50 protein-coding genes (2 of these 50 only partly in view) are annotated in these 57,671 nt (G+C 67.5%); 20 read left to right on the plus strand and 30 right to left on the minus strand.

Translation table 11 applies throughout. From position 1 onward, the window contains the following. A protein-coding gene (gene dnaE, locus ACVKN3_RS10685) for a DNA polymerase III subunit alpha (protein WP_354517335.1) crosses the window boundary here: on the plus strand, positions 1-352 show its 3' portion. Its footprint begins 3,194 nt before the window's first position; 352 of the gene's 3,546 nt are visible here — the last part of the coding sequence; the start codon falls outside the window, past its left edge; the stop codon is at positions 350-352. 48 nt (positions 353-400) lie between these two features. Here the strand turns inward: dnaE and ACVKN3_RS10690 are convergent, their stop codons facing one another. Then, entirely contained in the window at positions 401-1,141 is a 741-nt protein-coding gene (locus tag ACVKN3_RS10690) for a hypothetical protein (RefSeq protein ID WP_354517337.1), read from the minus strand. Positions 1,142-1,399: 258 nt separating this feature from the next. On the opposite strand from ACVKN3_RS10690, the gene ACVKN3_RS10695 reads away from it, so the two are divergent. Both ACVKN3_RS10695 and tilS read left to right on the plus strand, forming a co-directional pair. After that, positions 1,400-2,359: an acetyl-CoA carboxylase carboxyltransferase subunit alpha gene (locus ACVKN3_RS10695; protein ID WP_285404394.1), complete on the plus strand. Its 960-nt coding sequence runs from the start codon at positions 1,400-1,402 to the stop codon at positions 2,357-2,359. Between the two features lie 30 nt (positions 2,360-2,389). Continuing rightward, the gene (gene tilS, locus ACVKN3_RS10700; protein WP_354517339.1) at positions 2,390-3,685 is read left to right on the plus strand and encodes a tRNA lysidine(34) synthetase TilS; all 1,296 of its coding nucleotides are present in this window, start codon (positions 2,390-2,392) and stop codon (positions 3,683-3,685) included. Between the two features lie 12 nt (positions 3,686-3,697). Here tilS and ACVKN3_RS10705 read toward each other — a convergent pair whose 3' ends face one another. After that, a complete protein-coding gene (locus ACVKN3_RS10705) occupies positions 3,698-4,339 on the minus strand; it encodes a hypothetical protein (RefSeq protein ID WP_354517341.1) in 642 nt (213 codons plus the stop codon). A gap of 202 nt (positions 4,340-4,541) precedes the next feature. Here ACVKN3_RS10705 and ACVKN3_RS10710 point away from each other — a divergent pair, with 202 nt between their 5' ends. Next, entirely contained in the window at positions 4,542-4,802 is a 261-nt protein-coding gene (locus tag ACVKN3_RS10710) for an exodeoxyribonuclease VII small subunit (protein WP_285404390.1), read from the plus strand. Continuing rightward, positions 4,786-5,688 carry a (2E,6E)-farnesyl diphosphate synthase gene (ispA, locus tag ACVKN3_RS10715; protein ID WP_456991764.1) on the plus strand — a complete coding sequence of 301 codons (903 nt, stop codon included), beginning with the start codon at positions 4,786-4,788 and terminating at the stop codon, positions 5,686-5,688. The genes ACVKN3_RS10710 and ispA overlap by 17 nt, the downstream gene beginning before the upstream one ends. 305 nt (positions 5,689-5,993) lie before the next feature. Here ispA and ACVKN3_RS10720 read toward each other — a convergent pair whose 3' ends face one another. Further along, the gene (locus tag ACVKN3_RS10720; protein ID WP_285404388.1) at positions 5,994-6,422 is read right to left on the minus strand and encodes a DUF4870 domain-containing protein; all 429 of its coding nucleotides are present in this window, start codon (positions 6,420-6,422) and stop codon (positions 5,994-5,996) included. A gap of 104 nt (positions 6,423-6,526) precedes the next feature. Continuing rightward, on the minus strand, positions 6,527-7,876 hold the full coding sequence (gene pmbA / locus ACVKN3_RS10725) for a metalloprotease PmbA (protein ID WP_354517344.1): 1,350 nt from the start codon (positions 7,874-7,876) through the stop codon (positions 6,527-6,529). Positions 7,877-8,000: 124 nt separating this feature from the next. Between pmbA and ACVKN3_RS10730 the strand changes: the two genes are divergently transcribed. Beyond that, complete coding sequence (locus tag ACVKN3_RS10730) at positions 8,001-8,249, plus strand: DUF1653 domain-containing protein (protein ID WP_285404384.1); 249 nt, start codon at positions 8,001-8,003, stop codon at positions 8,247-8,249. Then, positions 8,246-8,803 (plus strand): ribosome biogenesis factor YjgA, encoded by a 558-nt coding sequence (yjgA, locus tag ACVKN3_RS10735; RefSeq protein ID WP_285404382.1) that lies wholly within the window; start codon positions 8,246-8,248, stop codon positions 8,801-8,803. Before ACVKN3_RS10730 ends, yjgA begins: the two co-directional genes overlap by 4 nt. A gap of 65 nt (positions 8,804-8,868) precedes the next feature. Here yjgA and tldD read toward each other — a convergent pair whose 3' ends face one another. From tldD to ACVKN3_RS10750, 3 genes are read right to left on the minus strand one after another with little or no spacing between them, the layout of a single operon-like run. Beyond that, positions 8,869-10,308, minus strand: coding sequence for a metalloprotease TldD (tldD, locus tag ACVKN3_RS10740; RefSeq protein WP_456991728.1), 1,440 nt, complete (start codon positions 10,306-10,308; stop codon positions 8,869-8,871). 57 nt (positions 10,309-10,365) lie between these two features. Continuing rightward, positions 10,366-10,731, minus strand: coding sequence for a HigA family addiction module antitoxin (locus ACVKN3_RS10745; RefSeq protein WP_285404378.1), 366 nt, complete (start codon positions 10,729-10,731; stop codon positions 10,366-10,368). Positions 10,732-10,740: 9 nt separating this feature from the next. Then, positions 10,741-10,896: a type II toxin-antitoxin system RelE/ParE family toxin gene (locus tag ACVKN3_RS10750; RefSeq protein ID WP_354517360.1), complete on the minus strand. Its 156-nt coding sequence runs from the start codon at positions 10,894-10,896 to the stop codon at positions 10,741-10,743. 296 nt (positions 10,897-11,192) lie between these two features. Here ACVKN3_RS10750 and ACVKN3_RS10755 point away from each other — a divergent pair, with 296 nt between their 5' ends. Continuing rightward, complete coding sequence (locus ACVKN3_RS10755) at positions 11,193-12,389, plus strand: sterol desaturase family protein (RefSeq protein WP_354517347.1); 1,197 nt, start codon at positions 11,193-11,195, stop codon at positions 12,387-12,389. A 73-nt stretch (positions 12,390-12,462) separates the two neighbouring features. Here ACVKN3_RS10755 and ACVKN3_RS10760 read toward each other — a convergent pair whose 3' ends face one another. From ACVKN3_RS10760 to ACVKN3_RS10820, 13 genes are all read right to left on the minus strand, one after another. Further along, a complete protein-coding gene (locus ACVKN3_RS10760) occupies positions 12,463-16,317 on the minus strand; it encodes a YhdP family protein (RefSeq protein WP_354517349.1) in 3,855 nt (1,284 codons plus the stop codon). A gap of 30 nt (positions 16,318-16,347) precedes the next feature. Next, positions 16,348-17,832, minus strand: coding sequence for a ribonuclease G (rng, locus tag ACVKN3_RS10765; protein ID WP_285404370.1), 1,485 nt, complete (start codon positions 17,830-17,832; stop codon positions 16,348-16,350). Between the two features lie 55 nt (positions 17,833-17,887). Then, a complete protein-coding gene (locus tag ACVKN3_RS10770) occupies positions 17,888-18,445 on the minus strand; it encodes a Maf family protein (protein ID WP_354517351.1) in 558 nt (185 codons plus the stop codon). Positions 18,446-18,455: 10 nt separating this feature from the next. Further along, the gene (rlmH, locus tag ACVKN3_RS10775; protein WP_036140272.1) at positions 18,456-18,926 is read right to left on the minus strand and encodes a 23S rRNA (pseudouridine(1915)-N(3))-methyltransferase RlmH; all 471 of its coding nucleotides are present in this window, start codon (positions 18,924-18,926) and stop codon (positions 18,456-18,458) included. A gap of 7 nt (positions 18,927-18,933) precedes the next feature. Beyond that, positions 18,934-19,320: a ribosome silencing factor gene (gene rsfS, locus ACVKN3_RS10780; RefSeq protein WP_456991732.1), complete on the minus strand. Its 387-nt coding sequence runs from the start codon at positions 19,318-19,320 to the stop codon at positions 18,934-18,936. An 88-nt stretch (positions 19,321-19,408) separates the two neighbouring features. Continuing rightward, positions 19,409-20,068 carry a nicotinate-nucleotide adenylyltransferase gene (gene nadD / locus ACVKN3_RS10785; protein WP_354517362.1) on the minus strand — a complete coding sequence of 220 codons (660 nt, stop codon included), beginning with the start codon at positions 20,066-20,068 and terminating at the stop codon, positions 19,409-19,411. A gap of 5 nt (positions 20,069-20,073) precedes the next feature. Next, a complete protein-coding gene (gene holA / locus ACVKN3_RS10790) occupies positions 20,074-21,036 on the minus strand; it encodes a DNA polymerase III subunit delta (RefSeq protein WP_285404586.1) in 963 nt (320 codons plus the stop codon). Positions 21,037-21,096: 60 nt separating this feature from the next. Continuing rightward, a complete protein-coding gene (locus tag ACVKN3_RS10795) occupies positions 21,097-21,669 on the minus strand; it encodes an LPS-assembly lipoprotein LptE (RefSeq protein WP_285404364.1) in 573 nt (190 codons plus the stop codon). A gap of 2 nt (positions 21,670-21,671) precedes the next feature. Next, on the minus strand, positions 21,672-24,419 hold the full coding sequence (leuS, locus tag ACVKN3_RS10800; RefSeq protein WP_354517354.1) for a leucine--tRNA ligase: 2,748 nt from the start codon (positions 24,417-24,419) through the stop codon (positions 21,672-21,674). 976 nt (positions 24,420-25,395) lie between these two features. Beyond that, positions 25,396-25,986 (minus strand): PqiC family protein, encoded by a 591-nt coding sequence (locus tag ACVKN3_RS10805; RefSeq protein ID WP_354517027.1) that lies wholly within the window; start codon positions 25,984-25,986, stop codon positions 25,396-25,398. Further along, positions 25,983-27,662: a PqiB family protein gene (locus ACVKN3_RS10810; RefSeq protein ID WP_354517029.1), complete on the minus strand. Its 1,680-nt coding sequence runs from the start codon at positions 27,660-27,662 to the stop codon at positions 25,983-25,985. Before ACVKN3_RS10810 ends, ACVKN3_RS10805 begins: the two co-directional genes overlap by 4 nt. Next, entirely contained in the window at positions 27,659-28,279 is a 621-nt protein-coding gene (locus ACVKN3_RS10815) for a paraquat-inducible protein A (protein WP_285406106.1), read from the minus strand. Before ACVKN3_RS10815 ends, ACVKN3_RS10810 begins: the two co-directional genes overlap by 4 nt. After that, on the minus strand, positions 28,276-28,887 hold the full coding sequence (locus ACVKN3_RS10820; RefSeq protein WP_285406103.1) for a paraquat-inducible protein A: 612 nt from the start codon (positions 28,885-28,887) through the stop codon (positions 28,276-28,278). The genes ACVKN3_RS10815 and ACVKN3_RS10820 overlap by 4 nt, the downstream gene beginning before the upstream one ends. A 188-nt stretch (positions 28,888-29,075) precedes the next feature. Here ACVKN3_RS10820 and trxA point away from each other — a divergent pair, with 188 nt between their 5' ends. Continuing rightward, a complete protein-coding gene (trxA, locus tag ACVKN3_RS10825) occupies positions 29,076-29,948 on the plus strand; it encodes a thioredoxin (RefSeq protein ID WP_354517032.1) in 873 nt (290 codons plus the stop codon). A gap of 12 nt (positions 29,949-29,960) precedes the next feature. On the opposite strand, the gene ACVKN3_RS10830 is transcribed toward trxA, so the two are convergent. Next, positions 29,961-30,404, minus strand: a complete 444-nt coding sequence (locus tag ACVKN3_RS10830) for a DUF4442 domain-containing protein (RefSeq protein ID WP_285406099.1) — start codon at positions 30,402-30,404, stop codon at positions 29,961-29,963. Positions 30,405-30,580: 176 nt separating this feature from the next. Here ACVKN3_RS10830 and ACVKN3_RS10835 point away from each other — a divergent pair, with 176 nt between their 5' ends. Continuing rightward, the gene (locus ACVKN3_RS10835) at positions 30,581-32,458 is read left to right on the plus strand and encodes a M61 family metallopeptidase (protein WP_354517034.1); all 1,878 of its coding nucleotides are present in this window, start codon (positions 30,581-30,583) and stop codon (positions 32,456-32,458) included. Positions 32,459-32,537: 79 nt separating this feature from the next. Here the strand turns inward: ACVKN3_RS10835 and ACVKN3_RS10840 are convergent, their stop codons facing one another. Continuing rightward, the gene (locus tag ACVKN3_RS10840) at positions 32,538-33,932 is read right to left on the minus strand and encodes a sensor histidine kinase (RefSeq protein WP_354517036.1); all 1,395 of its coding nucleotides are present in this window, start codon (positions 33,930-33,932) and stop codon (positions 32,538-32,540) included. After that, positions 33,929-34,594, minus strand: a complete 666-nt coding sequence (locus ACVKN3_RS10845) for a response regulator (protein ID WP_285406091.1) — start codon at positions 34,592-34,594, stop codon at positions 33,929-33,931. Before ACVKN3_RS10845 ends, ACVKN3_RS10840 begins: the two co-directional genes overlap by 4 nt. A 175-nt stretch (positions 34,595-34,769) precedes the next feature. Between ACVKN3_RS10845 and ACVKN3_RS10850 the strand changes: the two genes are divergently transcribed. Further along, complete coding sequence (locus ACVKN3_RS10850; protein ID WP_456991767.1) at positions 34,770-36,515, plus strand: M14 family metallopeptidase; 1,746 nt, start codon at positions 34,770-34,772, stop codon at positions 36,513-36,515. A gap of 38 nt (positions 36,516-36,553) precedes the next feature. On the opposite strand, the gene ACVKN3_RS10855 is transcribed toward ACVKN3_RS10850, so the two are convergent. After that, a complete protein-coding gene (locus ACVKN3_RS10855) occupies positions 36,554-38,176 on the minus strand; it encodes a multicopper oxidase family protein (protein ID WP_354517041.1) in 1,623 nt (540 codons plus the stop codon). Beyond that, the gene (locus ACVKN3_RS10860; RefSeq protein ID WP_354517043.1) at positions 38,169-39,887 is read right to left on the minus strand and encodes a phospholipase C; all 1,719 of its coding nucleotides are present in this window, start codon (positions 39,885-39,887) and stop codon (positions 38,169-38,171) included. Before ACVKN3_RS10860 ends, ACVKN3_RS10855 begins: the two co-directional genes overlap by 8 nt. Positions 39,888-40,129: 242 nt before the next feature. Here ACVKN3_RS10860 and ACVKN3_RS10865 point away from each other — a divergent pair, with 242 nt between their 5' ends. The 4 genes from ACVKN3_RS10865 (at position 40,130) to ACVKN3_RS10880 (ending at position 44,786) form a co-directional block, all read left to right on the plus strand. Beyond that, positions 40,130-42,268 carry a M13 family metallopeptidase gene (locus ACVKN3_RS10865; protein ID WP_354517045.1) on the plus strand — a complete coding sequence of 713 codons (2,139 nt, stop codon included), beginning with the start codon at positions 40,130-40,132 and terminating at the stop codon, positions 42,266-42,268. A gap of 251 nt (positions 42,269-42,519) precedes the next feature. Further along, a complete protein-coding gene (locus tag ACVKN3_RS10870) occupies positions 42,520-42,642 on the plus strand; it encodes a hypothetical protein (protein ID WP_354517047.1) in 123 nt (40 codons plus the stop codon). A gap of 52 nt (positions 42,643-42,694) precedes the next feature. Continuing rightward, positions 42,695-43,921, plus strand: a complete 1,227-nt coding sequence (locus tag ACVKN3_RS10875) for a YcaO-like family protein (protein WP_354517049.1) — start codon at positions 42,695-42,697, stop codon at positions 43,919-43,921. Beyond that, on the plus strand, positions 43,914-44,786 hold the full coding sequence (locus ACVKN3_RS10880; RefSeq protein WP_354517051.1) for a class I SAM-dependent methyltransferase: 873 nt from the start codon (positions 43,914-43,916) through the stop codon (positions 44,784-44,786). The genes ACVKN3_RS10875 and ACVKN3_RS10880 overlap by 8 nt, the downstream gene beginning before the upstream one ends. On the opposite strand, the gene ACVKN3_RS10885 is transcribed toward ACVKN3_RS10880, so the two are convergent. From ACVKN3_RS10885 to ACVKN3_RS10905, 5 genes are all read right to left on the minus strand, one after another. Next, positions 44,768-45,883, minus strand: coding sequence for a glycosyltransferase family 9 protein (locus ACVKN3_RS10885; protein WP_354517053.1), 1,116 nt, complete (start codon positions 45,881-45,883; stop codon positions 44,768-44,770). The genes ACVKN3_RS10880 and ACVKN3_RS10885 overlap by 19 nt on opposite strands. A 45-nt stretch (positions 45,884-45,928) precedes the next feature. Continuing rightward, complete coding sequence (locus tag ACVKN3_RS10890; protein ID WP_354517055.1) at positions 45,929-49,009, minus strand: efflux RND transporter permease subunit; 3,081 nt, start codon at positions 49,007-49,009, stop codon at positions 45,929-45,931. Then, a complete protein-coding gene (locus ACVKN3_RS10895) occupies positions 49,006-50,037 on the minus strand; it encodes an efflux RND transporter periplasmic adaptor subunit (RefSeq protein WP_354517057.1) in 1,032 nt (343 codons plus the stop codon). The genes ACVKN3_RS10890 and ACVKN3_RS10895 overlap by 4 nt, the downstream gene beginning before the upstream one ends. Continuing rightward, the gene (locus ACVKN3_RS10900; RefSeq protein WP_354517059.1) at positions 50,034-51,380 is read right to left on the minus strand and encodes a TolC family protein; all 1,347 of its coding nucleotides are present in this window, start codon (positions 51,378-51,380) and stop codon (positions 50,034-50,036) included. The genes ACVKN3_RS10895 and ACVKN3_RS10900 overlap by 4 nt, the downstream gene beginning before the upstream one ends. 91 nt (positions 51,381-51,471) lie before the next feature. After that, positions 51,472-52,137, minus strand: coding sequence for a response regulator (locus ACVKN3_RS10905; RefSeq protein ID WP_285406065.1), 666 nt, complete (start codon positions 52,135-52,137; stop codon positions 51,472-51,474). Between the two features lie 227 nt (positions 52,138-52,364). Here ACVKN3_RS10905 and ACVKN3_RS10910 point away from each other — a divergent pair, with 227 nt between their 5' ends. The 5 genes from ACVKN3_RS10910 to rapA form a co-directional block, all read left to right on the plus strand. Continuing rightward, on the plus strand, positions 52,365-52,964 hold the full coding sequence (locus tag ACVKN3_RS10910) for an ABC transporter ATP-binding protein (RefSeq protein ID WP_285406063.1): 600 nt from the start codon (positions 52,365-52,367) through the stop codon (positions 52,962-52,964). Beyond that, on the plus strand, positions 52,961-53,749 hold the full coding sequence (locus ACVKN3_RS10915; RefSeq protein ID WP_285406062.1) for an ABC transporter permease: 789 nt from the start codon (positions 52,961-52,963) through the stop codon (positions 53,747-53,749). The genes ACVKN3_RS10910 and ACVKN3_RS10915 overlap by 4 nt, the downstream gene beginning before the upstream one ends. A 257-nt stretch (positions 53,750-54,006) precedes the next feature. Next, complete coding sequence (locus ACVKN3_RS10920; RefSeq protein ID WP_285406059.1) at positions 54,007-56,322, plus strand: catecholate siderophore receptor Fiu; 2,316 nt, start codon at positions 54,007-54,009, stop codon at positions 56,320-56,322. 19 nt (positions 56,323-56,341) lie between these two features. Then, positions 56,342-57,022 carry a Fe2+-dependent dioxygenase gene (locus ACVKN3_RS10925; protein WP_285406057.1) on the plus strand — a complete coding sequence of 227 codons (681 nt, stop codon included), beginning with the start codon at positions 56,342-56,344 and terminating at the stop codon, positions 57,020-57,022. Positions 57,023-57,094: 72 nt separating this feature from the next. Then, positions 57,095-57,671: the start of an RNA polymerase-associated protein RapA gene (gene rapA, locus ACVKN3_RS10930; protein WP_285406054.1), read on the plus strand. 2,255 nt of this gene lie beyond the right edge of the window; the window shows 577 of its 2,832 coding nt (coding positions 1-577); it begins with the start codon at positions 57,095-57,097; the stop codon falls past the right edge of the window.

Consider the following 57,671-nt stretch of genomic DNA (forward strand, 5'->3'; position numbering starts at 1 on the left):
GATCGTGGTCGAGGGCGGCCTGCGCATCGACGACTTCGCCGGCGGTTACCAGCTGCGTGCGCGCAAGGCCTATGCGCTGTCCGACGCCATGGAACACTTCGGCCGCCTGCTCACGATCAAGCTCAACGGAGTGGGTCCGGAGTTCCACCAGCACCTGCGCCAGGCGCTGATGGGCTATCGCGGCGGGCGCACTCCATTGATGCTGGCCGGCTACCGCAACGCGGACGGCCAGGCCAGCTTCGAACTGGGCGAAGCGTGGCGGGTTCGCGCCCTGCCCGACCTGGTACGCACGCTGCGCGCGCTGCCGGGCGTGCTGGGTACGGAGCTGCGCATCGTACGACCGTCGGACTGACGGACGGCCGCGCATGGTTTCCGTGGGGCGCGACCTCGCCGTGCCCGCTCAGTCGTCGAACATGAAGCTCGTCTTCTCGAGTAGCTCCACCTTCTCCACCACCAGCGGCACGTCGCCTTCCGCCTCGATCGATACACCCAACTGGTCGAACGACGTGTTCGCCGGCACGGTCAGCGTGGCGGTGTAGGTAGCCGGCTGGTATTCCGAGGCCACCTGCCGGTCATGGAAAACCTGCGGCACGCGTTCCGCGGCGGTATCGGCAGCGACCAGGGTCAACGCCATGGCCACCGGCCCCTCGATCGGGCCGACGATCCGCCCACCAGATCGGGTGGCATGGGGCGCATACGTCACTCGCACCGAATAGGCCACCTCATGCCCCTGAGTGCCGTCGAATGCCTTGACCGGAAGCCACTGGTAGATCGCGCCCTGCTTCGGCGTCAGCACCATGCCAGGCTTGCCGTGGATCTCGTCGCGATAAGCGGGACGGCCGTCACCGACGAAATGCCAGGGCTTGAGATGCTCGACCGCGTCGTGCAGCTCGCGCGGCAGGCCCACCCACGTGAAGGTGGGTTCCCACGGGTGCCAGTGCTTGCCCGTCTCGGCCCCCCGCGGCGCATCGATGCCCCGGAATTCACCGTTGGGTACCGGTACCAGGCAGGCGGGCACGTAGGCGTTGGGGGGCAGCGGTGCGTCGCACGCCGGTACGTCGAACGCGTCGTGTCCGGCCGCGGCCAGGGGGAGGAAAGCGGCGACCACGGCTAGCCGACGCAGGGGGAAGCATGTATGCATGGGAGAATCCTTTCCAAGTAAGGGACTGCCTCCACGTCTTCGACGAATACCGAAACGACAGGCATGCCGCGGACTACGCCGTCCACAGGGCGATTGAAGCAGAGCCGACAGGGAGAAAGGCCAGGGCTGGGCGAGTAGCCCCTTGCGCCTACAGACATTTAGGCCAGATCCGAAGCGCCAGCCCATCCATACCCGTGCGCACACGCCCCGGCCCGGCACTGGGTATAATCAGCGGTCCTGTCCGGATGCTCCGTATTCATGAATCCCAACTTCCTTGATTTCGAACAACCCATTGCCGAGCTGGAAGCGAAGATCGAAGAACTTCGGCACGCCAGCAGCGGCCAGGCGTTCAACATCGACGAGGAAGTGGGCCGCCTGCGCGAGAAGCTGAAGATCAAGACCGCCGAGATCTTCCGCAACCTCACGCCATGGCAGGTCAGCCAGGTGTCGCGCCACCCGGCGCGCCCGTACACCCTCGATTACATCCAGGCCATGTGCGAGGAGTTCCACGAGCTCAAGGGCGACCGCATGTTCGCGGACGACCAGGCCATCGTGGGTGGCCTCGCCCGCATCAACGGCCGCTCGGTCATGATCGTCGGCCACCAGAAGGGTCGCGATACCAAGTCCAAGGTCAAGCGCAACTTCGGCATGCCGCGCCCCGAGGGTTACCGCAAGGCGTTGCGCCTGTTCAAGATGGCCGAGCGATTCGATATCCCCGTGCTCACCTTCATCGACACGGCCGGCGCCTGGCCGGGCATCAACGCGGAAGAGCGCGGCCAGTCGGAAGCCATCGCCCGCAACCTGCTCGAGATGGCCGAGTTGCGTGTGCCGATCGTCTGCACCGTCACCGGCGAAGGCGGTTCCGGTGGCGCGCTGGCCATCGGCGTCGGCGACCGCACGCTCATGCTGCAGTACTCCACCTACTCGGTGATCACGCCCGAAGGCTGCGCCTCCATCCTGTGGAAAAGCGCCGACAAGGCCAAGGATGCCGCCGAGGTCATGGGCCTGACCGCACCGCGCCTGCTCGAGAACGGGCTGATCGACAAGGTGGTGCGCGAGCCGCTCGGCGGTGCCCACCGCAACCCGCAGGCCATGGCGGTGCGCCTGAAGGCCGTGCTGCTCAACGAGCTCGACGCGCTGCAAAGCCTGCCGATCGACACCCTGCTCGAGAACCGTTACAAGCGCCTGCGCGGTTATGGTGCCTTCACCGAAGGGTGATCGCCATGCGGTGCGGCCGGGGGGTGCGCCATGAGCCACTCCCTGACCGACCACCTGGCCCAGGCCCTCGACACCGCGCCCGGCGTATCGCTGGTGGTCGCCTACAGTGGCGGCCCCGACTCCACCGCCCTGTTGCACGCCCTGGCCAGCCACATGCCACGCCCGGCGCTGCGCGCACTCCACGTCGACCATGGCTTGCACGCCGACAGCGGTGCCTGGGCGTCGCATTGCCGACGCACCGGTGACGCGCTCGGTGTGCCCGTCGAGGTGGCCCGCGTCACGGTGGACCTCAGCCAGGGCGAGGGCATCGAAGCCGCCGCGCGGCGGGCACGCCACACGGCGTTCGCTGCGGCGCTGCGTCCCGGCGAGCGCATCGTGCTTGCCCACCATCGGGACGACCAGGTCGAGACCGTACTGCTGAAACTGCTGCGCGGCGCGGGGCCCGAAGGCCTGGCGGGCATGCGCAGCCTGCGTCCGCTGGGCGCTGGCATGCTCTGGCGGCCCCTGCTCGACCTGCCCCGGGCGATCCTGCTCGAGCACGTGTCCGCGCATGCGCTGGCCACGCTGCACGACCCTTCCAACGACGACCCGCTGATTGCCCGCGGTTATCTCCGCGCCACGGTGGTGCCGGCGCTGCTCGCGCGCTGGCCGCAGGCCGCCACCAGCATCGCCCACAGCGCGCGGCTTTGCCTGGCCGCCGCCGACACCCTGCGCGATGCGTGGATGGACGCCCTGGCCGGCCTGCATCGGGGCGAGGGCACGCTGGACGCCCGCGGTTGGCTCGCGCTTCCCCTCGCGTGGCGGGCGCCGTCGCTCGAGCACTGGCTGCACGCCCGCGGACTTTCCGCGCCGACCACGGCGCAACGCGAGCAACTGGAACGACAGATCCGCGAAGGGGGCGCCGAACGACTGCCCCTGGTGGGCTGGCGCCATACCGAGGTGCGGGTCTGGCGAGGCCGCTTGTGGGCCATGCGCCGGTTGCCGGCGTTCGACCCGGAGTGGTCGGCCGCCTGGCAGGGCGAGCCGCTCAACCTTCCCGGGGGTGGCCGCCTCACGCTGGACGGGACACGACTGGCCCAGCCGCTGCAGGTGCGCTATCGCGCTGGCGGCGAAACCCTGCGGCCACAGGGCGATCGACACACCCGCGAGCTTCGGGACCTGTTCCAGCAGGGAGCCGTACCACCCTGGCGGCGGCCACGCGTGCCGTTGCTATGGGCCGACCGCGAGCTGGTGGCCGTCGGCACCCGCTGGATCAGCGAGCGGGGCCGACGGCTTTTCGACGACGCAGGCGCTACCCCGGTGTGGGACGAGGACACCGGCGCCTGAGCCTACGCGTGGTTACTTGCGGTCGCGCACGCTAACCGACACATCGTCCACGTAGGCGGCCAGCCCCTGCGACGCATCGTCACCGCGGATCACCTCGATCGCCAGGCGAGCATGCTCGGGAAGGTCGCGTGCCGGATGCCGCATGACGTGTACGTAATCGCTACCGTCGGTTGTCACTTCGCCGTGCGTCACGTTACCGATCGTCTGGCCGTCGGCGTCGATGAAACGAGCGCGGTAAAGCAGCGTGACCGGCGCATTGCCGTCGGAGGTCACACGGAAACGGGTGATGTACGTGGCTTCGCGGCCACCGGCACCACCGGGATTGCGGGGGAGCGCCACGACCTGGCTGATGCCGGTCTCGGCCTGGCGTAGTAGCGCCGCATAGCCCTCACCGTCGCGGTCCGGGCCCACGAGGTTGAGCCCGTGGGTCGAGCTGGCCCAGTCGGAGCCAAGCCAGTCGCCCATCACGCCCAGCTCGAAATCCGCGTTGCGCACGGGCAACAGGCAGGCCTGCGGCGTCGCCGTCTGCGTGAAGGTTTCCGGGCAGGCGGGAAGGCCGGACGTATCGCCCCAGTCGGCCGCGGATGCCGCGCCGGCACCGACCAGGAGCAGGCCGGCGACAGCCAGGCGGGGGAAAGACAGCAGTGACTTCATGATGAATCCTTTCATCGGTGGGAGGAGGGATGGTGCGGGTGCCCCCGCACAGGCATTCAACCACGCCCCCCGAGGGCTGCCAGCCCCTACCGGCGGTTACGCTTGGAACACTGACGCCAAGTCGCGTCATTGCCCTACTTTATGCCGTGGGCGACATCGGCCGAGATTGATCCAGAAGGCCATGTGAGCTAGTTTTGCGGCCATGCCGAAGTCGTCCGCCCCCGCCGTTACCACCTCCTCGATCGCCGAGTTCGAGCATTCCCTGGACGAGCTCGAGCAACTGGTCACCCGGATGGAAGGTGGCGAGCTCAGCCTGGACGAGTCGCTGAAGTCCTTCGAACGCGGCATCGGCCTCTACCGGCATTGCCAGACGGCGCTGGAACAGGCCGAACTGCGCGTGCGCCTGCTGCTCGACCCCGCCACTCCCGAAACGTCCGAACCCTTTGATTCCCGCATCGACTGACCTGCCCGCGCCGCTGAAGGTGCTGGCCGGCCGTGCCGACGACGCGCTCGCGCGTGCGTTGCCGGCCGCCGACCTCGCTCCCGTCGAGCTGCATCGCGCCATGCGCTATGCCGTGCTCGGCGGCGGTAAACGCCTGCGTCCGCTGCTGGTCTACGCCGCCGGCCATGCACTGGGCTGTGACGATGGCATTCTCGACGCGCCCGCGTGCGCGGTGGAAATCATCCACGCGTATTCGCTGGTGCACGACGACCTGCCTGCGATGGATGACGACGACCTGCGCCGCGGCCGACCCACGTGCCATATCGCGTTTGGCGAGGCCATGGCGATCCTGGCGGGCGACGCCCTGCAGGCACTGGCCTTCGAGATCCTGTCCACGCCCTATACAGCCGACGACGATGCATCCGCACGCATCGCCATGCTCCGCACCCTGGGCGCCGCCTGTGGCGCCGAGGGCATGGCGGGCGGCCAGGCCTTCGATCTCTCGGCCGTTGGCACGACGCTGTCGCTCGAGGAACTGGAGCGCATGCACGCCTACAAGACCGGCGCACTGATCCGCGCGTCCGTGCGCCTGGGCGCGTTGGCCGCCGGCTGCCGGGACGACACCGTGCTGGACCGGCTGGACCGTTACGGCCACGCCGTGGGCCTCGCCTTCCAGGTACGCGACGACATCCTGGATATCGAAGGCGAGTCGGCGATCATCGGCAAGACCGCCGGCAAGGATGCCGCCGCGGACAAACCCACCTTCCCGTCGATCATCGGCCTGGATGCCTCGCGCACCCGGCTGTTCGCACTGGTGGACGATGCCCTCGAGGCCATCGCGCCCCTCGGGCCCGGCAGCGAGTGGCTGGCCGAACTGGCCCGCTATTCCGCATACCGCGGGCATTGATCGGGCCGATCGGCGCCCCTGAAGCGCGAACACCTCCGAACCAACGTGCAGGAGCCCACGATGTGGGCTAACCCTCGTCGTTTCCTATGGCGAAGGGTAGGAGCCCACGATGTGGGCGAGCTCTTATCGTTTGCTAAGTCGAATGAAGCCGAATACCAGCAAAAGCGATGCCTTCGTCTGACGGTCGGGACCGCCAACACGTACGTGATGTATGGCCTCTTTCGCCGTAGCGACGGTGAGGGTTCGCGCACGTGCGTGCGCTCCTACCCCCCCCCAAGGGGTAGGAGCGCACGGAGGGCCAGCGGTCAGCTGACCAGGCGCAGTGCGAAGGGATAGCGGTAGGTACCGGTCTGGCTGACCTTCACCGCGGCCACGATGCAGAAGACGATGTTGAGAATCCAAAGCACCACGTGCAGGAACGCACCGATGAGGATGATCGTCAGTATCCAGCAGATCACGTAGCCGATAAGCACGGTGATCTGGAAGTTCAGGGCTTCCTTCGACTCGGCCACGAGGTAGGCCTTGTCTGCACGATCCTTGTTGAGGAGCCACACCACCAGCGGGACGATGATGCTGAGGAGGAGGCCCGACAGATGCGTGAGCATCGCCAGGTTCTTGTCGTCGTTGCTGCTCGACGTCGCGGCCGGTTCCCGGTCGTACGGCGGCGGCTCGTAGGGAGGCGGGGATGGCGGCGGCGGGGTTGAAGGCGGGATCTGATCGGAAGGCGTACTCATGGCACTGCTCCGTGAGGTGTCGCCTGCACTGTCGGAGAGCGCCGGGACCCTGTCAAGCAGACTTACGGCAGGGTCGCGCGAACGACCCTGCCGGCGGGGCGAACTTATTCGCCCGCGATGGTCATGGTTTCGACCAGCCACGAGCCGGTCAGCACGTGGGAGCGGCGATCGATGTCCGCGCCCACGGCCACCAGGTTGGCATACATGTCGCGCAGGTTGGCGGCGATGGTGATCTCCTCGACGGGATAGGCGATCTCGCCGTTCTCGACCCAGAAGCCGGAGGCTCCGCGCGAGTAATCGCCCGTGACGATCGACACGCCCTGCCCCATCACCTCGGTGACCAGCAGCCCGGTGCCGAGCTTGCGCAGCATGCCGGCGAAGTCGTCGCCACCGGTGGCGACCACGAGGTTGTGCACACCGCCGGCATTGCCGGTGGATTGCAGGCCGAGCTTGCGCGCCGAGTAACTACCCAGGATGTAACGCTGGAGCACACCGTCCACGACCAGCGACGAGTCGACGGTGGCCACGCCCTCGGCATCGAATACCGACGACGCCAGCCCGCGGGGAATGAGCGGTTTCTCATCGATGCGGAACCAGGACGGCAGGATCTGCTTGCCCGCATGGTCGAGCAGAAAGCTGGACCGGCGATACAGCGAGCCGCCGCTGATGGCGCCCAACAGATGGCCCAGCAGGCCGCGCGCCACTTCCGGGGCGAACAGTACCGGCGCCTGCCGGGTGCCCAGACGCCGCGCGTTCAACCGGGAGAGCGTGCGCTCCGCCGCCTTGCGACCGATCTCCGCCGGATCGGTGAAGTCCTGCGCGCGCCGGGCACTGTCGTACCAGTAGTCGCGCTGCATGCCATCGTCCTCGCCCGCGATCAACGCGACCGACAACGAATGGCGGGTACCGCGTTCGCGCCCGACGAAGCCATGCGAGTTGGCGTAGACGGACAGGCTCTGCCCGGTATTGACGCTGGACCCGTCGGAATTGGTGATGCCGGGCACGCTGCGCCCGCCATCCTCGACGGCCTGGCCCAGGGCAATGGCGGCATCGACGTCCAGGTCCCAGGGGTGCCACAGATCGAGATCCGGAAACACCGTGGCCATGCGTCCCGCCTCGGCCAGGCCGGCGGCCGGGTCTTCCTCGGTAAACCGTGCGATGGCGCACGCCTGGTCGATCGTCGCCTGGATCGACTCGGGCTGGAGGTCGGCCGTGCTGGCCGAGCCCTTGCGCTGCCCGAAGTAGACGGTGAGCGAAAAACCGCGGTCACGCGTGTGCTCGACGGTCTCCACCTCGCCCAGGCGAACGTTGACGTTGAGGCCCACGTCGATGCTGGCGGACACCTCCGCCTGGCTGGCACCGGCGGCGCGGGCGCGTCGGATGGTGTCCTCGGCCAGGGTGGCGAGGCGGTCGAGGTCCTGCTGGCTGCTGTCGCGTGTCGAAACGAGGCTCACGTGGGGCTTCCCGAAGGGCTGGGTTAGAATGACGGGCCGCGCGCGGCCAACCCATCGTTAATGGGGGTCGCGTCACCCGATCAAAAGCAACGCAGCGCACCGTGCATGGTGCCATGGAACCGTTATGAGCATCCGTGTCGGCTATTACCGCCACTTCAAGGGCATGCCCTACCGCGTACTGGGCACCGCCCGGCACAGCGAGACGATGGAAGAACTCGTCGTCTATCAGGCCCTCTATGGCGAGCACGGCCTGTGGGTGCGCCCGGCCGCCATGTTCGCCGAAACGGTGCAGCATGAAGGCCGCGACCAACCCCGCTTCGCCTTCGAGCGCGACGCCACCGACCCGCTCGCCAGCCAGGAGACACCGGCATGAGGCCCCATGACGATCGTCCGAAGCCGGACGCGGAAGACGAGGAAGATTTCGGCCCCAGCCGCAGCGAGCGCCGCCGCAACGCGCTCGACATGCTGAAGCTGGCCGGCCAGCTGATGGATCTGCCGCCCAGCCGCATTCCCAAGCTGAAGCTGCCCGAAGACATCGTCGACGAGATCGGCCGCACGCGGAAGATCACGGCGCACATCGCGCGCAAGCGCCAGCTGGCCTACCTGGCGAAGCAGATGCGCCGCCACGGCGACGAGGCGTTCGTCGACGCACGCGCCGCCCTGGGCGAGGACCGCGACCGGCAGCGCCAGGAAGCGGCACACATGCATCGGCTGGAAGCCGCCCGCGAAAAACTGCTTACCGGGGGCGACGAGGCCCTGGGCGAGCTGTTCGACACGCATCCGCACCTAGATCGCCAGCACGTGCGCTCCATCGTCCGGCAGGCGCGCAGCGAACGCGATGCGAACAAGCCGCTGCATGCGTTCCGCGAGATCTACCGCCTGCTGAAGGAACTGGAAGCCTCGTCCGAGGACGACGCTGCCGAGTAATGCGGTGTTTTGCGTGGCGCGCCGTGTACCGGCCGCGCCATGCAGGGTCGGTCGGCGGCCTTGTGTCAGGCCGCCGTACCGCCTACCGTCATGCCATCCACGCGGAGTGTCGGCTGGCCCACGCCGACCGGCACGCTCTGGCCATCCTTGCCGCACACGCCCACGCCTTCGTCCAGTGCCAGATCGTTGCCGATCATGGAGACACGCGTGAGCACCTCCGGCCCCGAACCCACCAGCGTCGCACCCTTCACCGGGCGCGTGACCTTGCCGTCCTCGATGAGATACGCCTCACTGGCGGAAAACACGAACTTGCCGTTGGTGATGTCGACCTGACCGCCGCCGAAGTTCACCGCGTACAGACCGCGCTTCACCGAGCGGATGATTTCTTCCGGCTCACGGTTGCCGGCGAGCATGTAGGTGTTGGTCATGCGCGGCATGGGGAGCTGCGCGAACGATTCGCGGCGGCCGTTGCCCGTGGACTTCACGCCCATCAGGCGGGCGTTGAGCTTGTCCTGCATGTAGCCCTTGAGGATGCCGTTCTCGATCAGCGTGGTGCATTCGGTGGGCGTGCCTTCGTCGTCGATGCTGAGCGACCCGCGGCGACCCGGCAGCGTGCCGTCGTCCACGATGGTGACGCCCTCGGCCGCCACACGCTGGCCGATGCGGCCCGTGAACGCGGAACTGCCCTTGCGGTTGAAGTCGCCTTCCAGACCGTGGCCGATGGCTTCGTGCAACAGCACGCCCGGCCAGCCCGGCCCGAGCACCACGGTCATGCTGCCTGCGGGCGCATCGACTGCCTCGAGGTTGACCAGCGCCTGGCGCACCGCTTCGTCGGCGAACGCATGCGCCCGACCGTTCTCGATCAACTCACGGTAGCCATAGCGCCCGCCGCCGCCCGAATGACCCTGCTCGCGACGACCGCCCTGCTCCGCGATGACCTGCACGTTGAGGCGCACCAGCGGGCGCACGTCGGCCGCAAGCGTGCCGTCGGAAGCGGCGATCAATACGGTGTCCAGCGTGGCGGCCAGGCTGACGACCACCTGCTTCACCCGCGGATCGCGCGAGCGTGCATAGGCGTCGACCTCGCGCAGCAGCGCGATCTTTTCTTCGTTGGGCAGGCTTTCCACCGGGTCGATGGCCGGGTACAGGCCGCGGCCCGTGGCGATCGCCAGCGGCCGGCCCGCACCCGCGCCGCCCTGGGCGATGGCACGCGCCGCGCGCGAGGCCTCGAGCAACTGGGGCAGGACGATCTCGTCCGAATAGGAGAAGCCGGTCTTTTCGCCCGAGATGGCGCGCACACCGACACCCTGTTCGATCGAATGGCTGCCGTCCTTGACGATGCCTTCCTCCAGCACCCACGACTCGCTGCGCGAGTGCTGGAAATACAGGTCCGCCGCGTCGATCGACGGCCCCATCAGCTGGGAAAACACGCGATCCAGGTCGGTGGAAGCGAGGCCGCCGGGAGTCAGCAAGCGACGTTCGGCAAGGGAAATCAGGGAATCCATCAAGGGGCGCCGTTAGCGATGGGGGAGACCCCACAGGTGGGGCCGGATGGGGTCAGCTTAAACCCTGGAGCCACCTTTGGCAGGGGTGGGCGTCTTCCGCGCCGCCGGCCGCTTGCCAGGGACCGTCTTGGACAACTCGGACCAGGGGACGATCGCGTCGAGGGTGTCGGCCATGAGATTGCGGGTCATTTCCCGATCGTAGGTGGCCTGCAGTCCTGTCCAGAACTCATCGGACATACCGAAGAAGCGCGACAGGCGCAGCCCGGTGTCCGCCGTAATGGAGCGCTTTTCCGCAATGATCTCGCCGATGCGGGCGGCGGGTACGCCTATGGCCTTCGCCAGGCGGTACTGACTCAGGCCAAGTGGCTTCAGGAACTCTTCCAGAAGCATTTCGCCGGGGTGGGGCCACGGAACTTCACGCATGATGAGTCCTTAGTGATAGTCGACAACGGTGACTTCGTACGCATGGCCGTGCCGCCAGACGAAGCACACTCGATATTGATCGTTGACGCGAATGCTGAATTGACCGGTTCGGTCGCCTCGCAGCGGCTTGAGTCGATTCGCCGGGGGTTTCTCAGATCGTCCAATGAGCGCGCATCGTCAAGCGCTGCAAGCTTTCGAACGAGTATTCGCTCGATCTGAATCCAGCGCCGGATGCGGACGCCCGAACAAAAGGCTTTGACATCGTCATCTCCGTACGACCTGATCATGACTAGTATCGCTTATCGATATTATCGAGACGCGATACTATTGGCAATATTCAGATCGATAGGCAGGCGGCGCCCACGAAGTCACGTCGGGATCGCACGGTCTCGAAGTGGGAGCCGCATGAGCCCAAAGGCGCAATGCTAGGATGCCCCCGAACTCACCGGAACGGAGCCTCCATGAGCAGGGGAAAGAAACGGGCCTTCGTCCGTCGTGTCGCGGCGGAGCCTGTCCGTCGCGCGGAAGCCGTGGTCGACGAAACACGCGATCTGTTGCACAGCAGCGGCCACCTCGACCCGCGCAAGGCCATGGTCAGCACCGCAATCGCGCTGTCGCTCGGTTTTCTTGGCCTGCTGGCGGTCATCGCCTTCCACTTCCCGCAGTACCTGACCACGCCGGACCTGCGGCACCGGTATTCGGTGGACGTGCTACGCCAGGCGCTGCTGGGCGCCCTGCTGATCGCGGGCGGGCTGTCGCTGGCCAACGTGATCCTTGGCCGCCGGCGCAACCTCAACATCGCCGCCTTCGTGCTGGTCATCGCCGCCGTGGCGCTCGGTGGCTCACGTGTGCCGGTCGGTGCGTTTCCCGACCACACGCCTTACATCGGCCTGGACTGGTTCATCCTCGACCTGCTCGGCTCCACGCTGCTGTTCGTGGTGATCGAGAAGCTGTTTCCGCTGTATCGCGGACAGTCGGTGTTCCGCTTCGAGTGGCAGACCGACATGAAGCACTTCGCCGTCAACCACTTCCTGGTGGGTCTGGCGCTGCTGGTGGTGAACTTCCTGATCCACCACGGGTTCGGCTGGCTGACGGGAAGCGACTTCCAGCGCATGGTGGCCGGCATCCACTTCGTGCCGCAGCTGCTGCTGTGTGTGCTGGTGGCCGACCTGGCCCAGTACGCCACGCATCGCGCGTACCACGAGGTGCCGTTCCTATGGCGCTTCCACGCCGTGCACCACAGCGTGAAGACGATGGACTGGCTGGCCGGCTCGCGCCAGCACATGCTGGAGCTGTTGTTCACGCGCGTCTGCGTGCTGGCGCCGCTTTACGTGCTGGGCTTCAGCGAGGCGGTGATGAATGCATACATCCTCGTCGTCGGCTTCCAGGCCGTGTTCAACCATGCCAACGTGCACCTGCCGTGGGGGCCGTTGAAGTACCTGATCGTGACACCCGACTTCCACCACTGGCACCACGCTTCCGACGACGAGGCGATCGACAGGAACTACGCGGCGCACTATGCGTTCATCGATTACCTGTTCGGCACCGCGGTGAAGTCGACGAAGCGGTTTCCCGAAAAGTACGGCGTGGTGGGCGACTACATGCCCGACGGTTTCGTGCGGCAGCAGCTGTTTCCGTTTCGGCGGCAGAAGCCTTAGAAACGGGGTTGCGTGTATCGCGCAACTCTGTATCGCGCACATCGTGCGCTCCTGCCGAGGCTGGTCGCGTGGGTCAGGGGGTGTCGCCCTTTTCGATGGGGGTGAATACGGGTTTGTCCCAGCTGCCGGTGACGTGGTAACGCTTGCGCGCGGCCTGGTTGAGGCCGCGGCCGAGCAGGCCCTGCACCGCCAGCCCCGCGGCAGCGCCTACCGGGCCGCCGGCCAGGGCGCCAACCACCGGCAGGCTGTTGCCGAGGTGCGGTACCACGAGCACCTCCTGGTCGTAGTCGCGGGCCTTGAGGCCGGCACGGCCGGTGATGGTGATATCGGCGGCGGGACCACGGATGACGAGGTTGCTGGTGCTGGCGTTGCCATCCGCGAAGCGGAAGTCGCCGGTGATCGCGTCGAACGCAAAGCCCTTGCCGAGCACGTCGCCGAAGTCCAGCGCCATGCGTCGCGGCAGGTCGGTCACCGAGACCAGGCCGAACAGGCGGCCGACGCCGGGCTGCACCTCGAGGATGCGGCCCTTGGCGACGTCCACCTTGAGCGTGCCGTCCATGTTCGCCAGCGCGAGGGCCGACGGGCCGCCGGGCCACGTGGCATCGAGCCGGGCCGACGTGCGCCCACCCTGCAGGATGCCGGCAAAGCCCAGGGCGTCGAACATGCGCGCCACGTCTTCCGAGGCGAAATCCATGGCAAGGTGGGTGCGGCTGCGCGTCTCGTCGCCGGTCCAGTCGCCCGACGCGGTGATCTGCACGTTCTTGGACTGCGCGCGCAACTGGTCGATGTGCATGCCGTCGTCGGTCGGCCAGGTTTCCAGCCGCGCCTCGCCCAGCTTCGCCTTGCCCAGCCGCATGTCGCTGACCTGCAGGTGCATCGGCGGCAGGCTGGCCGGCGCCACGCCCGCTTCGTTCGTGTTGGCGACCTTGCCGCTGGAAGCGGCAGCGTTCGCGTCCTGCGCCTTGGCGGCGGTGGAGGCCACCGTCGTCGCGGCGCCCGCCGCGGTTTTGCCTTTCTTCGCTGCGTCCGCGGCATCGTCGGCCGAGGGCCACCAGATCCGGTCCATGCGCGCGGTGATACCGCGGCGGCGCATCTCGTCGTTGGGCACGGTGAGTTCGCCCGCCAGGCCTTCGCCGTCCACCTTCAACGACAGCGCCTGCGGACCGGGGTTGGCCATGATGTGCAGACCGGCGAAATGCTGGCCGAACACTTCCGCATCGTCCGCCACGAGGTCGAGCGCGCTCAGGCCGGGCCCACTGCCACCGCCGGTGGACAGGCCGACCACGTATTGCACCCAGCCCGAGACATCCAGCCTGGCGGCACGACCGCCGATGAGGTAACCCTGCGCGGGCAGCGCAGCGGGCGCGACGCTGCCCAGGTTGAAGGCAGCCGCAAGGGGCACCGTGTTCGTCGGCAGACGCAGGCGACCGCGGACGATGTCACCCAGCGCCAGGTCCAGGCGTGCGCCGTCGACCGGCAGGCCCACACGGACAGACAGCGGCTGCGCCAAGGCGGCCGGCTTCTTCACCGGCGTCGGCAGCAGCAGCTCGACGCCGCGCAGGTCCGAATCCACGGTGAGCGCCTGTGCTGTCGCGTCACCCTGCCCCGTGCGGCTCAGGTCGAAACCGATGCGGAACGTGCCGCGCCCCTTGCCGATGTCGGCCAGCCACTTGAGGGTGTCGTACGGTCGCAGCATCTCGTCCAGCGTGAACGCACCCGTGACCGATGCCGTGACGATCTTCGCCGGATCGCCCGTGCCCCCGGCGATGGCCAGGTCGAGGCTGGCCGGTTGCCCCTGGAACCGAGCGGTCAGGCCCCTGGCGGTAAACCCCTTGCCATCGAAACGCATCGGCCCGGTGATGCCATCCAGGCGCAGCTTCCAGTCGTCGGCCACCAGGTCGGCGTCCTTCAGCGTGGCCGTACCGTCCAGCGTGAAGCTTTTCGTGTCCTTCAACGGCAGCATCAGGCTGAAGCCGAACTCGCCCGTGCCGCCCAGTTTGATCTTGTCCAGCGTGTCGCGACTGCTCGTGCCGACCGGGCTGTTCTTGACCAGGTCCAGGTAGCTGGCACCGGTGCCCGCACCGCTCACCTTGAGGTTCAGCACACCCTCGGCGAAGTCGTCGATGGTCGCGGACGCGGAACTGACGGCGTTGCCCAGCGAATGGCCCTCGCTGGCCTCGATCGACATGCTGTTGTCGACGAAGGTGGCGACGGCGGCGATACCTTCGGCGCGCGGCCAGCCCGTGCCGTAATCGAGCACCGTGTCGTCGATGACGGCGCGGCCTTCGAAGCGGCCTTCGTGGTTACGGAAGGGGAAATCGCGCAGGTTGCCGCGTACCAGCGCCGCGCCGCTCTCGATGTGGCCCGAGACGATCGCGCGGTTCAGCCAGTTCTGCGAGCCCTCGGACATCCCGTGGATCGGCCAGAACAGCTTGGCCGCCGAAATGTCGCCCTCGCCCATCGCCACGTACATGTCCAGGAACGGGCCGGTGTCGGCCGCAGGCAGGACGTACTCGCCACGCACCTGGCCGGTGAAGTCCTCGCCGCGCACATCGAGCGGGTCGACGCCGATGTGCCAGTCGTCGTCCTGCGGGTAGACGACGATGTCGCCGCTCAGCGACGACAGCACGAACGGCTTTCGGAACATTCCCGTCGCATCGATCGTCGTCGCCTGCGTGGGCAGGCTGAGCGACAGCGCCTCCGCATCCCCCAGTATCCGGCCCTTGAGGGAAGACAGGCCCGGCAGCGTGCCGCTGGCATCGATGCCCAGGCCGGAGAAGCCCGCGCGCACGAACGCCACGCCGGTGGCGGAGTTCCAGTCGGCGCGCAGGTCGTCGAAGCGGCCACGCGGGTGTCCTTCGGCAAGCCAGCGCGACAGGGCCGGCGACATCCGCGGAAGCAAGCCGGCCCAGGGCAGCAAGGGTGCCAGGTCGACCTGGCGCCCCACCAGCGTGCCGTCGGTGGTATCGCCCTCCGCATGCAGCACCAGGGCGATGTCGCCACCGTCGCGCGCGGCCCAGTCGATGCGCTGGCCGTCGGCGGTGCGCTGGAGGCGGGCGATACCATGCAGGCCGGCCGTTTTCACGGTGCGTCCGGGGCCGCGCACGCCCAGCCCGTCGAGGTCCAGCCGCGAGGTCATCCGCACCACGCGGGCGTCGCTCCAGTCCAGCCACGTTTCGAACGCGCCCTTGCCGGAGGCCAGCGCATAGCCGGCGGCCGTGAAATCGCCGGTGAGCGCGGCGAAATCGACATCGGTACCGTGCACGTAGACACGGCCGCTGGAGCCGTCCAGCGCGAAGCGACCCGCGGCGGTAAGCACCGTGGGGACGTTTTCCCGATGGAGGTTGCCACCCAGGCGTATCACGTCGTCCTGCAGGCTGGCGCGCAACCGATCCACGACCAGGCCGTAATGCCGCTGGGTGGTCTCGTCGTCGATATCCAGGCGCAGGTTGGTCACCCACAGGTCGGCCGCCAGGTTGCCGAGCGACAGCGTGCGCTGGCCACCGTTACTGGGAAGACCGTCGATGCTCCAGCGCCCGTCCGGCGCACGGCGCAGGCCCAGGCGAAGATCGCTAAGGCGCAGGTTGAGCAAATGCCGCGAGGGCAGTACCAGCGCACCGAAATCCAGTTTCACCGCCGCCTGCGGCAGGTGCAGGGGCTGACCGCCCTCGGTGGGCACCACCGTGACATCGCGCATCACGAACAGCGGCCCCGACGGCTGCCAGAACCCCTCCAGCGAGGCAAAGCGGACCGGCCGGTGCAGGGCGTCGCTGAGCAACGACGCCACGCGATCGGGGTAACGGGCGGCCAGCGGCAACAGCAGTTGGCCGAGCGCCATGAGCAGCGCGAGCGCGATCAGTACGCTCGCGACCAGACCGATGAGGAAGAACCGCAGGCGTCTCAGGCGATGGCGCCAGCCGGAACTCACCGGCCGACGTGCCGGCGACGCGCGCCGGGCTTAGAGGAGAACGACATCGAACTGTTCCTGCGAATAGTGTTCTTCCGCCTGGAAGCGGATGCTCTTGGCGATGAATTCTTCCAGCTCGGCCACCGCCGTGGATTCTTCCTCGAGGATGCGGCCAACCACCTTGGGACTGGCCATCACCAGCAGCTTCTGCGCGTTGAACTGGCGCACGGCACGGGTGATTTCACGGAAGATCTCGTAGATCACCGTCTCGGCGGTTTTCAGCGTACCGCGGCCGCTGCACGACGGGCACGGCTCACACAGTTGGCGCTCCAGGCTTTCGGTGGTGCGCTTGCGCGTCATTTCCACCAGGCCCAGCGCGGACATCGGGTAGACCGTGGTCTTTGCGTGGTCCTTCAGCAGGCCCTTCTCGAGCATGCGCAGCACCTGCCGCTTGTGCTCGTCGTCGATCATGTCGATGAAGTCGATGATGATGATGCCGCCGAGGTTGCGCAGCCGCAGCTGGCGCGACGCCGCCTGCGCCGCCTCGAGGTTGGTGCGGTACACGGTTTCCTCGAGGTTGCGACTGCCGAGGTAGCCGCCGGTGTTCACATCGATCGTGGTCATGGCTTCGGTCTGGTCGACGATCAGGTAGCCGCCGGATTTCAGCGGTACCTCCTTGCGCAGGGCGCGCTGGATCTCGTCCTCCACGCCGTAGAGATCGAAGATCGGCCGCTCGCCCGCGTAGTGCTCGATGCGGTCGGACAGCACCGGCATGAACTTGGCCACGAATTTGACCGTTTTCTCGTAGGTCTCGCGTGAATCGACGCGCACCTTCTCGATGCCGTCGTTGAGCGAATCGCGCAACGAACGCAACGGCAGCGACAGTTCCTCGTAGACCCGCTCGCCCACGCGGGCCTTCTGGATGTTTTCCTGCACCACCCGCCACACCTTGCCCAGGTAGGTCACGTCGAAGGCCAGGGATTCCTCGGACTGGCCCTCGGCGTTGGTGCGCACGATGTAGCCGAGATGGTTCTCGCCGATCAGCGGCAGGATGATGTCCTTCAGGCGCTGGCGCTCGCTTTCCTCCTCGATGCGCACGGACACCCCCAGGGTGCGCGAGTGCGGCAGCAGCACGAGGTAGCGCGAGGGGATGGAAAGATGCGTGGACAGCCGCGCGCCCTTGCTGCCGATCGGGTCCTTGACCACCTGCACGACGATTTCCTGGCCCTCGTGGACCAGTTCGCTGATGGGCGGGACGGGGCCGTGGCCGCCGGATTTGCCGTCGGGCGCATCGGTGGGGGGAAGCGCCGGGCGCACGATATCCGACGCATGCAGGAATGCCGCACGGTCGAGGCCGATCTCGACGAAGACGGCCTGCATGCCCGGCATGACGCGTTGCACGCGGCCCTTGTACACGTTGCCCACGTAACCGCGCCGGCTGGCACGCTCGACGTGGACTTCCTGCAACATGCCGTTCTCGACGACGGCCACGCGCGTCTCACGCGGCGTGACATTAATCAGGATTTCCTCGCTCACTGCGTGCCCTTTTCCATGAGTCATCCCGCTTTATAGCCCGCGCGTCCCGCGACTGTCACGGACCGCGAAGAAGCCGGGAGGTTTCGTACAGGGGCAGTCCCATCACGCCGGTGTAACTACCGGAAAGATGCGCGACGAAAGCCGCGGCGCGTCCCTGGATCGCATAGGCACCGGCCTTGCCGAAGCACTCGCCGGTATCGATGTAGGACGCGATGTCGTCGTCGGAGAGCGACGCGAAGCGTACGGTCGATACCGACACCACCCTTCGCTGCGCGCCTGCCTCCACGAGCCATACGACCGAGACCACGCGATGCTCCTTTCCGGACAAACGGCGTAGCATGGCTGCGGCGTCGACGGCATCCCGCGGCTTGCCGAACACCGCGTCGGCCTGCACCACTTCGGTATCGGCGCCGAGCACGCGCGCGGCGGGCTCGCCGGCCACCAGCGCGAACCCCGCGCGCGCCTTGTCCCGCGCCACGCGCGAGACGTAATCGTCGGGCGATTCACCGGCGGCGCGGATTTCTTCCACATCCACGTCGAGGGTACGGTGAGCCTCGCCGAGCTGACCGAGGAGTTCGCGACGGCGCGGCGATTGCGAGGCCAGGTAGAGCACGGCGGTTCCTTCAGGCGCGATGGTAGGGATGCCCGGCCACCAGCGTGGTGGCGCGATAGAGCTGCTCCGCGAGCACGAGGCGCACCAGCATGTGCGGCAGCGTGAGGGGGCCGAGCGACCAGCGTTGGTCCGCGCGTGCCAGCACGTCCGGCGCATGGCCGTCGGGTCCGCCGATCAGGAACGCGAGATCGCGCCCGCCCATGCGCCATTGCTCCAGCTGCTGGCCCAGGTCTTCGCTGGACCACGCCTTGCCGCGCCCGTCCAGCGCCACGACATGGATGTCGCGCGGCAAGGCGGCCAGGATGGCGGCGCCTTCGTCGAGGGTCGCGCGCACGTCGTCGCGGCCCTTGCCGCGCGTGCCGGGCTTGATCTCGATCAGTTCCAGGGGCAGCTCGTGGGACAGCCGCTTGCGGTATTCGGCAAACCCTTCCGCCACCCAGGCCGGCATGCGCTCGCCGACGGCGATGAGGCGCGCCCGCATGGGCGGGTCAGGCGTGGGCGGCTTCGAAGCCGTCGTCGCCAACCGTCCACAGGCGCTCCAGGCCGTAGAACTCGCGAATGCGCGGCATCATGACGTGGACGATGATGTCGCCCAGGTCGACCAGCACCCATTCGGCTTCGGTCTGGCCTTCGACGCCCAGCGGCATCACGCCCGCTTCCTTGGCGAACTTGATGACTTCGTCGGCAATGGACTTGACGTGACGGGCGGAGGTGCCCGACGCGATGAAGAGGATATCGGCGATGGAGGTCTTGCCGCGAACGTCGATTTCGCGGACGTCCTTGGCCTTGAGGTCTTCGAGGGCCGCGACCACGCGCTGGCGGAGGTGCTCGTTGCTGATGGCGGGCTTGGCCTTGCGGGGTGCGGACGAACTCAAGATACGAAAACCTCGTACGGCGGAATGCCGGCGTTGGGCGAAGTATACCCCCGCCTGCCCGGGGACGCGTCAAATGCCTCGGCAGCTTTCAGCGGGCGGCCGGTGGCGGGGACGCGGCGCCGGCCAGCGCACGATACGGCGCCAGCAGGTCCGGCGGGTCGAAGCAGGCCGAGGGCATGAGGAAGCGAGGCTCGTGGCCGGCGGTAAAGGCCTCGCGGATGGCCGTGGCGGCGATGTCCAGCGGGGTGATGGCGATGTCCAGTACGCCGCCGGCCGGCCCCTGCGGGCGGGCGTCGCGGCGAGCGGCGATGAAGTCGGCCAGTTCCGCCGAGGGGGCGTGGCTGACCCCGGGGCGGTTCAGCACGCCCACATGGGCCAGCGTGAACAGGTCGCGCCAGCGCTGCCAGGATGCCAGTCCGGCGAAGGCGTCCGCCCCCACCAGCAGCACCAGTGGACGCGCGGGGCCGATCTCGGCACGCAGCGACGCCAGCGTGTCGACGCTGTAAGAAGGGCCCTCCCGGTCCAGCTCGCGGGTATCGATCCGGAGTCGGTCCTGCCCGGCCAGCGCGGCGCGCAGCAGGGCGACCCGGCCCGCCGCATCGGCCACCGGCGGCGGCCGGTGCGGCGGCGTACGCGCGGGCACCAGCCGGACCTCGGCGTCGAGGGCTTCGGCGGCTTCCCATGCGGCACGCAGGTGGCCGTGATGGATCGGGTCGAAGGTGCCGCCGAGGATGGCGAGCGGACGCATGTCGCTCACGCGAAGGCAGCCGCCGCGCGGGGCTCGGCGATGGCGGCGATCAGCCGCTCGGCCTCCAGCCACGGATTACCCTGCTCGCGGCCTTTGGCCATGCGGTCTATGCGGGCGGCCCGGGCCAGGCAGGCCATCCAGTGTTCGCGCGGCGCGCGGCGCAGGGCCTTGCGGAAGAGTTGTTCGCGCGCCGGCCATAGCCGCTCGACCTTCGCCTGGGCGGCGAAATCGCGCGCGTTGGCCAGACGAAGCGCCAGCTGCAGCTGGTTGACCAGCCAGCCCATCAGGGCGATCAGTTCGTCGCCCTCGGCATGCAACCCGGCCAGTATCCGCAGGGCACGACCACCCTCGCCCGCGAACGCGGCGTCGGTCAGCTTGAAGGCGTCGAAGCGAGCGCTGTCGGCCACCAGGCCTTCCAGCGTCGTGGCGTCCAGCCGCTGGTCGCCCGCGAGGACCACCAGCTTGTCGATTTCCTGGGCGGCCGCCAGCAGGTTGCCCTCGACCCGCTCGGCCAGCATCGCCACGGCGTCGGGACTGGCCTTGACCCCGCGGGACGCCAGACGCTGGCCGACCCACTGCGTCCATTCGTGCGGGCGCGGCGCGTTGAAGACCACCTGGATACCGCCGCGATCCACCGCCTTGGTCCAGACCGCCTCGTGCTTGGTGCTCCACTCGGTGGCGGTGATCAGCAGCGTAGTATCCGGCGGCGGGTTGCCGACGAACTCGGTGATCGCCGCGCTGCCGTCCTTGCCGGCACGCCCCCCCGCCAGGCGAAGATCGAGCAGGCGCTGCGTGGCGAACAGCGACAGGCCGGCCGAGGATCGCGCCAGGTCGTCCCAGTCGAAACGGCTGTCCGCTTCCAGCACTTCGCGCTCGCTGTAACCGAGCCGCCGGGCCATGGCCCGTACGGCATCGGCGGCTTCCAGCACCAGCAGTTCCTCGCCGGCCAGCAGGTACACCGGCGCCATGCGGTCGCCCGCGAGGTGCTTCTGCCACTGGCCCGGATTGAACGGCACGGCGTTATCCGCTCAGTGCGCGGTCGACGAGGCGGGCGCGGGCACGGACGGCGTGGCGGCGGCTGCCGCCGCGGCCGGATGCACCGTGGCCGCCTCGAGGCGGAACAGGATGGCCTGCACCATGTCGCCGACCAGGCTGCGCTGGAGCTCTTCCGTCTGGCTGGCGGTGCCGATGGTGTTCTGGGCGTCGTAGCTGAACTCGCGCGACATATCGACGCTCTGCGGCGCGATGATGACGCTGCCGTCGCCGGCCTTGGCGTTGAAGTCGACGTGGTAGCGCACGGCGTATTCGGTGACGCGCGCGGTGCCGCTGACGGTGAGCGAGTCCGTGCGGAAGTTGTTCGCGGTAACCGCCAGTTCGGCGGCATCCACGGAGGCGTGGTCCACCACAGTGACATCGGCGTTGGTCAGCGCGCGCGACAGTTCGCGCTCGAGGCGGCCTCCCCCGGCGACGGTCAGGTGGATCTTCTGCATGCCCGGCGGCAGCGCGGCGGACTGGCGAAGGTGGAAGCCACAGGCGCTGACCAGCCCCACGACGGCAACGAGGGCGGCGACACGGAGCGAACGGAGCGGGGTCGGGCTCATGATTATCCTGCGACGATGTTGACGATCTTGCCGGGCACGACGATCACCTTGCGCACGGTCTGCCCTTCCAGCAACCGGGCCACGGCGGGCTCGGCCCGGGCCATGGCCTCGGCATCTTCCTTCGACGCCGCGGCCGGCACCTCGATGGTAGCGCGAAGTTTGCCGTTCACCTGCACCGCGTAGGTCAGCGAATCGCGAACCAGCGCCGCGGGATCGACCGCCGGCCAGCCGGCATCCTCCACCAGTGCCTCACCCTGGCCCAGTACCTGCCACAGCGCATGGGAGAGATGCGGGGTGAACGGGTTGATCAGCTGTACGATGGCGGTGAAGGCCTCCTGGCGCAGCGCAGCGCCGGCGGCGCTGGCATCGTCGAACCGGCCCAGCGCGTTGAGCAGTTCCATCAGCGCGGCGATGGCCGTGTTGAACGACTGGCGGCGGCCGATGTCGTCGGTGACCTTCTGGATCGTCTCGTGCAGCTGGCGGCGCAGCGTCCTGCGCGAGGCCTCGGTGGCCGCGCCATCGCCCTGGGCCACCGCAGCGGACTCGACATGGGCCGAGACATCACGCCACAGGCGCCGCAGGAAGCGGGCCATGCCTTCCACACCCGCCTCGTTCCATTCCAGCGACTGGTCCGGCGGTGCGGCGAACATGGAGAACAGCCGCACCGTGTCCGCGCCGTACTTGTCCACCATGGACTGCGGGTCCACGCCGTTGTTCTTGGACTTGGCCATCTTCTCGACGCCACCGATCTCGACCGGCAGCCCGTCGCTGCGCAGCACGGCGCCGGTGATGCGCGCGCGCTCGTCACGCTGCACGTCGACATCCGCCGGATTGAACCAGGTCAGGTGACCTTCGTCTTCCTTGCGGAAATAGGTCTCGGCAATGACCATGCCCTGGCAGAGCAGGTTGGTGGCCGGCTCGTCGCTGTGCACCAGGCCCTCGTCGCGCATCAGCTTGTGATAGAAGCGGAAATACAGCAGGTGCAGGATGGCGTGCTCGACGCCACCGATGTACTGGTCCACCGGCGTCCAGTAGTCGGCGCGCTCGTCCACCTGCGCCTCGGCGCCAGGACTCGTGTAACGCGCGTAGTACCAGCTGGACTCCATGAAGGTGTCGAAGGTGTCCGTCTCACGCTCGGCCGGGCCGCCACACGTCGGGCAGGTGGTCTGCCGCCAGGTCGGGTCGGCCTTGATCGGCGACTGCACGCCGGAGAACGCGACGTCCTCGGGCAGCACCACGGGAAGCTGGTCTTCCGGCACCGGCACCGCACCGCAACTCGGGCAGTAAATCACCGGAATCGGGCAGCCCCAGTAACGCTGGCGGCTGACGCCCCAGTCGCGGATGCGCCAGTTGACCCGGCGCTCGCCACGGCCAGTCGCGGCCAGCTTCGCCGCGATGGCGTCGAACGCCGCAGCGAAGTCCAGCCCGTCGAACTCGCCGGAGTTGATCAGCGTGCCGTGCTCGGTGTATGCGCCGACCGTCTGGATGTTGCTCTCGAAGGTCTTGATCGTCTCGACCGCGGCGGACACCTGGTACGCATCCGACGAGCCGCCATCCAGTGCATTCTGCACGGTGTCGGTCCCGTCGGCCGCCAGGTCACGCTTCAGTTCGGCCACGGCGTCCACCACGCCGCGATCGACCACGACCATGTGGATGGGCAGGGAGTACTTCTGGGCGAACTCCCAGTCGCGCTCGTCATGACCCGGCACGGCCATCACCGCGCCGGTGCCGTAGCCCATCAGCACGAAGTTGGCGACCCACACCGGCACCTTTTCACCGGTGAGAGGATGCACGGCATCGATACCCGTGTAATACCCGCGCTTCTCCTGCGTCTCCAGCTCCGCTTCGGACACACCGCCGGACCGGCAGCTAGCGATGAAGTCGGCCAGGCCGGGGTTGTCCGCCGCGGCGCGCGTGGCAATGGGATGCTCGGCCGCCACCGCCACGTACGACACGCCCATCAGGGTGTCAGGCCGCGTGGTGAATACCGTCAGCGGCTCGGCCTGGCCGTCCACGTCGAAGGTGATCTCCAGGCCTTCGGAACGACCCAGCCAGTTGCGCTGCATCGTCTTGACCGCGTCGGGCCAGCCCGGCAGCGTGTCCAGGCCGTCCAGCAACTCCTGCGCATAGGCGGTGATCTTGAGGAACCACTGCGGGATCTCGCGTTTTTCCACGGTGGCGCCGGAGCGCCAGCCCTTGCCGTCGATCACTTGCTCGTTGGCCAGCACCGTCTGGTCGACCGGGTCCCAGTTGACGACGCTGTTCTTGCGGTACACCAGGCCCTTCTTCATCAGCCGGGTGAACATCTGCTGTTCCCAGCGGTAGTACTCGGGACGGCAGGTGGTGACCTCACGGGTCCAGTCGTACGCAAAGCCCATGCGCTTGAACTGCTCGCGCATGTGCTCGATGTTCTTGTAGGTCCACTTCGCCGGCGCGGTGTTGTTCTTGATCGCGGCGTTCTCGGCGGGCAGGCCGAAGGCGTCCCAGCCCATCGGCTGCAACACGTTGCGGCCCTGCTGGCGCTGGAAGCGGCTGATGACGTCGCCGATGGTGTAGTTACGGACATGGCCCATGTGCAGGGCACCGGACGGGTACGGCAGCATCGACAGGCAGTAATACTTGGGCTTGTCCGAGTCTTCGGTGACCTCGAAGGCACGAGTGTCGTTCCAGAAGCGCTGGGCGCTGCTTTCGACGGCGGCCGGGGCGTAACCGCCCTGCTCCCGCGCGCCCTGGTCGGGGGTGTCCTGCATGGTGTTCGCTACCGGTAGTTGCTCGGGTGGCCGCGCGGGAGAAGCGCGGCGCTCAATCGCGGGAGACTAGCTTAATGCGGGGTTTGAAGGCAAAAGCTGGCCTTGGAGATTGGGGCAAGAGCCGGCGGGTAGCCCCCTCGGGGCCACGCCTGCGGCGACCCGGAGGAAAGGCCGCTAGCGCGGCCGTGTATCTGGTTCGCGCACATCGTGCGCTCCTACGCGCGGCCGTTTATAGATTGCCCTACGGGGCGGGTCGGGCTTCGCACGGGGATTTTCGATTCGCCATCCATGGCTCAGCGAAAATGGCCGGCCGTCCTGGCCGGCCCCGCTACGCGGCCTTGTCCGTTCGAATCCCTCGCCTGCGGCTACCGGCCCCGAGGGGGCTACCCGCCGGCTCTTCCAATGACTGAGGCGGGTTGTGACGCGAGCGTCCGCGGACATGCGGGGTAGGGCGTCGCCGCTTTGTTGGCTTTTCGCCCACATCGTGGGCTCCTACCCCAGGGGTAGGGCAGCCCGTGGCATATCCAACGCGTGGTCTGCCGTCCGGGAATGGGAGCGCACGCACGTGCGCGAACCCTCGACGTATCTAAGGCGACCGATGCCATGCGCAACAGGCAGGCGAGCGTTCCCACCCACGAAGCGAAACCCAGCTCTTCGCTCTCCCCACACGCAACCTCAGTCGTCGAAAGAGCCGGCGGGTGCCACCCTCGGGGCCGGTAGCCGCAGGCGAGGGATTCGAACGGAAAAGGCCGCGTAGCGGGGCCGGCCAGGACGGCCGGCCGTTTCCGCTGAGCCATGGAGGGCGAATCGGAAACCCCCGTTCGAAGCCCGACCCGCCCCGAAAGGGAATAAATACACGGCCGCGGAGCGGCCTTTCATTGACGGGTCGCCGCAGGCGTGGCCCCGAGGGTGGCACCCGCCGGCTCTTGCTCCAAGGCCCAAGCTCCAACGCGATGCCGAAGGCGAGCCCTCCCGCTCAGCGGCAGGTAGCCACCTGCCCGCCCGCCACCGCGCGAACCGCCCCGGCGACCTGATCTGCGGCCTTCCCCAGCGCACGCTGATGCGCATCGACCAGGCTGTCGTAGCTGCTACCCGCGGGCTCGCTCACCCGCGACGCGCAGGTGCTGGCGGTGTCGCCGCTGCGTACGGACCAGCTGGCTTCGAGGGTGGCGTCGCCGCCCACTTCGGAATCGAAGCGACGCACGTCGAACTGCACGAATACCACCTTGGCGTCCTTGCCGCGCGGCAGGCCGTGTACGTCGTGCGTGCCAAGACGGGTGGAAAGGTCCGCTGCCAGTGCACCGCGGATCTCGTCGCCGAGCGGCGAGGCCCAGCGTTCGCCGTCCAGCACGGCGATACCGCTGGCGCCCTGGCGCAGCACCAGCGCGGGCTGGTCGACCTGCGGAGGCACGGCGACGGCCTGGACGTCGATCAGGAACGGCGCGGCGGCGGGCGGCAGGCCCGCCGAAGGCGGGATCAGCGTGTGGAAATGGGTGGGTGCCGAGGAGCACGCGGCCAGCGTGCCCAGCAAAGTGACGGCGGCGGCGAGGCGAAGTGTCTGGATCATGGCTGTACTTCCTTGCCCTGCCTGGACGGCGACGGGGTGATGACCTTGGGCGGCGCGTCGGCACCGCGACCACGCAGCAGCGACTCGGGGTGGCGGCCGAGGTAGTCGGTGAACGCACGCACCGAGCGCACCGTGCGCTGCAGTTCCTCCAGTGTCACGGTGATGTTCTGCTGCAACGGCGAATCCGCGGACAGCGCATCGTTGGCCGTGCCCACCGTCTTGTTGACGCCCTGCAGCGTCTTCTTCGCTTCCGGCAGGAGCTCGGTATTGACCTGCTTGAGCGTGCCGTGCAGTTCCTGCAGGCTGCCGTCCAGGTTCTTGCCGATGGAGTCGAAGGGAATCTTCTCGACCTTGTCGACGATGCTGGAAATCTGCTCCTGCAGGTGATCGAAGTCGCCCGCCATGGTGGGCACTTCCAGCGGCGACGCCTTCTCGTTGAAGGTCACCTTGGGCGCCTTCTTGTCGAAGTCGATCGCGACGTAGAGCTGACCGGTCAGCAGGTTGCCGGTGCGTGCCTGCGCGCGCAGGCCGTGGTCGACCATGCCATGCAGGATGCGCGGCAGCTGTTCTTCCTCCGCACCGCCGACGGCCGCACGGAGTTTCTCGTCCGCCTTTCCGAGGCGCTGCGGATACACCACGGCGCCGACGATCACGGGGAAGGTCTTGTTGACCGGATCGTAGTCGAGGTTGACCGACACCACCCGGCCGACCTTCACGCCAAGGAATTCCACGGGCGCATCCGGGGCCAGGCCGCGCAGCGAATGCTCGAAACGCATGCGGATGTAGTGCGGCTTGCCATCGGGCGGCGCCAGTGCGGTCTGCTGGTCGTTGAACAGCGTGAAGTCGGCCATCTCGTCGGCGGGAGTTTCGTCGTGCGGACCGGGGGCCGACTGGAAGGCGACGCCGCCGGCGATCACCGTCGCGATCGACTGGGTGTTGAGCTTGAGGCCGTCGGCACCCAGCGACACGTCCACGCCGCTGGCGTTCCAGAAGCGCGCGTCCTTGGTGACGAAGCGGTCGTTGGGGCCGTCGATGAACAGCTGCAGCGACACGCCCTTGCCGTCCTTGTCCAGCTCATAGGACACGATGCGGCCCACCTGGATGCGGCGGTAGTAGACGGGCGAGCCGATATCCAGCGAACCCAGGTCGCTGGAGTGCAGCACGAAGCGCCGCCCCGGCGCACCGTGGGTCACCGCCGGCGGCGTTTCCAGCCCCGTGAAATCGGATTTCTCGTCTTCGGAATCGCCTGCGTCCGCACCGATGAAGGCGCCGGACAGCAGCGTGTCGATGCCGGACACACCACTGGCGCCGATGCGCGGCCGCACCACCCAGTAGCGCGTGCCCTTGGTCGCGAACGCGCGGGCGTCCTTCTCAAGATCGATCACCACGGAGATGTGCGTGCGGTCCTTGGACAACCGCATGGTGGTGACCTTGCCGATCACCACGTTCTTGTACTTGACCTGGGTCTTGCCGGCCTCGATGCCTTCGGCGGTGAGGAAGGTGACCGAGATCTGCGGACCGGCCGACAGCGCATGGCTGACCATCAGCGAGATGCCGACCAGCGCCGCCACGATCGGCACCAGCCAGATAAGCGAAAAGCCGAGCTTGGACTTGCGCACCTCCGGCTGCGGCAGCTCGTCCGGGGCCGGCGTTTTTCCGTCGTGGGTGTCGCTCATTGCGATTTCCTTTTGTCCCAGATCAACCTGGGATCGAAACTCATGGCCGCGAGCATCGTCAGCACGACGACGATGCCGAAATACACCACGCCGGGCAGGGGCTCGACGCGGCTCAGTATCTTGAAATGCACCAACGCGGACAGGATCGCCACGACGAACACGTCGAGCATCGACCAGTAGCCGATCAGTTCCACGAAACGGTACAGCTTGGAGCGCTGGCGCGGACCCAGGTCGCTGGACCGCTGCACGGACACCAGCAGGTAGCCCATGATGATGAACTTGAGCATGGGCACGACGATGCTCGCCGTGAAGACGATGGCCGCCAGTCCCGGGGAGCCGGCCTGCCACAACTCGACGATGCCACTGAGGATCGTGTTGTCGTCCTTCGAGGACAGGCTCTCGGTGCGCATGATCGGGAAGATGTTGGCCGGGATGTAGAACATCGCCGCGGCCAGCAGCAGCGCCCAGGCGCGCGAGATGCTGCCGTGCTTGCGTCCGTGCAGCGGGTTGCCGCAACGCGGGCAGTGCGCGTGGGGATCGTCCGTGTACGCGGTGACCAGCTGACAGACATGGCAGGACATGATGCCCATATCCACGGCGCGGGGCGGCGTACTCATGCCTTGGCGCCCCCGGTCAGGTCCCACAGGCCGCGCGGGTCGTGGGCCGAGAAGACGGTGATCAGCAGCGTGAGGAAGCCGAAGGCCCAGATGCCGGCACCGGGCACCACGTCGAAATAGGTATGCGCCTTGACCACGGCGACCAGGGTGCCGAGCATGAACACCTCGATCATGCTCCACGGCTTCACCCGGACCAGCGCGGACATGGCCCAGGCAAAGCCCGGCGCCCGCTGCCCGTTCCGCGCGAACAGCAGCACCCAGCCGAACATGAGGATCTGCGCCAGCGGGAAGAAGAACAGCGTGAGCGCGGTCAGCACGGCCACGATCTGGGCGCCGTCCTGCCACATGGCGATCACTGCGCCCCAAAGGGTGGTGGCGGCGGTCATGCCCGACAGGCCCAGGGTGACGATGGGCGACACGTTGGCGATGACGAAGACGATGAGCGCGGCGACGATAAGGGCGAACTGGCTATCCACTCCGAGCCACTGGTGGCGCTCCAGCACCGCGCCGCACACCACGCAGTCGGCGACCTCCCCACGCGCAAGGCTGCGCCTCCGGTAAACGGAGTCGCAATGCTCGCAGATAATCAGGTCCTGACCTTTACGCATGCCAACCCGGCGGCTCCGGGCCGGCTGGCCCTGGCGCCCATGATCGCAAATTCGCGTAGACGGCGCATGATGAAAACCCTAGGCGCCGGCCTAAAAGCGTTGCCTGGCCGAAAAGCGCGCGGCACCTTGATATGCTCCCGCCCTCCCCCGACGTAAGGGGCCATCGACCATCGTCCCAGGAGTCCTCCGTGAGCAGTGCCCCGACCCGCAGTGAACACGTCTTCGACGCGACCACCGCCGGCTTCGAGACCGACGTCATCCAGGCCTCGCTCGAAACACCGGTCCTCGTCGACCTCTGGGCCGAATGGTGTGGCCCTTGCAAGTCGCTGGGCCCGATCCTCGAGAAGCTGGCGGGCGAATACAACGGTGCCTTCCGCCTCGCCAAGATCGACGTGGATGCCGAGCAGGAACTGGCCGGGATGTTCGGCGTACGCAGCATCCCTACGGTCATCCTGATCAGCGGGGGCCAGGTGGTCGATGGCTTCGCCGGGGCCTTGCCCGAAGGCCAGATTCGCGAGTTCCTGACCAAGCACGGCGTGGCGCCCGCCGAAGCCGTGGTCGAGGCGCCGGCCGAGGTCGCCGCGCCCGAGACCGCCGCCGAGGCGATCAACCGCCTGCAGCAGGCCATCGCCGCCGAGCCGGACCGCGCCGAGCTCAAGCTCGACCTCGCCCTGGCCCTCATGCGCGCCGGTCAGGTGAAGCCGGCCCAGGCCGAACTGGACGCCCTGCCCGCCAACCTGGCCACCGATGCCCGCGCCGTTCGCCTCGCCAAGCAGCTGGAACTGGCCAGCGCGCTGGATGGGGCGCCGTCCATGGCCGAGTTGCGCGAGCGGGTCCAGACCGACGACACCGACTGGGAGGCCCGCGACCTGCTCGGTGTGCGCCTGCTGATAGAGGGTGATGCCGCCGAAGGGTTGGACCAGTTCCTGGACATCCTCAGGCGCCAGCGGGACTGGCAAGACGGCCAGGCCAAAAAGCGCCTGCTCGCCGCGTTCGCCACCCTCGAGGACGCCGCGCTGGTCAGCGCGTATCGCCGGAAGATGGCCTCGCTGGTGTTCTGAAGGGCGGCCGGCTCAGCGGCGCTTGCGGCGCACATACAGCTGCTTGCGCACGCTGGCCACCAGTTCGCCGGACGCGGTGCGGATGTCGGTGTCGAACCAGCGCAGGTACTTCTCGCCGCCGGCCGTGGCGTCGCGCAGCTCATCCAGCAGCGCGTCGTCCACACGGAACTCGGCAAAGACAGCCTCGCGACCGGGAGCGACGAAGCGGATCTCGCCTGCCTGGTCCCATACGATGTAGTCGTCGCCCAGCGACTTCAGCACCATGATCATCCAGAACGGATCGGTCATGGAGAACAGGTTGCCGCCGAAGTGCGTGCGCACGTAGTTGCGGTTGTACCAGGCCAGCGTCAGCCTGACCCGGGCATAGCGGTAATCGTCCATCGTCACCACGCGGATGCCCGTGAACAGGAATGGCGGCCATGCATTGAGGATGCGACGGAGCGTGGAGGCTTTCATGGGCGGGGTACCTGGACTGCGCGAGCCGCCATGCTAGCCGCCGCCTGCCCCGTGGCGAAGCCGCTCGTTTAAAACACCGGGCTTATCACGCCGCGCCGTTACCTTTGGCACAGGCCGCCCGGCGGCAGGCTGCCGACTATCGGACGCTACTGTCCGCCAAGGGGAAACCTGCCGCCATGCGCCTGCCGCTCCGTCGTGCCATCCTCGCCGCCGCCATCGCCGCCGCGACGACCTTCTCCGCCACGGCCACACGCGCGGCCGACATCCCGGTCGCGGCGGACACCCCCTACCCCGGCAACCTGACCCTCGACGTGGATCTGTCCGACGCCGCGAAGAACATCTTCCGCGTCAGGGAGACGATTCCGGTAACGCCCGGCCACGTGGTGCTCAACTATCCCGAGTGGATCCCGGGGGTGCATGGCCCGGCAGGCCCCCTGTCGAATGTCGCCGGCATCCAGATCACGGCCAACGGCAAGAAGATCCCCTGGCGCCGCGACACGAAGGAGATGTACGCCTTCCACGTCGACGTGCCCGACGGCGCCAGCACGCTCGAACTGTCCTTCGTCTACCTCGCACCGGCCACGCCCAACTACGTGCCGCTGTCGTTCAACGAGGTGTCGTTCTACCCCGCCGGCTACTACACCAGCCAGATCAAGGTGGACCCGAGCGTCACGCTGCCGGCGGGATGGCGCTACGCCTCGGCGCTGGATACCGCTTCGCAGAGCGGCAACACCGTGCATTTCAAGACCGTGAGCTACGAGAACCTGGTGGATTCGCCGGTCATGAGCGGCAAGTATTTCAATCGCATCGACCTGGCGCCCGGCCAGCCCACGCCGGTGCACCTGAACATCACCGGCGACACCGCCGCGGGGGTCAAGGCCACCGACAAGCAGATCCAGGCGCAGCGCAACCTGATCGTGCAGGCCAACAAGCTGTTCGGCGCGCATCACTACGCGCACTACGACTTCCTGCTGGTGACGTCCGACCACACCGGCCATTTTGGTCTGGAGCACCACCAGTCCAGCGACGACCGCCTGTTCGCCAACTTCCTCACCGACGCCGACGTCAACATGGCCGCGGGCACGCTGTTGCCGCACGAGTACATCCACTCCTGGAACGGCAAGTTCCGTCGCCCGGCCGACCTGTGGACCCCGAGCTTCGCCGAGCCGATGCAGGACGACCTGCTGTGGGTGTACGAGGGCCTGACCGACTACTGGGCCGGCGTACTCACCGCGCGCTCGGGCATCTGGACCACGGAGCAATGGCGCGACTCGCTGGCGGGCATCGCCGCCAGCATGTCGGCGCGTACGGGGCGGTCGTGGCGATCGCTGCAGGACACGGCGGACGGCATTCCGCTCTCGTCGCGGGGCAGCAGCCCGGGCTGGGACAACCTGCGTCGCAGCTCCGACTATTACCCCGAAGGCCAGTTGCTCTGGCTGGACGTCGATACCAAGATGCGCACGCTCTCCGGCGGCAAGCATACGCTGGACGAGTTCGCCAAGGCCTTCTACGGCATGGACAACGGCAGCTATACCCCCAAGACCTATACCTTCGAGGATGTCGTCGCCACCCTCAACCGCATCCAGCCGTTCGACTGGGCGGGTTTCCTGCGCCAGCGCCTCGACTACACCGGCGATACCCTGCCCGAGCACGGTATCGAAGGCGGCGGCTGGAAACTGGTGTACGACGACAAACCCTCGCCCTTCGTCATCACCGGGGAAAAGATCCGCAAGTCGGCCAACTTCACCTATTCGCTCGGCATCCAGGTGAACGAAAAGGGCATCGTCACTGACGCGCAATGGGACGGTATCGCCGCAAAGGCGGGCCTCGTGCCGGGCGTGCAACTGGTCGCCGTCAACGGCAAGGATTATTCCCCCCAGGTGCTCAAGGACGCGGTAACGGCCGCCAAGGACACATCGACGCCCATCGAGTTCCTGGTCAAGAGCACCGACGACTACGCGACGATCAAGGTCGACTACCACGGCGGCCTGAAATACCCGCACCTGGTGCGCGGCGACGGCAAGGACCTGATCGGCGCCATCGCCACCCCCTGAACCACGCCGACCGCCATACCGCGCAGCGCTACCTGTAGGAGCGCACGATGTGCGCGAAAAAAGCCCGCTACCCGTTGGATCACCCCACCGGCAACCCCACCACGACCCGCAACCCCGAACCGCCCTCGCGGTCCAGCAGGTCGATGGTGGCGCCGTGCAGCTGGGCCGCGCGCTGCACGATCGACAGGCCCAGCCCGTGGCCTTCGCCGTGCGTATCCTCCCCGCGCTGGAAACGGGTGAACATGGCCGCGCGACGCTCCGGCGCAATGCCGGGGCCGTCGTCTGTCACGACAATGCGGGCCACGCCGTCGGCCGCGTCGATGGACAGCTCCACATGCCCTCCCGGCGGCACGTGGCGGAACGCGTTCTCCAGCAGGTTGCGCATCAACGCCCCCAGGGCAACGCCGTAGCCTTCCACGAACAGATGGGCCGGCAGCTCGCGCACGCTCAGTTCGACGTTTCCCTTGCCGACCAGGGGCGACAGTTCGTCGATGACCTGGAGCGCCAGTTCGCCCAGGTCCACGCGACTGCGTGGCCCGGCGGCGGCGCCGGCTTCCAGCCGCGCCAGGTCCAGCAACTGCTCCGTGCGCCGGGCCAGCGAAACGAGGCATTCACGTGCCGCCTCCAGCGCGGCGCGTGTCGCCGCGTCCGGGTCCGCCGAGGCCATCGCGTCTTCCAGGTTGATCATGGTCGAAGCCAGCGGCGTGCGCAGTTCGTGGGCCACGTCCGCACTGAAACGACGTTCGCGCTCCAGGGCGCCTTCCAGTCGCTCGATCTGCTCGTTCAGTGCGGTGACCACAGGCTGCAGTTCGGTCGGCGCATCGGCCAGGTGGATGGGCGCCCGGCTGCCGGACTCGCGACGGGAGAGCGCATCGGCCAGGGTTTCCAGGGGGCGCAACCCGCGGCGGATGGCCCAGCCGACCAGGATCGCCAGCAGCGGCAACCCCAGCAAGGTGGGCAGGCCATGCTCGATCCACAGCGCCCGGGTGATCTCATGCCGGCTGTCGTAGCGCTCGCCCGCACGGATGGTGATGCCGTCGCTCTCCATGATCAGCGTGAACACGCGCCACTCGTAGCGTCCGTTCACCACATCCTCGAACGCCCCATCCTCGGCGTGGGTATCGGGCAGACCGGCCAGGTTCTCCGTGCCCAGCAACAGGTGACCGTCGCGATCACGCACCTGGAAGCCCACCTCGGATTCGAAGGTGCGACCCTGCACGGTCAGTTCCTGCGGATGGTTGGACACGCTGGGCACCAACAGGCTTGCGTTGCGCTGGCTGCGCAACCGCTCCACGCCGATGCGACCGACCAGCACCTCCAGCGTGCGCGCGGCCTGGGCCAGGCGACCGTCCGACAACTCGTCCACTTCCTCCAGCGTGCGTTTCGCGCTGAGCACGCCCAGCGGAAGCAGCACCGCCGCCAGCATGCACACGATCAGCACCAGCAATCGGGAACGCAGGCTCAGCGGCCTCACATCGGCTCCCGCGGCACCATGTAGCCGAAGCCGCGCACGGTCTGGATCGCGCCGGGGCTGAGCTTGCGTCGCAGCGAGTGCACCAGCACCTCGAGTGCGCTGGTGCTCATCGCGCTGTCGGGACCGTACAGCGAGGTTTCCAGCGACTCGCGACGGACGATCCGGCCCGCGCGCTCCATCAAGGCCTGCAACAACGAAAATTCACGCCGTGTCAGTTCCACTTTCTCGCCGCGCCAGTGAACGTCGAAGCTGCCCAGGTCGAGGCTGAGCGCGCCCGCCTCCAGCTTGTTGACTGCCGCGCCACGTACCCGGCGTGCCAGCGAACGGATGCGTGCGGCCAACTCGTCCAGATGGAAGGGCTTGACCAGGTAGTCGTCCGCCCCCGCGTCCAGCACCCGGATACGCGAGTCCAGGGCATCGCGCGCGGACATCACGATCACCGGCGTGGTCACCCTTAGCCGGCGGGCCTCGCTCAGCACTTCCATGCCGTCGCGACCAGGCAGGCCCAGGTCGAGCAGGACCAGGTCCGCATCGTGGTCGCGCAGCGCCGCCAGCGCCTCGTTGCCGTCGCGATACCAACTGACCGTGTACGTCAGGCGTTCCAGTGCGCGACGGATGGCATCGCCGAGTCGGGCATCGTCTTCGACCAGAATGATGTGCAAGGCGGCGCCCTCCGGGATAGGGGCAAATTATCTGCATCCAGCGCTTAGCACCAGCTTACGCCGGGCTTTGCGCGCCGTGCCCATCGCGCCACAATGGCCCGATCATCCCTCCAAGGCCCGGCCACCCGTGACCCTGCCCGCACGACTCCTCCTCGCCCTGATCGCGGTGCTGCCGATGACGATCCACGCGAAAGACACCTGGACCACGCCGGCGGAGGCCTCCGCGTTCCGCACCACGCCCTCGTATGCGGAAACCCTGGCCTTCCTTCGCCGTCTGGCCCAGGCGGCGCCGGAGACGATCCGGCTGGAGACCTTCGGCACGACGCCGGAAGGCCGGCCCATGACGGTGGTGATCGCCGCGACCGACGGCGACCTCACGCCCGAACGCGCCCGGGCCGCCGGCAAGCCGATCGTGCTGGTGCAGGCGGGCATCCATCCGGGTGAGATTGAGGGCAAGGACGCGGGTCTGATGCTGTTGCGCGATTTCGCCACGCTACACCGGCTGCCGCACCTGCTGGATCACGCGGTGCTGGTGTACATCCCCGTCTACAGCGTGGACGGCCACGAAAACTCGGGGCCCTATTTCCGGATCAACCAGAACGGCCCGGCGGAGATGGGCTTCCGCGGCCAGTCGCAGTACCTCAACCTCAACCGCGACTACGTCAAGGCCGACGCACCGGAAACCCGTGCCTGGCTGGGGCTGTGGAACACGTGGAAGCCCGACCTGCTGGTGGACATCCATACGACGGACGGCGCGGACTACCAGTACGACCTCACCTGGTATGCCGAGGATGCGCACAAGCTGCCGCCCTCGATCGCCACCTGGCAGGCTCGTGCGTTTGCCGTCCAGACGATGCCGCGCTACGAAGCCCTCGGTCATCTGGCCTCGCCCTACCTCGAATTCCGCGACGGACGCGATATCACCAAGGGCATCGAAAACTTCGGCTCCGGCCCGCGCTTTTCCACGGGATACGCGGCCATCCGCAACCGTGCGGGGCTGCTGATCGAGACACACATGCTGAAGTCGTACGAGGTACGCGTGCGCGCCACGTACGATGTGGTGCGCAGCCTGCTCGCCGTGGTGAACGACGATCCCGCCAGCCTGCTTGCCGCATCGCGCGCGGCGGACGCCTGGGCGGCATCACGCGTTGCGCAACCGGGCGCATCGCTACCGGTGACGTTCAAGCAGGACCCGACACCGCAACCCTTCCAGCTCAAGGGCTTCGCCTTTACGCAGACCAAAAGCGAGATCTCCGGCGACACCTGGGTCCGCTACGATCCGTCGGCCAGGAAGACCTACGATATCCAGAGCTGGAACGACCTGCTGCCCGATGTCGCCGCGCCACTGCCCGCGGCATGGGCCATTCCGCCGCAGTGGACGGAGATCGTCGCGCGGCTCGACGCGCATGGCATTCCCTACACGCGCACGACAGCGCCGATGAAGGTCGAGGCCACGCGCGACACGCTCACCCGGCCGGTCTGGGCGGACAAGCCGTTCGAAGGTCACCACATGCTCAAGGACGTGGCGATCGCGTCGGCCCGGGAGAACGTGGTGTTGCCTGCCGGCACGGTCATCGTCCGCGCCGACAACGCCGATGCCGTGCTCGCGCTGAACCTGCTCGATGCGCGCGCGCCGGATTCCCTGCTGCGCTGGGGCTACCTCAACGGCATCTTCGAACAGAAGGAATACGGCGAACCCCGTGTACTCGAGGCGCTCGCCCGGAAGATGCTTGCCGACGATCCTGCGCTGAAAACCGAATTCGACCGGAAGCTTCGGGACGACGCAGCGTTCGCGGCGAGCCCGCGCGCCCGGCTGGCCTTCTTCTACGAACGCAGCCCGTGGTACACGGTACAGAAGGTCGGCGCCTACCCCGTACTGCGTTTGGACAACACTGCGCTGCAAACGCTGGCGCCGCGCTGACCGCGGTGCCCATTGCCTGACTTACCAGATACGGCGGCTCAGGCCACCACCTCGAACGGACGCATCATCTCGTTCGCCTCGTGCTCGGCGAGATGGCAGTGCCACGCGTAGCGTCCGGGGAAGCCGTCGAACGTGGCGACGATGCGCGTGACCATGCCCGGATACGCCTGCACCACATCCTTCCAGCCACGCTCGTGCGGCGGCGGTTCCTGTGCCGGGCCGACATAGCGGATCGTCTTCTTCTCCATGTACTCGTCCACATCGTACGGACGCCGTTCGAGGATCTGAAAACGCACCAGGTGCAGGTGGATCGGATGGGTATCCTCGGTGAGGTTCACCAGGCTCCACATCTCGGTGCTGCCGAGCTTTACCGACTCCGTCACCGGATCATGCCAGCGCTTCCCGTTGAGCAGCATGAGCATGGGCGTGGCGACGCAGTCGCTGTATTCGTCGAGCGTCAGCTCGCGGGTCTTCGACGCGGTGGACGCCGTCACGCGCGGCACGTCGCGCAACGCGTCGGGCACACGACTGTCGTCATGCACCGTGCCCTGCCCCACCGCAAAACGCATGAGCGGCAACGCATCGTTCATCAGCTCGACCGTGCCACCGCGCAACGCGGCGAAATCGACCACGATGTCCGCACGCTCGCCAGGCGCCAGGAAGATGGACTTCATCGCCGAGGGCGACGCCAGCAGGCCCTGGTCCGAACCGATGACCTGGAAAGGCCGGCCATCGCGGAAGCGCAGGTGATAGAAACGCCCGTTCGCGGCGTTGAGCACGCGCAGGCGATAACGGCGCGGCTGCACATCCGCCCGTGGCAGCACCACACCGTTGACCAGGGTCAGGTTGCCGAAGACTTCCGGCACCCACGGGGCCTTGGCGTCACCGGAATCGGGATAATACAAACGGCCGTCCGTATGCAGCAGCCGATCGGCCAGTACCAGCGGCAGCTCCTGCTCGCCCGAGGGCAGGCCGAGCGACAACTCGTGCTCGTCGCGCAGCAGGTACATGCCCATCAGCCCGGCGTACATGTTCAGCCGATTGATGCCCATGGCATGGTCGTGATACCACAGCGCCGCCGCATCCTGCGTGTTGGCATAGTGGTGACGGCGCGAGACGCCGGGCACGTACCAGTCCTCGGGATAACCGTCGTCCACGTGCGGCACCTTGGCTCCGTGCAGGTGCACGATGGCGCGGACTTCGGGCTTGTCCGCCTCGGCACCGCAGATCGCGTGGTCGACGGGGAGGAAATGCTTGCGCGGGAGCGCGTTTTCCCAGATCACCTCGATCGGCTGACCCGTGCGTGCCTCGATAGTGGGACCGGGATAGTGCCCGCCATAGGTCCACAAGGTCGTGGGCGGCAGGTCACGGTGCAGCTTCTGCGCGGTCTGCGCCATCCGCACGTGCAGCGGTTTGCCGTGTACGGCGTGCAGCACGGGCGGCAACGGCAAGGCATCCACGAACGGTGCCAGGCGTGCCGGATCGACCAGGCCGGGCATGCGGCTGGTGTCACCCATGGGATGCATGCACAACGTGTTGCCCACCTTGCCGGCGGGCGCCCCGTGCATGTCGTGCATGTCGTGCGCGAGCAGCCGTGACGGCATCCATCCCGCCGCGGCCGCCCAACCCGCCGTCGTCAGGAACCGACGGCGATCAACCATGCCCACCTTTCCCGTTCGGCCACTGCGGCCAGCCGGGCCAGCCGCCGCCGGCCTGTTTCGGCTGGCCGGTGGTTTCGTCCAGGATCAGCTTGCGGTCGAACAGACGCGGCAGGAAGAAGTCGAACATGCCGTCGATGCGACCGGCCTGTGCGTCGCTGGAACCGCCACCGATACGCTTGCCGGACAGCCAGTTGTCCTCGATGAAGCGCGTGATCGAACTCTGGTCGGTGATGCTGTGATCGACCATGTTCTCGCGGGCCCACGGCGACACCACCAGCAGCGGCAGGCGCGGACCGAAGCCGCAGCGGCCCTGCGCCGGCGTCTTGCCGTCCAGCCCGGGCAACGTGCCGTGACCCTTGCACACACCGTCGCCATCGAGCGCATCGGTGCTGCCGACCGAGCCGTTGACGCGCGGCGGCGCCTGGTGGTCGTACCAGCCGTCGGAGTCGTCATACGCGATGATGACGGCGGTGTCCTTCCACTCGTCGCTTTGCTGCAGGGCGTTCATGACGTGGACGACGAAGGCCTGCTCGTCCAGCGGGTCGGAGTAACCGGCATGGCCGTCCTGGTACGCGGGCGCCTTGAGGAAACTCACCGCCGGCAGGTGCCCGGTGTCCAGCGCGTCGTAGAAGTCGTGGATGTCGTACTGGTGATTGGCCGCGTCGGTCCGGCCGATCATCGCCAGCGACGTGGGCCGCGCGTGCGTCGGGTTGGCGGTGGAGGGGTAGTACTGGAACGGCTGGTGGTGCTGGCTGTAGTCGTTGGAGGTGACCTTGGTCACCTCGGACAGGGTATGCCGGCCGCATCCCGTGCTGCCGTCCGGGTTGGTCACGCCCAGGTCGAAACCGCCCTGGAACCAGCCCCAGGTCACCTGTTGCTCGTTGAGCAGGTCGCCGATGTTGCGCCCGCCCATGGTCACCTGGTTGGCGGTCGGCGAGGAACAGACGTCGCCCAGCGGATCAGGGTCGCCGATCATCGTCAGGCCGCCGTGACCGTCGTCGGTTTCCGCGCCGGTACCGTTGAGCGTGTCGATCACGCCGGCGGTCTGTCCGGCAATCAGGTTCACGGCGCCGGGGGTGGAGGGGCCGAAGCCGGTGCCGTAGTGGTTGTCGCTCAGGGCGTAGTGCTGGGCGTAGTTCCAGTAGGCCGTGACGGTGTTGCCGTCGTAATAGCCCATCACCTGGCCCTTGCCTTCTTCCGTGGGGTCGCCGCCAGGCAGCGTCTCGCCGCGACCGGTGTAGCGCGGGAAGGCATCCATGCGGCCGCCGTCGAAGGCGCGCTGCTCCGATGTGTAGCCGTGATCCTGGTCGGCCGTGGCGGCCTGCGCGCGACTCAACCGGAACGGGTTGATCGCGGCGTCGGCATTGCCGCTGTTGGCGGCATTGGGGTTGGCGGTAAGCAGCCGATGCGTGAGCCCGTTCACCGGCGGCGTGAACGGCCGGGCATAGAACGCGGGTTCGCCGGCCGGGTTGGCCGCAAAGGGATAGGTACCGAAATAGTGATCGAAGGACACGTTTTCCTGGAAGATCACCACGAGGTGCCGGATCGGCGTGGCCGTGTGTGGCCCCCTGCCATGGCCATGACCGTAGCCGAAGCCGAGGGCGTCCTCGACCGAGGTGGCTTCGGCGGGAGCGGTCTGCTGGGCCACGACGATGGACGCGGCGGACAGGGTGAGCACACAGGCGATGCCTGCAGCCAGTAGCTTGCGCATGACGATGATTCCTCGGTATGACGATCGCACTGCCTGGGGACCGCGCCCCCTGCGACGCGATTGCCCTCCAGTTTGCGAAACGCGTATGACAGCCCGGCGTCACTTCGCCGCGATTACTTGCGGAATGTGCCGATCCATGACTTTCGTCACGGTTGGCCCTGCGCTGGCCCGCCAGCCGTTATCCTCGGGAAGTGCGGCGCCCGGGGGGTGCCGATGTACGTCACTTCCATCGAGGGACATCCATGACCAAGCAGTACCTGAAGCCGCTCGCGCTGGCCTTGAGCATCGCGCTCGCCGGCACCGCGTGCAGCCAGCACAACGATGCCGACACTGCCACGCCGGCCGCCAATGCCCCGGCCGCGACAGGCAGCGCGCCTGCCCCGGCCACCACGGCCGCCGCCGCGCCTGCAGGCCCCACGTTCAACGTGGCCGACCTGGACACCGGCATCGACGCGTGCGACGACTTCAACGGCTTCGTCAATGCCAAGTGGGTGGCCGCCAACCCGATTCCCGACGACCGCACCCGCTGGGGTGCCTTCGACCAGCTGGCGGAAACCAGCCTCAACACGCAGCACGACATCGTCGACGCGATGGACAAGGGCGCGGCCAGCGCCAAGGCCGGCTCGATCGAACAGAAGATCGGCCTGCTCTACCGCTCCGGCATGAACGAGGACGCCATCGAAAAGGCCGGCATCGAACCGCTGAAGCCGGAGCTGGCGAAGATCGATGCGCTGAAGTCGCCGCAGGACATCGTGGATTTCCTCGACAGCAGCTTCAACGACGGCAACGGCTACGTGTTCGGCTTCGGCGCCGGCGCCGACTTCAAGAATGCCAAGATGCAGATCGGCTTCACCCAGCAGGATGGCCTGGGCCTGCCGACCAAGGATTACTACACCGATCCCAAGCAGGCCGACAACCGCAAGGCGTATGTCGACTACATCGTCAAGACGCTGACCCTGGCCGGCGTGTCCGACGCGGATGCGAAGACGCAGGCCGACGCCATCATGAAATTCGAGACCCAGCTCGCCGCGGCCTCGCTCTCGCCGGTGGAACTGCGCGCACCGGAAAACCAGTACCACTTCGTCAGCGTGGCGGAAGCGGACAAGGTCACCCCGCATTTCAACTGGGAGAAGTTCTTTGCCGCCCAGGGTGTCACCGTCGACAAGGGCTTCTCGCTGTCGCAGCCGAAGTTCTTCAAAGAATTCGACAAGATGCTGGCGACCACGCCGGTCTCCACCTGGCAGGCCTACCTGCGCTTCCACGCCATCGACAGTGCCTCGCCGTACCTGTCCAAGACCTTCCAGGACAACAAGTTCGACTTCTACGGCAAGACCCTCGCGGGCCAGCCGCAGCAGAAGCCGCGCTGGAAGCGCGTGCTCGGCACCGTCAACACGTCCATGGGCGAAGGCCTGGGCCAGCTGTACGTGGCCAAGGTGTTCAAGCCGGAAGCCAAGCAACGTGCCAGCGAGCTGGTCGACAACGTGCGCACCGCGCTCAAGGCACGCCTGGAAAAGCTCGACTGGATGAGCGACGAGACCAAGCAGAAGGCCATCGCCAAGTGGAACACCTTCCTGCCCAAGATCGGCTATCCGGACAAGTGGCGTGACTGGTCGGGCCTGGACATCAATGGCGAGAACTACTACGGCAACGTCGAATCCGCCGGCAAGTTCAACTACCACTACGACATCGCCAAGATCGGCAAGCCGACCGACCGCATGGAATGGGGCATGACGCCGCAGACGGTCAACGCGTACTACAACCCGACCGACAACACGATCAACTTCCCGGCCGCCATCCTGCAGCCGCCGTTCTTCGACGCCAACGGCGACGACGCGATCAACTACGGCGGTATCGGCGCGGTGATCGGCCACGAGGCCAGCCACGGCTTCGACGACCAGGGCAGCCAGTTCGACGGCGAAGGTAACAACAGCAACTGGTGGACCAAGGCCGACCGCGCCAAGTTCGACGAGCGCACCGCCAAGCTGGTGAAGCAATTCGACGAATACACCCCGCTGAAAGACAAGCCGGACCTGCACGTCAACGGCAAGCTGACCCTGGGCGAGAACATCGCCGACCTGGGCGGCACGGCCGTGGCATACGACGCCCTGCAGGAAGCGTTGAAGAAAAACCCGAAGGAAGCGGAGTCGAAGATCGACGGCTACACCCAGGACCAGCGTTTCTTCCTCAACTGGGCCCGCGTGTGGCGCGGCAGCGTGCGCGAGAAGCAGGCCATGCTCTACCTCAACACCGACCCGCATGCACCCGCCTCGCTGCGCGCCATCGGTGCGCCGTCGAACATGGAAGCCTTCGCCACGGCTTTCCAGTGCAAGCCGGACGCGAAGATGGTTCGCGCGGGCGACAAGCAGGTGAAGATCTGGTAATCGCTTCCGAACACGCTTTGCAGTGAAAAAGACGCCGCACGCAAGTGCGGCGTCTTTTTTTATGGAGACATCTGTTCGGTACGCTGGCCCCTAAGCGCCAGTGCGCAACGTTTTGCACGCACCCCGGCATTCCCCTACAGAAGCCCAGCGAAAAGCCCGATGCCCATGTCGGTGCATGTGCGCGAATCTGAGCATGCCGGTGTGATAACCGCGCCGGCATGTGCTTTTTTTCACTCGCAAGGAGTACCACCATGGGCTACATGATGAGCGGCGTCGCTTACGCTGATGTCAACGAAGACACCGGAACTCCGGCCCCTGAGACGGCGGAACACCTCACGCCACTGGAAGCCGCGGCGCTCGCCAGCGACAACTGATCCACGGGCGAGGCCAGGAGGCCTCGCCTTTTTTCATGGAGGAACCTACCCGATGGCCAACGCCACCCTGCCGTTCGAACGCGACGTTCCCCTGGGAGCCGCGCGTCGACGCATCGACACCGAACTGGCCGCGCGAGGGTTGCGCTGGCACGCGACTGCACACGGGTCAGGCCCCTTTGCGACCGTCGTTCAGTTGAGCGACGCGGCCGGTCGCCCCGTGTGTCGTGGCGTCGGCAAGGGCGACCGCGACAGCGCGCTGGTCGGCGGCCTCTTCGAGGCCTTCGAGCATCTGATCTCCCTGCACGACGACTGCTCGCTCACGTCGGTGGTCGCGACCGCCACCGACGTCACGCGTGGCCTCGGTGCACCCATCGATGCGCTGCTGGATGCGCAGCCGGAGGCACGGCTCGCCGTCCGCCGCTTTACCGGCTTCCACGACGGGATCGCACAGGTGCATCCCCTTGCCTTGTTTCGTCCCACGTATATCGACCGGCGCATGGAGGCGGACACCTTCGACTATTCAGGCCTGCGCCGCTATGCCGGCAACAGCGGAACGGCCATCGGTTCGACCTTCACGGAGGCTGCGCTGCATGCGCTCAACGAGTGCATCGAGCGCGACGACGTGTCCCACTTCCTTCGCGCGCATTTCCATGACGCCGATGCCGCTGCACCGGTGCGCGTGATCGATCGCCATACGCTGGACCCCTTGTCTGCCCGACTGTGGAACGACACGGAAGACATGCTGGGTGATTCCGTCACCGTGCTGGACATCGGTACGCATCGCGCCGCATACAGCTACCTCGCCTTCGCGCAGCATGCCGCGCATCCGGTGCGGGTCTACGGCGCGGGCGCATCCGGCTGCCCCGCGCACGCCCTGTCTCGCGCCCTGCACGAACTGGTTCAACTCGAGTTGCTCGCTCGCGCGGAAGAAACCGTTCGTCACCAGCTCGAGCGCGCCGAGCGTCGGTTGCGTCCGTGGCCGCGAGCGCATCGCGCCTGCGCGGCCGACCTTCCTGGGCTGCTACACAAGCGAAGCACGGTAGCTGTGCCCTTGCCCACCCGCCTTCGCCGCACCTCGCCGCGCGCCTTGCTCGTACGGGCCCTGCATCGTCTGGTGAAGGAAGGCTATCGGCCCTTGCTGCATGTCATCCACGCCGCCTGCCGGGGTGTCGTGGTCTGCCAGGTGCTCGTACCCGGTTTCGATCGCTATTTCCTGGTCGCCCACGGCAACCCCATCGTTCCGGGTTTTCCGTCCGCACGGATCGCTGGCCGTGGATGACACGACCGGTCGACGGCAGTGGCGAATCGACGACCCACGCTCTGCGCACGGTTATTTCCTGCTGCGCACCGGCGCTCAACGCTGGATCGGCCATGTCCCGCCGGCGACGCGTGGCGAGCCCCGGCAAGCCTGCAACGTGATCCGGCCGCACCACCTGCTGGGCTCGGATGGCATGCTCCGCGAGCATGCGGACGCGATCGAGGTGAGCGCGATCCGTCGTCCCCGTCATGAGGCCGAGGCTTTCATGGCGCTCGCGCGCCGCGATCCGCTCGCCGGGATCCACTTTCCCGTAGTGCCGATGCGCACATGGGGCCATGCGTTCGTCTGTCCGGCGGCGTTCTGGGCGCGCATGGCCGAACGCGCAGAGGACCTGGCCGCCGGCGAGCGCCACATGCGTGCACTGTGTGCCGCGACGCTGCGTGCGGAGCTGCCCGATGGCGCGCTGGTACGCGATCCAGCCTGTTCCACCGGGGATTTCGTGGTGGCGATGGCGCATGCCTGTCCCCGTCTGCGCTTCGAGGGATCGGATCGGGCGGCCGACATGATCCGGACCGCGCGTACCCTTCACGCCGATGGGCCGGTCGCCTTCTCCCTCGCCGATGCCGCACTCGCATCGATGGCCTCCTGCGACGCCCTGATCCTCCGCTTTCTCAATGCGGAAGTGGTGACGCGAGCGCAGGCCTACGCGCTCTTCGACCGGCTGGTACCGAGTGTGCGACGCGGCGGGCTTATCGTCCTGTTCGGCCATACGCCGGTGCTGGTCGACGTCCACGAAAGCGCGACACGCCATGGCTTGCGGGTGCAGCGCAGCGCTGCGCCTACCGGTACCGACGGCATCGTTCCCTACTACGTGCTTCGTGTGTGAAGCCGTCGGCCCAGCAGGTGCGCCGCCACGCGCGCCGCTGCCTGCCGCGGGCAGCCGTCGTCGCAGGTCACGGCGGCATTGTCGCGACCATACGGCGCGTAACGTTGCGGATCGGTCGGACCGAAAAGACCCACGGTAGTCGCGGTGGTCGCGGCCGCCAGGTGCATCACGCCGCAATCCGCACTGACGTAGGTGCCGGCGGCTTCGATGAACCCGGCCAGCTTGCGCGGATCGCTGGTGTAGTACGTCGGATAGCCGCCCCCCAGACGCGACTGACCGTCGGCAGACACCAGTTCGACGATACGCATGTCGCCGGTCTTCGCCAGCAACGCCGTGGTGAAGTCGCTCCACCATGCCGCCGGCAGGCGCTTGGAGCCTGTGGCGTTCGGGAAAATCGCCAGTACCGGTCGTTCGCGCGGGTCGATGATGTTCAAAACGCGTGCCAGTGCGTTGATGCCGCAGCCACGTTCCTGGTCGGTCAGGCGCAGGTCCAGCAGGGGAATATCGGCGTCACCCGCGACGCCCAGCGCCCAGCGAAGGGCCTGCACGGGACGCGCCGCGAGGTGCAACGGCAGACCCTCCGTCGGCATCGCGTCGGTGCGCAGCTGGAATCGCGCTTTCGTGAGCATGGCCGCCAGACGACCCGAGGACGAGCCCGCCGCGGCATCGATCACCAGATCGTACCGACGCGCCCGCAGTTTGCGCAGCGCGCCGAGGGTCCTCAGCGGATGTCGCACGGCACGGCGGTCGAGCGTCGTGCAATCCCCCACGATGTCGAATCCGCGGAACACGCCGTGCGCCGCGGGCCCCGCCGAAAGGATATCCACTTCCGCACCGGGGAAGCGCCGTTCCATCTCGACCAGCAAAGGCGTGAGCAGCAGGGTGTTGCCCAGGCGATGGTTCGGGCGGCACACCAGGATGCGCTGGATGCCCATCGACGGCAGGCTCGCGGCGCCGACCAGGTTCTTCGCCGGCGGGAGCAGATGGTTCACCAGCCAGGTGGCCATTCGACGGCGCCAGAGCGCGCCGTGACCGTGCATGGGCACACGGGCGGCCTCACTCGACGAAGCGGCGGGGGCGGATGCGAAAGGAGACATGACAGGCTCTGGCGGTAGTCAGGCACCCACGATGCCGCAAGTACCTTAGATCTTCCTGTCCGTTGGATGACGATTCGACGTCCGTTCACGCCCGCGCTCCACGGCGCCGATGGCCACGGGCAAGCCCAGCAGGACCAGCGGGTACTGCACCAGCAGGCCACCGACGATGGCGATCGCGAGCGGCTGCTGCATGCGCGCCCCGCGGCCGATCGCCAGCGCCAACGGCAGCAAGGTGAGGATCGCCGCGAAAGTGGTCATGCTGATCGGCCTTACACGAAGGCGCACCGCACGCCGCAAAGCGGCCACGGACGTCGCCGTACGGCGACGGGCCACGTATTCGGAGACCAGGAAGATCGCCATCTCGGTACCGATGCCCATGACCATGGTCAGGCCCATCATGGCGGTGACGTTGAGATCCACCCCGGTGACCCATAACGCGAGGAAGACGCCGGACGCCGACAGCAGTGAGGCAGCGATCACCAGACCCGAGAGCCACAGGCTGCGGTAAAGCAGCATCAGCAGCAGAAATTCGGCGAACATGGCCACCGCAAAGACCTTGCGCAGACCGGCGAACGCCACCTGCTGCTGCGCGTAGAGGCCGCCCAGTTCGTAGCGCGTGCCGGTCGGCAACAGGCCGGGCTGCGCCAGCACGGCACGAACGCCGGACACCGCGGCGTCCATGCCACCGGTGGCGATACGCGCGGTCACCGGTACCATCGTCTGCAGGTTTTCGCGGGTGATCTGCGCCTGTCCGCTCACCGGCACGAGCGACGCGATGCGACGCAGGGGAAAGACGTGACCATCGGGCGCCCTGAGTGGCAAGTCGGCGAGATCGGCGATGCGCCACTCCCGCGCGCCGGGCATCGACACGCGGACGCCGACCGCCCGGGTAAGCAGGGGCAGCGTGGTAGCAACGACGCCGTCCAGCGCGGCACCGACGCTGCGTCCGACCAGATCGGCGTCGACGCCCTCCGCAGCCGCCGCATCGTGGTCGAGACGGATGTCCAGTGCATCTCCCGCGATGCGGACGCCGCTCTGGATATCCACCAGGCCGTCGGTGTGCGCCAGCTTTTCCGCGACACGGGTCGCCGTAGCGCGCAAGGCCACCTCGTCGTCGCCATACAGCTTCACTTCGATCGGCTGCGGCACGGCGATCAGGTCGCCGATGAGGTCCTCCGTCAACTGCGCGGCCTCCACCTCCACGCCCGGAACGTTTCGCAACACGCTTTCGCGCACGTCCTCCATCACCTCACGGGTCGGCGCCGCATGATCGGGCTTCAGCCGGACGAACACGTCGCCGTGATGCGCCTGGCCGAGGTCGCCGCCAAGCCCGGTGCCGAGACGACGCGAGAACGTCTCGACATCGTGCCGCGTGCGCAGGATGGTCTCGATCTGGGCGACCTGGCGTTCGCTTTCGCTGAGCGACGTGCCCGCCGCCGTGTAGTAATCGAGGACGAAGCCACTCTCGTCGGCATCGGGCATGAAACCGGTAGGTACCCGTGATGCCGCGAAGGCACCTGCGACGAACAGGCAAAGCATGACGATGGCGGCCCACCAGGGCCGGCGCACCGCTGTACGGTAGGCTGCGCCATGCCAGCGAACCAGGCCGCGCGCCTTGCCCACGCCCGGATCGCTCCAGCGCGACACATCGATCCAGCGCGAGGCGAGATACGGCACGATGAAGGCGGTCATGGCCCACGACACCGCGAGCGCGCAGGCCATCGTGATGGACAACGCACGCGAGAACGTGCCGGTCACGCCGTCCAGGTACGCCATCGGCACGAACACGATCAACGTCGCCGCGCTTGAGCCGGACAGCGGCGGCAGGAAGTCGCGCGCCGAGCGAAAGAGGCTTCGCTGTATGCCGTCCCGCGCTTCGGATCCCGCGGCGTGCGCAGTGCGGTGGGCAAGGTGCTCGACCATCACCATGACATCGTCGATCACCAGCCCGACGGCCGCGGCCATGCCACCGAGGGTCATGATGTTGAAGCTCATGTTCATCCCGCGCAGCAGCAGGACCGTGATCGCCAGGGTCGCCGGCACGACGACCATGGCGATCGCCACGATACGCATGTTGCGCAGGAACGCCCAGAGCACGACCGCCGCGAGCAGCAGGCCGATCGCAATGGCGTCACGTACGCTGGCGGCGGCATCGGTCACCAGCTCGCTCTGGTCGTACCACTTGCGCAACGTGACGCCCTTCGGCAGCGCAAGCCCGGCCAGGCGTGCCCTGACCTCCGCGGCGATCGCCACCGCGTTGCCGTCGGGCTGCTCGAACCCATTGAACAACACCGCGGGTCGACCGTCCTCGGCGACCCGGGTCCATTGCGGCTCGACACCCATGCGCACCGTGGCCACGTCGGATACGTGTATCCAGCCGCTGTCCGCACGTCGCACCACCACGGCGCCGATGTCGCGCACGTCGCGGATCGGCTGGTCGACCAGGGTGAGGAAGAGTTTGTTGCGGTCCTGGACGCGGCCGACCGCGCGGACGACGTTGGCGCCGCCGATCGCTCCGACCAGGTCGTCGAGCGACAAGCCATGCGCGGCAAGCTGCCGGGCATCGGCTTCCACCTCGATTTCCGGTGTGTCGCCGCCCTGCACGTCGACCCTCGACAGGCCGGGTATCGAAGCCAGCGCCGGGGCGATGCGGAACCGGGCAAGATCGCGCAGGCCCGCAGGAGACACGCTGTCCGAGCGCAACGCGTACGAGATGATCGGGAACACCGTCGGGTCCATGCGCCGGACGTCGTAAGTGACGCCTGCGGGGAGGCTGGTGACGACGCGCGCGATGGCCGCATCGACCAGCAGCGTGGATGCGATCATGTCTCGCCCCCAGCCGAAGTCCACCGAGACCTGGGCGGCACCGCGCGAGGTTTCCGAGCGGACACTCTCGACCCCGGGCACCGTCCGGATCGCTTCTTCCACGGGGCGGGTCACCAGCAGCGCCATCGTATCGGCGGGACGGTCGCCGGCATCCAGGTCGACGACGATACGCGGGAACGCGACCTGCGGAAACAGGCCCACGGGTAGCGCCCAGGCGGCCACGGCACCGGCGATCGCGAGTGCCATCGCCAGCAGGAGGAAGGTCCTTGAGTGACGGACAAGGAAGCCGTCGCCGCTCATGGCGTATCCATGGGGCGCACCTGGATACCTTCGTCCAGTTGTGTGGCACCGACCGTCACCAGCGCCAGCGATGCCTCGATCGCGCCAGTCACCAGCACCTGGTCGCCGTGCTGCGCGACCACGGTCACCGGGACACGGTGCGCCTGTCCCTGCCTCACCTGCCACACGGCACGTGCGCCTTCCTCGCCCGTCACGGCATCGGCAGGCAACTGCCAGCCGGCCAGCGAACCGACCACGATATCGGCGCGATAGGCCATGCCCTGGATCAGCGGGTATGACGTCGAGACCGTAACCCCGACCAGACGCGATTGCGGATCGACCGCACCGGCCACCGTGGCCACCCGGGCGGGCAGCTCGCGTCCTCCCGACAACGCGTGCAGCGCCACCGTGTCACCCGCATGCACACGGGCCCTATCGGCGGGCTCGATGCCGCCCGCAAAGCGGGTGCAGTCGGTATCGGCAAGCGTCATGATCGTCCCGCCAGCGGCGACCTGTGCACCACGCAGCGTATCGATGGTCAGCACCGTGCCATCGGCGGGTGCCTGCAGCTTCTCGTGCGGCGTGTCCTGGGCGGCGAATGCGGCTTCGGCGTCATGCATGGCCTTGTCCGCCTGGGCCAGCTGGTCGTTCGTGGCGAGATGGTCGCCGAGCAGGCGTGCCGTGCGTTCACGTTGCGCCCGTGCCAACGCCACGGCCGAGCGCGCCGCCACACGTGCCGCGGCGGCCGCCTTCGTCGGCACGAACGACGCCAGGACCTGCCCGGCGTTCACGTGCTGCCCCGCGGCGACATCGACCCGGGTGAGCGTCGCGTCGATCGGCAACGTCAGCGCGCGCGTGCCGCCGCTGCCCGCCGCACCCTGGCCATAGGCCACGACGATATCGTCGAAGTGGCCGCGCACCGGCGTCACCTGCCGGATCACGGCACTCGGGATCATCGCCCCCGGCGTGCCCGCATCGGCACCGGTATCGCAGCCGCCAAGCGCGACGACGATCGCCACCACGGCGGCGAGGAAAAGAAGACGAATCATGGCGCGATCCCGGGCGGCAGCGAGCTGGGCAATCCCGCGCCGGTCAGGGCGTCGAGCGCGATGCGCTGCTCGCGCCGGTACAGGTCACGGGTGATCCGATCGACATCCTGCCCCAGCGCGGCGACGTTGAGATCGGCGTAGACGGCGGCATCGATGTCGCCGCGGGCGAAGGCACGGCTGGCTGCATCCGTCGCCACGGTGTCCGTGGTGGTGCGCGCCGCGGCCCGCTCGGCGGCGACCACCGCGGCGATCAAGGCATGCGCTTCGACCACGGTCGCGTCGATGCGCGCCGTGTATTCGTCATGCAGCTGCTGGCGCGTCGCCTCGGCCACCGCGATCTTGCCCTGCTGGCGATCGAACACGGGCAACTCGAGCGACGCGGAAGGACCGATGTCGAGCACCTTGCTGCTGTCGCGTGCGGCGTCCACGCCGACCGACAACGGCGGAAACTGGCTGAGGATCGCGCCGCGCAGGCGCGCCTCCTGCGCGGCGTAGGCAAAGCGTAGCGCGGCAAGATCGGGACGGTGCTCGCCCATCGAAGCGACTGCCGCCGTCGCCTGCGTCAGATCGAAAGGCGCCAGCGCAGGCAGCGGTGCCAGCGGCAAGGGCGCGTCGGCATCGAGGCCCAACAGCGCCGACAGTTCCGCACGCTGCGCTTGCACGACCTGTCGCGCGTCGCTGGCCGCCGTGCGTGCGTCGACCGCCGCGGCTAAAACGACGCTGGATGTACCGGCGTCCGCATCGCCTCGCGCCACGGCGGCGCGCAGCGATGCCGCGCGCGCTTCGATCAGGTCGGCCAGGCGATCGCGCAGGGTCAGGCGGCGCTCGCCATCGACCACGTCGACGACGAGCTGGCGCGCCCGCGCCAACGTGACCCAGGACTCCCACAGCAGCTGTGCGTCGGTGGCCGAGGCCGAGGCACGCGCTTCGTCGCGACGGGCGCCGCGCACGATCAGACCCTGCAGGCTCTGCGCGAAGCTGGCGCCCCACGCCGGCACGTCGCCTGCACCGGCCACCAGGAAGCCCAGGTTGGTCTGCACGCTCGGGTTCGGCAGGATCGAGGCGTCGAGCACCTGCGCCCGGCCAATGCCATGGCGGGCGCGCGTCGCGGCCAGCGTGGGATTGTTGAGCAGGACAAGGCGCTGGACGGCTACCTCGTCCAGCGGCAGGGCCGTGCCCTTGCCACCCTGGAGGTGCTCGACACGATGGGCCAGCGTGGCATGCGTGACGAGCGGCAGCGGGCGATAGGTCGCACAGCCGACCAGACCGGTCGCCACGACGAGGGCAAGCAAGTGACGCAACGCATTCCATCCGGCGGCTTTCATGGCCCGCAGGTTAGACATGCCGGCTTAGCGCAATCTTTGGCCGGGCATCCGGCGTGACGACAGGCCGGAATGACGCCCGCTTCGATGGCCGCGCCTCAGCGCGGCACGATCATGCGAGGTCGCGCGGCACCATGTAACCGAAACCGCGCACGGTACGAATCGCCTCGGCGCTGAGCTTGCGGCGCAGGGAATGCACGAGGACTTCCAGCGCGTTCGGGCCCACGTCCGATTCCATGCCATAGACGGAGCCTTCGATGGTCTCGCGGCGGACGATCTTGCCGTGGCGCTCCATGAGGATACGCAGCAACGCGAACTCGCGCCGGGTCAGTTCGACGGGGCGCGCCTGGTAGGTCACCTCGAGGGTGCTGAGGTTGAGCGACAGGGCGCCCGCATCCAGCTGGTTGTCGGCCAGTCCCCGCGCGCGTCGGGCCAGCGAGCGGATGCGCGCCGCCAGTTCATCGAGATGGAAGGGCTTGGTCATGTAGTCGTCGGCACCGGCATCGAGCCCCTGGATACGCGATTCCACGCTGTCCCGAGCGGTCATGACCAGGATGGGCGTCTTGACGTTGAGCCGGCGCGCTTCCGTGATGACTTCGATGCCATCCTTCTCCGGCAGGCCCAGGTCGAGCAGCACGAGATCCACCGACTCGTTACGCAACGCCTCGAGGCCTTCGGCCCCGTTGCGCAGCCAGGTGACCGTGTAAGCCAGATGTTCCAGCGCCCGTTTGATGGCGCAGCCCAACCGCGCGTCGTCCTCGACCACGATAATGTTCATCGATCACGTCCTCTTCGGCACACAACGACATCAGGTATCGCATCCATGCGCGCGGCTTGGGTCACGTATTCGGCAAAGCCAACGCATTATTCAAGCCGCCTGCTTAGAAGTGGCTGAGTACCGGCGTAAGCTTCAGATAAGTCGCATGGGTGACCCTGTCCGTGAGCAGACCGTGCCCGCGTTTATCGTGAGCGATCCCGACCTGACCATGATCACGGACACCTTCCTTGAGCCTCGATGTCCAAGCCTTGCGCAGCAGCCTCGCCGGGCCATTCGATTTCCATGTGCCCTCCGGGCGATGCCTGGCTATCACCGGCCCTTCCGGCTCGGGCAAGAGCCTGCTCCTGCGCATGCTGGCCGACCTCGATCCCTGCGAGGGTCGCGTATCGCTCGACGCCGAGGACCGCGCCACGATGTCGCCGACGACATGGCGCCGCCGCGTGGCCCTGCTTCCGGCCAGGAGCGGCTGGTGGGCGGACCGTGTGGACGAGCACTTCGCATCCAGGCAGGCCGACGAACGCGGCGCGCTGGCCCGCGACATGTTGCTCGCCGACCGACTGTTCGACCAGCCGGTCGATGAAACGTCCACGGGCGAGCGCCAGCGACTCGCCCTGATCCGCGCATTGCTCACCAGGCCGAAGGTCGTGCTGCTGGACGAGCCGACGGCCTCGCTGGATGCGACGGCGACACTCGCCGTGGAAGCGGTCCTGCGCTGCCGGATGCAAGAAGGCCTGATCGTGGTGCTCGTCACGCACGACGCCGCGCAGGCGGATCGTCTCGGCGATGACGCCCTGGTCATGCGCAACGGCACCTTGGTGCGGCCATGACGCCGCTCAGCTTGCACACCGCCGATATCGCGTGGGCCGGGATACTGCTTCTGATCGACGGGGCACTATCGGTGTGGCTAAGGCTGCGCTTTCATCGCGCGCTGGCGATCGCGACGCTACGCATGGTCCTACAACTCGTTGCCGTGGGTTACCTGCTGCGTTACGTGTTCGCCGGTCACTCGCCGTGGCTGACCGCAGCCATCCTGCTTGCCATGTCCCTCGTTGCGGTACGCGAGGTGGCCGTGCGACCGTCGCGCCGGCTGCGCGGCGGGAACGCGCGGGTGGCATTGCCCAACGTGGTCGGTGTGGTGCTCCTGACGACCGCCTTCGCCCTGATGACCGCCATACGCCCCGAACCGTGGTACGACCCCCGCTACGCCATCCCATTGGTAGGCATCCTGCTCGGCAGCATCCTCAACGCGGGCAGCATCGCGTTGTCCGGCGTCCTGGACAACGTGACGCTGCGACGTGAGGGCATCGAAGCCCAACTCATGCTGGGTCGCAGCTTCCGCGAGGCCACCGCGCCGCTGGTGACCCGCGCCGTTCGCAGTGCCATGGTCCCGGTGATCAACCAGATGGCTGCCGCGGGCGTCATCACCCTGCCGGGGACGATGACGGGCCAGATGCTTGCCGGCGCCGATCCGGTAAACGCCGTGAAGTACCAGATCCTGCTGTTGATCCTGCTGGCAGGCTCTAGCTGCCTGACAGCGGTCGGCACCGCGTTCCTGGCGATATCGCACCTGACCGACGAACGGCAGCGACTGCGCCTCGACCGATTGCGCTGAGCCGGTCGGCGAAGCGCCCTCCTCGACGGGATGGCGACGATGGGATGGGCGAATCCTTGGAGATCCCTTACATGAATATTGCGAATCGTTCTCATTAAGTTTACGATGTGCATCACGCCGGGTTAACGCTTACCTGCGCGGCACGCATCGCAAGGGCAGTCACCGTCTTCCGCGCCAGTCATCGCCTAGCGCGATGCGGCCGCGTGCGCGCAGCCTGGGCCGCAGCCTTTTCGTCATCGTCTCTCGCAAGGATCCCCATGGCCTTCATCACCAGCCGCAAGCACGCCGCACCCACGGTGCGCACCGTCGGCGCCGCCGTCCTCCTCTCGCTCGCCCACGGCGCTGTCGCTGGCGATGCGCCGGTCGATGTCGTACCGCCGCAGCAGGCCAAGGTCAACGATGCGCAGGCCCTGCCCGGCATGCAGGTGCAGGCCGATCGTTCCAGCGATTACCGCGTGGACAAGGTGTCCTCGCCCAAGTTCACCCAGTCGCTGCTGGACACCACACAGACCATCCAGGTGATCAACCGTGCCCTGATGCAGCAGCAGGGTGCCACCACGCTGACCGAGGCGCTGCGCAACAGCCCGGGCGTGGGCACCTTCTTCGTCGGCGAGAACGGCTCGACCAACACCGGCGATTCCATCTACATGCGCGGCTTCGATACCTCGGGCAGTATCTTCGTCGACGGCGTGCGCGATTTGGGCACCGTGTCGCGCGATGTCTTCAACATCGAGCAGGTGGAAGTCACCAAGGGACCGGACGGCACGGAGTACGGCCGCACCGCCCCCACCGGCGCGGTCAACCTCGTGACCAAGCAGCCGGTGCTCGGCAACGGCGTCTCCGGCTCGGTGCAGGTCGGCAGCGGCCAGCGCCGCCGCGGCACCGCCGACTGGAACCAGGCCCTGGGCAAAGACGCCGCGTTCCGCCTCAACGTCATGGGCCAGGACAGCCACGTGGCCGGACGCGACCGGATCGAGAACAACCGCTGGGGCGTGGCCCCGTCGCTGGCGTTCGGACTGGGCACACCGACCCGTGTCTACCTCGACTACCTGCACATCAAGCAGAACAACGTGCCCGACGGCGGCGTGCCGACCATCGGCCTGCCGGGTTACACCTCACCGGATCGCCGTGCGTTCCTCACCGGTGCGGACAAGGTCGACGAAGACAACTATTACGGCACCAACCAGGACCACGACCATGTCACGCAGGACATGTTCACCGTCATCGTCGAGCACGACTTCAGCGACACCGTGGCGCTGCACAACACGTCGCGCTGGGCGCGCACCACGCAGGACTACCTGCTGACCTCGTTCATGGGCACCACCGCCAACCTGCTCACGCCCAACCCGGCCGATCCGTCCACCTGGACGCTGGCACGCAGCACGCCGACGTTCAAGCACCAGTCCAATCGCATCGCCACCAACCAGACCAACCTGACGGCGACGATCGAATCGGGTGCGGTCACGCAGAACATCAGCGCCGGGATCGAACTGACCAACGAACAGGCGCGCACGATCGGCCTGGGTCCCGTCACCGGCAGCACCTGGCCGGCGGCCAACCTCTACAAGCCGTATTCCGACGTGGGTGGCCTCCGCTACCGCGAGACCGGCGCGGTATCGAGCGGCAAGACCAACACGGCCGCGGCCTATCTGTTCGACACGCTGAAGTTCGGCGAGAACTGGCAGGTGAATGCCGGTGTGCGCTTCGACCACTACAAGACCGACTTCAGCAGCCTCGTGGTCTGCGGTGCACGCAATGGTCCCGCCTGCGGTCGCCTGCCGGCCGGCAGCATCCTGCCCGGCGTGGACACCACCAAGAGCGACAACCTGGTCAACTACAAGGTGGGCGTGCTGTACAAGCCGGCGGCCAACGGCAGCATCTACATCAACGTGGCCCAGTCGCAGGAGCCGCCGGGTGGCAACACGCTCACGCTGTCCGCGTCCACCAACAGCGCCGACAACCCCAACTTCGACCCGCAGAAGGCGCGCACCGCCGAGATCGGCACCAAGTGGGACCTGCTCGACTCGCGACTGCTGCTGACCGGCGCGCTGTATCGCACCACGGTGACCAACGAACTGGTGCAGGATCCGACCGACCTGCTTTATTACCAGATCGGCAAGAAGCGCGTGCAGGGCATAGAAATCTCCGCGCTGGGCAAGCTCACCGAAGACTGGGCGATCAGCGCCGGTTTCACCACGATGGACGCCACCGTGGAAAAGGGCACCAACGTCACGCAGAACGGCTCGGACGATCTGGCGTATACGCCGAAGAAGGCCTTCACCTCCTGGACCACGTATCACCTGCCGTTCGACCTGACCGTTGGCGGCGGCGCACGCTATTCCGGTGAACTGCTGCGCGGCACGGATGGGGCGGTAGGCACACCGCAATACACGAAGGCGTACTGGGTGTTCGACGCGATGGCCAGCTACCCGATCAACCGCAACATCGACCTCCAGCTCAACGTTTACAACCTGTTCGACAAGCGCTACGTGGCGGCGATCAACAAGAGCGGCTACCGCTACACTCCGGGGATGCCGCGCTCGGCGATGCTCACCGCCAACGTCCGTTTCTGATCCACCGGAGGAATCCGCCATGTTGCTGCATATCCCCGATGTCCTGACCGCCGAACAGGTCGCGGGAATGCGTGCCGCCATGGTGGATGCCGACTGGACCGACGGTCGGCAGACCGTCGGTCCGCAGGGCGCGAAGGTGAAGCGCAACCTGCAGCTGCCCGATGCATCGCCCCTGCGGCGCCAGCTGGGTGAACAGGTGGTCGCGGCGCTCACGCGCCACCCGCTCTACCACGCGGCGGCGCTGCCGCTGCGCACCATCTCGCCACGCTTCAACCGCTACGAAGGCGGCGGCGAATACGGTTTCCATATCGACGGCGCGGTGATGTCCACCGGCCACGGCGACGAACACGTCCGCAGCGATATCTCATGCACGCTGTTCCTGTCCGAGCCGGACGAGTACGACGGCGGCGAACTGATCGTCAGCGACACCTACGGCGAGCACGAGGTCAAGCTGCCGGTCGGCCACGCCATCGTCTATCCCTCGTCCAGCCTGCACCGGGTGACGCCGGTGACGCGTGGCGCCCGTATCGCCGCGTTCTTCTGGGTGCAGAGCCTGGTCCGCGACGATGGTGCACGGCGGCTGCTGCTGGAGCTCGATACGTCCATCCGCGAACTGTCGGCGGCGGGCGCGGATCAGCCGGCGATCCTGCGGTTGACGGGCGTCTACCACAACCTCCTGCGACGCTGGGCCGAGACCTGATCTCACAAAGGTAGGCATCCGGAGCCGGGCGGCGGATAATCAACGCCCCCTTGCAGTCCTGGCTCCCCTCGCATGTTCCAACCCGGTCAACGCTGGATCTCCACCGCCGAGCCCGAGCTCGGTCTCGGCACCGTTCTTCGCGTCGAGGGACGTAGCGTGCAGGTGCTGTTCGCCAAGGCGGGCGTGCTGCGCCCCTATGCGTCGGACAGCGCCCCCCTGATTCGTGCGGAATTCCGCGCCGGCCAGCGTGTATCGGGCAAGGGCATCGCCTTCCTGGTCGAGCGCATCGAGGAACGTGAGGGCCTTTATGTCTACCGTGGCGAAGGCCGCGAACTGGAAGAAGGCCAGCTGGACGACGAACAGGCGCTGTCGCAGGCGGACGACCGCCTGATCGGTGGCCGTACCGACACCAACGACCGCTTCGACCTGCGCCTGGAAGCCCTGCGCCGGCGTGCCGATGCCCGTCGCTCCGCGGCCTGGGGCCTGGAATCGGCGCGGATCGGCCTGGTGCCGCATCAGCTGCGTGTGGCCGGCATCGCCGCCGCGCGTCGCCCGCCCCGTGTGCTGCTGGCGGACGAGGTCGGCCTGGGGAAGACGATCGAGGCCGGCATGATCCTCTCGCGCCAGCTGGCGGCCGGGCGCGCGGGTC

It is taken from the genome of Luteibacter sp. PvP120, from assembly GCF_054055715.1.

Bases quoted from the DNA above. Each gene is read 5' to 3' on its own strand.
- ACVKN3_RS10690 (WP_354517337.1), bottom strand. From the start codon at position 1,141: ATGCATACATGCTTCCCCCTGCGTCGGCTAGCCGTGGTCGCCGCTTTC.
- ACVKN3_RS10695 (WP_285404394.1), top strand. From the start codon at position 1,400: ATGAATCCCAACTTCCTTGATTTCGAACAACCCATTGCCGAGCTGGAA.
- tilS (WP_354517339.1), top strand. From the start codon at position 2,390: ATGAGCCACTCCCTGACCGACCACCTGGCCCAGGCCCTCGACACCGCG.
- ACVKN3_RS10705 (WP_354517341.1), bottom strand. From the start codon at position 4,339: ATGAAGTCACTGCTGTCTTTCCCCCGCCTGGCTGTCGCCGGCCTGCTC.
- ACVKN3_RS10710 (WP_285404390.1), top strand. From the start codon at position 4,542: ATGCCGAAGTCGTCCGCCCCCGCCGTTACCACCTCCTCGATCGCCGAG.
- ACVKN3_RS10720 (WP_285404388.1), bottom strand. From the start codon at position 6,422: ATGAGTACGCCTTCCGATCAGATCCCGCCTTCAACCCCGCCGCCGCCA.
- ACVKN3_RS10730 (WP_285404384.1), top strand. From the start codon at position 8,001: ATGAGCATCCGTGTCGGCTATTACCGCCACTTCAAGGGCATGCCCTAC.
- yjgA (WP_285404382.1), top strand. From the start codon at position 8,246: ATGAGGCCCCATGACGATCGTCCGAAGCCGGACGCGGAAGACGAGGAA.
- tldD (WP_456991728.1), bottom strand. From the start codon at position 10,308: ATGGATTCCCTGATTTCCCTTGCCGAACGTCGCTTGCTGACTCCCGGC.
- ACVKN3_RS10745 (WP_285404378.1), bottom strand. From the start codon at position 10,731: ATGCGTGAAGTTCCGTGGCCCCACCCCGGCGAAATGCTTCTGGAAGAG.
- ACVKN3_RS10755 (WP_354517347.1), top strand. From the start codon at position 11,193: ATGAGCAGGGGAAAGAAACGGGCCTTCGTCCGTCGTGTCGCGGCGGAG.
- rlmH (WP_036140272.1), bottom strand. From the start codon at position 18,926: ATGCGGGCGCGCCTCATCGCCGTCGGCGAGCGCATGCCGGCCTGGGTG.
- nadD (WP_354517362.1), bottom strand. From the start codon at position 20,068: ATGCGTCCGCTCGCCATCCTCGGCGGCACCTTCGACCCGATCCATCAC.
- holA (WP_285404586.1), bottom strand. From the start codon at position 21,036: ATGGCGCCGGTGTACCTGCTGGCCGGCGAGGAACTGCTGGTGCTGGAA.
- ACVKN3_RS10795 (WP_285404364.1), bottom strand. From the start codon at position 21,669: ATGAGCCCGACCCCGCTCCGTTCGCTCCGTGTCGCCGCCCTCGTTGCC.
- leuS (WP_354517354.1), bottom strand. From the start codon at position 24,419: ATGCAGGACACCCCCGACCAGGGCGCGCGGGAGCAGGGCGGTTACGCC.
- ACVKN3_RS10805 (WP_354517027.1), bottom strand. From the start codon at position 25,986: ATGATCCAGACACTTCGCCTCGCCGCCGCCGTCACTTTGCTGGGCACG.
- ACVKN3_RS10810 (WP_354517029.1), bottom strand. From the start codon at position 27,662: ATGAGCGACACCCACGACGGAAAAACGCCGGCCCCGGACGAGCTGCCG.
- ACVKN3_RS10815 (WP_285406106.1), bottom strand. From the start codon at position 28,279: ATGAGTACGCCGCCCCGCGCCGTGGATATGGGCATCATGTCCTGCCAT.
- ACVKN3_RS10820 (WP_285406103.1), bottom strand. From the start codon at position 28,887: ATGCGTAAAGGTCAGGACCTGATTATCTGCGAGCATTGCGACTCCGTT.
- ACVKN3_RS10830 (WP_285406099.1), bottom strand. From the start codon at position 30,404: ATGAAAGCCTCCACGCTCCGTCGCATCCTCAATGCATGGCCGCCATTC.
- ACVKN3_RS10835 (WP_354517034.1), top strand. From the start codon at position 30,581: ATGCGCCTGCCGCTCCGTCGTGCCATCCTCGCCGCCGCCATCGCCGCC.
- ACVKN3_RS10850 (WP_456991767.1), top strand. From the start codon at position 34,770: ATGACGATCCACGCGAAAGACACCTGGACCACGCCGGCGGAGGCCTCC.
- ACVKN3_RS10855 (WP_354517041.1), bottom strand. From the start codon at position 38,176: ATGGTTGATCGCCGTCGGTTCCTGACGACGGCGGGTTGGGCGGCCGCG.
- ACVKN3_RS10860 (WP_354517043.1), bottom strand. From the start codon at position 39,887: ATGCGCAAGCTACTGGCTGCAGGCATCGCCTGTGTGCTCACCCTGTCC.
- ACVKN3_RS10865 (WP_354517045.1), top strand. From the start codon at position 40,130: ATGACCAAGCAGTACCTGAAGCCGCTCGCGCTGGCCTTGAGCATCGCG.
- ACVKN3_RS10870 (WP_354517047.1), top strand. From the start codon at position 42,520: ATGGGCTACATGATGAGCGGCGTCGCTTACGCTGATGTCAACGAAGAC.
- ACVKN3_RS10875 (WP_354517049.1), top strand. From the start codon at position 42,695: ATGGCCAACGCCACCCTGCCGTTCGAACGCGACGTTCCCCTGGGAGCC.
- ACVKN3_RS10885 (WP_354517053.1), bottom strand. From the start codon at position 45,883: ATGTCTCCTTTCGCATCCGCCCCCGCCGCTTCGTCGAGTGAGGCCGCC.
- ACVKN3_RS10890 (WP_354517055.1), bottom strand. From the start codon at position 49,009: ATGAGCGGCGACGGCTTCCTTGTCCGTCACTCAAGGACCTTCCTCCTG.
- ACVKN3_RS10895 (WP_354517057.1), bottom strand. From the start codon at position 50,037: ATGATTCGTCTTCTTTTCCTCGCCGCCGTGGTGGCGATCGTCGTCGCG.
- ACVKN3_RS10900 (WP_354517059.1), bottom strand. From the start codon at position 51,380: ATGTCTAACCTGCGGGCCATGAAAGCCGCCGGATGGAATGCGTTGCGT.
- ACVKN3_RS10905 (WP_285406065.1), bottom strand. From the start codon at position 52,137: ATGAACATTATCGTGGTCGAGGACGACGCGCGGTTGGGCTGCGCCATC.
- ACVKN3_RS10915 (WP_285406062.1), top strand. From the start codon at position 52,961: ATGACGCCGCTCAGCTTGCACACCGCCGATATCGCGTGGGCCGGGATA.
- ACVKN3_RS10920 (WP_285406059.1), top strand. From the start codon at position 54,007: ATGGCCTTCATCACCAGCCGCAAGCACGCCGCACCCACGGTGCGCACC.
- ACVKN3_RS10925 (WP_285406057.1), top strand. From the start codon at position 56,342: ATGTTGCTGCATATCCCCGATGTCCTGACCGCCGAACAGGTCGCGGGA.